At 59.1% G+C, this 54,411-nt stretch carries 62 protein-coding genes and 1 pseudogene (2 of these 63 running past the window's edge); 26 read left to right on the forward strand and 37 right to left on the reverse strand.

Annotation, left to right across the window (positions count from 1 at the left end; genetic code table 11):
- The 3 genes from DVR07_RS13175 to DVR07_RS13185 all read left to right on the forward strand — a co-directional run.
- A protein-coding gene (locus DVR07_RS13175; protein WP_115797738.1) for an STT3 domain-containing protein crosses the window boundary here: on the forward strand, positions 1 to 728 show its final stretch. The gene continues 1,687 nt to the left of window position 1, outside the view; 728 of the gene's 2,415 nt are visible here — the last part of the coding sequence; its start codon lies beyond the left edge, outside the window; its stop codon occupies positions 726 to 728.
- Between the two features lie 124 nt (positions 729 to 852).
- On the forward strand, positions 853 to 1,839 hold the full coding sequence (locus DVR07_RS13180) for a GDP-mannose 4,6-dehydratase (RefSeq protein ID WP_115797739.1): 987 nt from the start codon (positions 853 to 855) through the stop codon (positions 1,837 to 1,839).
- An 88-nt stretch (positions 1,840 to 1,927) separates the two neighbouring features.
- Complete coding sequence (locus DVR07_RS13185) at positions 1,928 to 3,040, forward strand: glycosyltransferase family 4 protein (RefSeq protein WP_115797740.1); 1,113 nt, start codon at positions 1,928 to 1,930, stop codon at positions 3,038 to 3,040.
- A gap of 203 nt (positions 3,041 to 3,243) precedes the next feature.
- Here DVR07_RS13185 and DVR07_RS13190 read toward each other — a convergent pair whose 3' ends face one another.
- Genes DVR07_RS13190 through DVR07_RS13200 form a run of 3 tightly spaced genes read right to left on the reverse strand, consistent with a single transcriptional unit; the run spans position 3,244 to position 7,425 of the window.
- Positions 3,244 to 4,476, reverse strand: coding sequence for a hypothetical protein (locus tag DVR07_RS13190; RefSeq protein ID WP_115797741.1), 1,233 nt, complete (start codon positions 4,474 to 4,476; stop codon positions 3,244 to 3,246).
- Positions 4,477 to 4,489: 13 nt separating this feature from the next.
- Positions 4,490 to 6,382, reverse strand: a complete 1,893-nt coding sequence (gene asnB, locus DVR07_RS13195) for an asparagine synthase (glutamine-hydrolyzing) (protein WP_115797742.1) — start codon at positions 6,380 to 6,382, stop codon at positions 4,490 to 4,492.
- A gap of 5 nt (positions 6,383 to 6,387) precedes the next feature.
- The gene (locus tag DVR07_RS13200) at positions 6,388 to 7,425 is read right to left on the reverse strand and encodes a glycosyltransferase (RefSeq protein WP_162829561.1); all 1,038 of its coding nucleotides are present in this window, start codon (positions 7,423 to 7,425) and stop codon (positions 6,388 to 6,390) included.
- Positions 7,426 to 7,738: 313 nt separating this feature from the next.
- On the opposite strand from DVR07_RS13200, the gene DVR07_RS13205 reads away from it, so the two are divergent.
- Positions 7,739 to 8,863 carry a glycosyltransferase family 4 protein gene (locus DVR07_RS13205; RefSeq protein ID WP_115797744.1) on the forward strand — a complete coding sequence of 375 codons (1,125 nt, stop codon included), beginning with the start codon at positions 7,739 to 7,741 and terminating at the stop codon, positions 8,861 to 8,863.
- 159 nt (positions 8,864 to 9,022) lie between these two features.
- Here DVR07_RS13205 and asnB (DVR07_RS13210) read toward each other — a convergent pair whose 3' ends face one another.
- The 4 genes from asnB (DVR07_RS13210) to DVR07_RS13230 form a co-directional block, all read right to left on the reverse strand.
- Positions 9,023 to 10,870, reverse strand: a complete 1,848-nt coding sequence (gene asnB / locus DVR07_RS13210) for an asparagine synthase (glutamine-hydrolyzing) (protein WP_115797745.1) — start codon at positions 10,868 to 10,870, stop codon at positions 9,023 to 9,025.
- Positions 10,871 to 10,916: 46 nt separating this feature from the next.
- Positions 10,917 to 11,861: a glycosyltransferase family 2 protein gene (locus DVR07_RS13215; RefSeq protein ID WP_115797746.1), complete on the reverse strand. Its 945-nt coding sequence runs from the start codon at positions 11,859 to 11,861 to the stop codon at positions 10,917 to 10,919.
- Positions 11,858 to 12,997: a glycosyltransferase family 4 protein gene (locus DVR07_RS13220; protein WP_162829562.1), complete on the reverse strand. Its 1,140-nt coding sequence runs from the start codon at positions 12,995 to 12,997 to the stop codon at positions 11,858 to 11,860. The genes DVR07_RS13215 and DVR07_RS13220 overlap by 4 nt, the downstream gene beginning before the upstream one ends.
- A gap of 324 nt (positions 12,998 to 13,321) precedes the next feature.
- A complete protein-coding gene (locus DVR07_RS13230; protein ID WP_115797749.1) occupies positions 13,322 to 14,395 on the reverse strand; it encodes a glucose-1-phosphate thymidylyltransferase in 1,074 nt (357 codons plus the stop codon).
- Positions 14,396 to 14,742: 347 nt separating this feature from the next.
- Between DVR07_RS13230 and DVR07_RS13235 the strand changes: the two genes are divergently transcribed.
- From DVR07_RS13235 to DVR07_RS13250, 4 genes are all read left to right on the forward strand, one after another.
- Complete coding sequence (locus DVR07_RS13235) at positions 14,743 to 15,738, forward strand: ATP-grasp domain-containing protein (RefSeq protein WP_115797750.1); 996 nt, start codon at positions 14,743 to 14,745, stop codon at positions 15,736 to 15,738.
- Positions 15,735 to 16,394: an HAD family hydrolase gene (locus DVR07_RS13240; protein WP_115797751.1), complete on the forward strand. Its 660-nt coding sequence runs from the start codon at positions 15,735 to 15,737 to the stop codon at positions 16,392 to 16,394. The genes DVR07_RS13235 and DVR07_RS13240 overlap by 4 nt, the downstream gene beginning before the upstream one ends.
- An 83-nt stretch (positions 16,395 to 16,477) precedes the next feature.
- Positions 16,478 to 17,482 (forward strand): NAD-dependent epimerase/dehydratase family protein, encoded by a 1,005-nt coding sequence (locus DVR07_RS13245; RefSeq protein ID WP_115797752.1) that lies wholly within the window; start codon positions 16,478 to 16,480, stop codon positions 17,480 to 17,482.
- Between the two features lie 2 nt (positions 17,483 to 17,484).
- A complete protein-coding gene (locus DVR07_RS13250) occupies positions 17,485 to 18,222 on the forward strand; it encodes a class I SAM-dependent methyltransferase (RefSeq protein WP_115797753.1) in 738 nt (245 codons plus the stop codon).
- Between the two features lie 41 nt (positions 18,223 to 18,263).
- Here the strand turns inward: DVR07_RS13250 and DVR07_RS13255 are convergent, their stop codons facing one another.
- Positions 18,264 to 18,683, reverse strand: a complete 420-nt coding sequence (locus tag DVR07_RS13255; protein WP_115797754.1) for a sugar 3,4-ketoisomerase — start codon at positions 18,681 to 18,683, stop codon at positions 18,264 to 18,266.
- Positions 18,680 to 19,774 (reverse strand): DegT/DnrJ/EryC1/StrS family aminotransferase, encoded by a 1,095-nt coding sequence (locus DVR07_RS13260; protein WP_115797755.1) that lies wholly within the window; start codon positions 19,772 to 19,774, stop codon positions 18,680 to 18,682. The genes DVR07_RS13255 and DVR07_RS13260 overlap by 4 nt, the downstream gene beginning before the upstream one ends.
- A gap of 160 nt (positions 19,775 to 19,934) precedes the next feature.
- Here DVR07_RS13260 and DVR07_RS13265 point away from each other — a divergent pair, with 160 nt between their 5' ends.
- The 4 genes from DVR07_RS13265 to rfbB all read left to right on the forward strand — a co-directional run bounded on the left by DVR07_RS13265 (position 19,935) and on the right by rfbB (position 24,116).
- The gene (locus DVR07_RS13265; RefSeq protein ID WP_115797756.1) at positions 19,935 to 20,903 is read left to right on the forward strand and encodes a glycosyltransferase family 2 protein; all 969 of its coding nucleotides are present in this window, start codon (positions 19,935 to 19,937) and stop codon (positions 20,901 to 20,903) included.
- 74 nt (positions 20,904 to 20,977) lie between these two features.
- Positions 20,978 to 21,991 (forward strand): hypothetical protein, encoded by a 1,014-nt coding sequence (locus tag DVR07_RS21675; protein ID WP_162829563.1) that lies wholly within the window; start codon positions 20,978 to 20,980, stop codon positions 21,989 to 21,991.
- Between the two features lie 82 nt (positions 21,992 to 22,073).
- Entirely contained in the window at positions 22,074 to 22,982 is a 909-nt protein-coding gene (locus DVR07_RS13275) for a hypothetical protein (RefSeq protein WP_115797758.1), read from the forward strand.
- Positions 22,983 to 23,189: 207 nt separating this feature from the next.
- Positions 23,190 to 24,116: a dTDP-glucose 4,6-dehydratase gene (gene rfbB, locus DVR07_RS13280; protein ID WP_115797759.1), complete on the forward strand. Its 927-nt coding sequence runs from the start codon at positions 23,190 to 23,192 to the stop codon at positions 24,114 to 24,116.
- 56 nt (positions 24,117 to 24,172) lie between these two features.
- On the opposite strand, the gene DVR07_RS13285 is transcribed toward rfbB, so the two are convergent.
- Together DVR07_RS13285 and DVR07_RS13290 are read right to left on the reverse strand one after the other, a co-directional pair.
- Positions 24,173 to 25,993 carry an ABC transporter ATP-binding protein gene (locus DVR07_RS13285; protein WP_115797760.1) on the reverse strand — a complete coding sequence of 607 codons (1,821 nt, stop codon included), beginning with the start codon at positions 25,991 to 25,993 and terminating at the stop codon, positions 24,173 to 24,175.
- Between the two features lie 188 nt (positions 25,994 to 26,181).
- The gene (locus tag DVR07_RS13290) at positions 26,182 to 26,424 is read right to left on the reverse strand and encodes a hypothetical protein (protein ID WP_115797761.1); all 243 of its coding nucleotides are present in this window, start codon (positions 26,422 to 26,424) and stop codon (positions 26,182 to 26,184) included.
- A gap of 589 nt (positions 26,425 to 27,013) precedes the next feature.
- On the opposite strand from DVR07_RS13290, the gene DVR07_RS13300 reads away from it, so the two are divergent.
- From DVR07_RS13300 to DVR07_RS13310, 3 genes are read left to right on the forward strand one after another with little or no spacing between them, the layout of a single operon-like run.
- Positions 27,014 to 27,913, forward strand: coding sequence for a hypothetical protein (locus tag DVR07_RS13300; RefSeq protein WP_115797762.1), 900 nt, complete (start codon positions 27,014 to 27,016; stop codon positions 27,911 to 27,913).
- On the forward strand, positions 27,910 to 28,692 hold the full coding sequence (locus DVR07_RS13305) for a hypothetical protein (protein ID WP_115797763.1): 783 nt from the start codon (positions 27,910 to 27,912) through the stop codon (positions 28,690 to 28,692). Before DVR07_RS13300 ends, DVR07_RS13305 begins: the two co-directional genes overlap by 4 nt.
- Entirely contained in the window at positions 28,689 to 29,612 is a 924-nt protein-coding gene (locus DVR07_RS13310) for a hypothetical protein (protein ID WP_115797764.1), read from the forward strand. Before DVR07_RS13305 ends, DVR07_RS13310 begins: the two co-directional genes overlap by 4 nt.
- 99 nt (positions 29,613 to 29,711) lie before the next feature.
- On the opposite strand, the pseudogene DVR07_RS13315 reads toward DVR07_RS13310, so the two are convergent.
- The 3 genes and pseudogenes from DVR07_RS13315 to DVR07_RS13325 all read right to left on the reverse strand — a co-directional run.
- Positions 29,712 to 30,161: pseudogene (locus DVR07_RS13315) on the reverse strand (AAA family ATPase); the annotation flags it as partial.
- 159 nt (positions 30,162 to 30,320) lie between these two features.
- Entirely contained in the window at positions 30,321 to 30,593 is a 273-nt protein-coding gene (locus DVR07_RS13320; RefSeq protein WP_193570143.1) for a hypothetical protein, read from the reverse strand.
- 19 nt (positions 30,594 to 30,612) lie between these two features.
- Complete coding sequence (locus tag DVR07_RS13325) at positions 30,613 to 30,888, reverse strand: hypothetical protein (RefSeq protein ID WP_115798339.1); 276 nt, start codon at positions 30,886 to 30,888, stop codon at positions 30,613 to 30,615.
- A gap of 184 nt (positions 30,889 to 31,072) precedes the next feature.
- On the opposite strand from DVR07_RS13325, the gene DVR07_RS13330 reads away from it, so the two are divergent.
- The 4 genes from DVR07_RS13330 (at position 31,073) to DVR07_RS13345 (ending at position 32,708) form a co-directional block, all read left to right on the forward strand.
- On the forward strand, positions 31,073 to 31,552 hold the full coding sequence (locus DVR07_RS13330) for a DUF4330 domain-containing protein (RefSeq protein WP_115797767.1): 480 nt from the start codon (positions 31,073 to 31,075) through the stop codon (positions 31,550 to 31,552).
- Entirely contained in the window at positions 31,552 to 32,019 is a 468-nt protein-coding gene (locus DVR07_RS13335) for a hypothetical protein (RefSeq protein ID WP_115797768.1), read from the forward strand. The genes DVR07_RS13330 and DVR07_RS13335 overlap by 1 nt, the downstream gene beginning before the upstream one ends.
- Positions 32,020 to 32,082: 63 nt before the next feature.
- A complete protein-coding gene (locus tag DVR07_RS13340; RefSeq protein WP_115797769.1) occupies positions 32,083 to 32,316 on the forward strand; it encodes an antitoxin VapB family protein in 234 nt (77 codons plus the stop codon).
- The gene (locus DVR07_RS13345) at positions 32,313 to 32,708 is read left to right on the forward strand and encodes a type II toxin-antitoxin system VapC family toxin (protein ID WP_162829564.1); all 396 of its coding nucleotides are present in this window, start codon (positions 32,313 to 32,315) and stop codon (positions 32,706 to 32,708) included. The genes DVR07_RS13340 and DVR07_RS13345 overlap by 4 nt, the downstream gene beginning before the upstream one ends.
- 80 nt (positions 32,709 to 32,788) lie before the next feature.
- On the opposite strand, the gene DVR07_RS13350 is transcribed toward DVR07_RS13345, so the two are convergent.
- The gene (locus tag DVR07_RS13350; RefSeq protein WP_115797771.1) at positions 32,789 to 33,370 is read right to left on the reverse strand and encodes a carboxymuconolactone decarboxylase family protein; all 582 of its coding nucleotides are present in this window, start codon (positions 33,368 to 33,370) and stop codon (positions 32,789 to 32,791) included.
- Positions 33,371 to 33,631: 261 nt separating this feature from the next.
- On the opposite strand from DVR07_RS13350, the gene DVR07_RS13355 reads away from it, so the two are divergent.
- Positions 33,632 to 33,937, forward strand: coding sequence for a hypothetical protein (locus DVR07_RS13355; protein WP_115797772.1), 306 nt, complete (start codon positions 33,632 to 33,634; stop codon positions 33,935 to 33,937).
- 109 nt (positions 33,938 to 34,046) lie between these two features.
- On the opposite strand, the gene glmS is transcribed toward DVR07_RS13355, so the two are convergent.
- The 15 genes from glmS to DVR07_RS13425 form a co-directional block, all read right to left on the reverse strand.
- The gene (gene glmS, locus DVR07_RS13360; protein ID WP_115797773.1) at positions 34,047 to 35,837 is read right to left on the reverse strand and encodes a glutamine--fructose-6-phosphate transaminase (isomerizing); all 1,791 of its coding nucleotides are present in this window, start codon (positions 35,835 to 35,837) and stop codon (positions 34,047 to 34,049) included.
- Positions 35,837 to 36,004 (reverse strand): hypothetical protein, encoded by a 168-nt coding sequence (locus DVR07_RS21680; RefSeq protein ID WP_162829565.1) that lies wholly within the window; start codon positions 36,002 to 36,004, stop codon positions 35,837 to 35,839. The genes glmS and DVR07_RS21680 overlap by 1 nt, the downstream gene beginning before the upstream one ends.
- Complete coding sequence (locus DVR07_RS13365) at positions 36,005 to 37,207, reverse strand: sugar phosphate nucleotidyltransferase (RefSeq protein ID WP_115797774.1); 1,203 nt, start codon at positions 37,205 to 37,207, stop codon at positions 36,005 to 36,007.
- Between the two features lie 99 nt (positions 37,208 to 37,306).
- The gene (locus DVR07_RS13370; RefSeq protein WP_115797775.1) at positions 37,307 to 37,753 is read right to left on the reverse strand and encodes a hypothetical protein; all 447 of its coding nucleotides are present in this window, start codon (positions 37,751 to 37,753) and stop codon (positions 37,307 to 37,309) included.
- Positions 37,754 to 37,771: 18 nt separating this feature from the next.
- Positions 37,772 to 38,332: a DUF7342 family protein gene (locus DVR07_RS13375; RefSeq protein ID WP_115797776.1), complete on the reverse strand. Its 561-nt coding sequence runs from the start codon at positions 38,330 to 38,332 to the stop codon at positions 37,772 to 37,774.
- A gap of 70 nt (positions 38,333 to 38,402) precedes the next feature.
- Positions 38,403 to 39,287, reverse strand: a complete 885-nt coding sequence (locus DVR07_RS13380; protein ID WP_115797777.1) for an undecaprenyl-diphosphate phosphatase — start codon at positions 39,285 to 39,287, stop codon at positions 38,403 to 38,405.
- 352 nt (positions 39,288 to 39,639) lie between these two features.
- Positions 39,640 to 39,915, reverse strand: coding sequence for a DUF5808 domain-containing protein (locus DVR07_RS13385; protein ID WP_162829566.1), 276 nt, complete (start codon positions 39,913 to 39,915; stop codon positions 39,640 to 39,642).
- A 302-nt stretch (positions 39,916 to 40,217) separates the two neighbouring features.
- Positions 40,218 to 41,891 carry a bifunctional N(6)-L-threonylcarbamoyladenine synthase/serine/threonine protein kinase gene (locus tag DVR07_RS13390; protein ID WP_115797778.1) on the reverse strand — a complete coding sequence of 558 codons (1,674 nt, stop codon included), beginning with the start codon at positions 41,889 to 41,891 and terminating at the stop codon, positions 40,218 to 40,220.
- Between the two features lie 3 nt (positions 41,892 to 41,894).
- A complete protein-coding gene (locus tag DVR07_RS13395) occupies positions 41,895 to 42,029 on the reverse strand; it encodes a 30S ribosomal protein S27ae (protein ID WP_115797779.1) in 135 nt (44 codons plus the stop codon).
- Positions 42,029 to 42,352 (reverse strand): 30S ribosomal protein S24e, encoded by a 324-nt coding sequence (locus DVR07_RS13400; RefSeq protein ID WP_115797780.1) that lies wholly within the window; start codon positions 42,350 to 42,352, stop codon positions 42,029 to 42,031. Before DVR07_RS13400 ends, DVR07_RS13395 begins: the two co-directional genes overlap by 1 nt.
- Before the next feature lie 101 nt (positions 42,353 to 42,453).
- A complete protein-coding gene (locus DVR07_RS13405) occupies positions 42,454 to 42,975 on the reverse strand; it encodes a GTP-dependent dephospho-CoA kinase family protein (protein ID WP_115798341.1) in 522 nt (173 codons plus the stop codon).
- 48 nt (positions 42,976 to 43,023) lie between these two features.
- Positions 43,024 to 43,221 (reverse strand): transcription elongation factor subunit Spt4, encoded by a 198-nt coding sequence (gene spt4, locus DVR07_RS13410; RefSeq protein ID WP_115797781.1) that lies wholly within the window; start codon positions 43,219 to 43,221, stop codon positions 43,024 to 43,026.
- 2 nt (positions 43,222 to 43,223) lie between these two features.
- Complete coding sequence (locus DVR07_RS13415) at positions 43,224 to 43,796, reverse strand: DNA-directed RNA polymerase (RefSeq protein WP_115797782.1); 573 nt, start codon at positions 43,794 to 43,796, stop codon at positions 43,224 to 43,226.
- A gap of 1 nt (position 43,797) precedes the next feature.
- Positions 43,798 to 44,178, reverse strand: coding sequence for a PIN domain-containing protein (locus DVR07_RS13420; protein ID WP_115797783.1), 381 nt, complete (start codon positions 44,176 to 44,178; stop codon positions 43,798 to 43,800).
- Entirely contained in the window at positions 44,179 to 45,411 is a 1,233-nt protein-coding gene (locus DVR07_RS13425) for a translation initiation factor IF-2 subunit gamma (RefSeq protein ID WP_115797784.1), read from the reverse strand. It lies immediately after the preceding gene.
- Positions 45,412 to 45,775: 364 nt separating this feature from the next.
- Between DVR07_RS13425 and DVR07_RS13430 the strand changes: the two genes are divergently transcribed.
- Entirely contained in the window at positions 45,776 to 46,717 is a 942-nt protein-coding gene (locus DVR07_RS13430; protein ID WP_115797785.1) for an ArsR/SmtB family transcription factor, read from the forward strand.
- Positions 46,718 to 47,088: 371 nt separating this feature from the next.
- On the opposite strand, the gene DVR07_RS13435 is transcribed toward DVR07_RS13430, so the two are convergent.
- Positions 47,089 to 47,271 (reverse strand): hypothetical protein, encoded by a 183-nt coding sequence (locus DVR07_RS13435; protein WP_115797786.1) that lies wholly within the window; start codon positions 47,269 to 47,271, stop codon positions 47,089 to 47,091.
- Positions 47,272 to 47,329: 58 nt separating this feature from the next.
- Positions 47,330 to 47,869: an RdgB/HAM1 family non-canonical purine NTP pyrophosphatase gene (gene rdgB / locus DVR07_RS13440; protein ID WP_115797787.1), complete on the reverse strand. Its 540-nt coding sequence runs from the start codon at positions 47,867 to 47,869 to the stop codon at positions 47,330 to 47,332.
- A gap of 119 nt (positions 47,870 to 47,988) precedes the next feature.
- On the opposite strand from rdgB, the gene DVR07_RS13445 reads away from it, so the two are divergent.
- From DVR07_RS13445 to DVR07_RS13455, 3 genes are all read left to right on the forward strand, one after another.
- Positions 47,989 to 48,684, forward strand: coding sequence for a cupin domain-containing protein (locus DVR07_RS13445; protein WP_115797788.1), 696 nt, complete (start codon positions 47,989 to 47,991; stop codon positions 48,682 to 48,684).
- Between the two features lie 78 nt (positions 48,685 to 48,762).
- Positions 48,763 to 49,236 (forward strand): pyruvoyl-dependent arginine decarboxylase, encoded by a 474-nt coding sequence (locus DVR07_RS13450; protein ID WP_115797789.1) that lies wholly within the window; start codon positions 48,763 to 48,765, stop codon positions 49,234 to 49,236.
- Between the two features lie 101 nt (positions 49,237 to 49,337).
- Positions 49,338 to 49,730, forward strand: coding sequence for a DUF5811 family protein (locus tag DVR07_RS13455; RefSeq protein ID WP_115797790.1), 393 nt, complete (start codon positions 49,338 to 49,340; stop codon positions 49,728 to 49,730).
- A gap of 54 nt (positions 49,731 to 49,784) precedes the next feature.
- On the opposite strand, the gene DVR07_RS13460 is transcribed toward DVR07_RS13455, so the two are convergent.
- From DVR07_RS13460 to infB, 3 genes are all read right to left on the reverse strand, one after another.
- Positions 49,785 to 50,036, reverse strand: coding sequence for a hypothetical protein (locus tag DVR07_RS13460; protein WP_115797791.1), 252 nt, complete (start codon positions 50,034 to 50,036; stop codon positions 49,785 to 49,787).
- A 184-nt stretch (positions 50,037 to 50,220) separates the two neighbouring features.
- Positions 50,221 to 50,832, reverse strand: coding sequence for an HD domain-containing protein (locus tag DVR07_RS13465; RefSeq protein WP_205410989.1), 612 nt, complete (start codon positions 50,830 to 50,832; stop codon positions 50,221 to 50,223).
- A 79-nt stretch (positions 50,833 to 50,911) separates the two neighbouring features.
- Positions 50,912 to 52,714 carry a translation initiation factor IF-2 gene (gene infB, locus DVR07_RS13470; protein WP_115797793.1) on the reverse strand — a complete coding sequence of 601 codons (1,803 nt, stop codon included), beginning with the start codon at positions 52,712 to 52,714 and terminating at the stop codon, positions 50,912 to 50,914.
- Between the two features lie 213 nt (positions 52,715 to 52,927).
- Here infB and DVR07_RS13475 point away from each other — a divergent pair, with 213 nt between their 5' ends.
- Together DVR07_RS13475 and DVR07_RS13480 are read left to right on the forward strand one after the other, a co-directional pair.
- Positions 52,928 to 53,173 (forward strand): PRC-barrel domain-containing protein, encoded by a 246-nt coding sequence (locus DVR07_RS13475; protein WP_115797794.1) that lies wholly within the window; start codon positions 52,928 to 52,930, stop codon positions 53,171 to 53,173.
- Complete coding sequence (locus DVR07_RS13480) at positions 53,174 to 53,638, forward strand: NOB1 family endonuclease (RefSeq protein WP_115797795.1); 465 nt, start codon at positions 53,174 to 53,176, stop codon at positions 53,636 to 53,638.
- A gap of 44 nt (positions 53,639 to 53,682) precedes the next feature.
- On the opposite strand, the gene DVR07_RS13485 is transcribed toward DVR07_RS13480, so the two are convergent.
- Complete coding sequence (locus tag DVR07_RS13485) at positions 53,683 to 53,826, reverse strand: CopG family transcriptional regulator (protein ID WP_115797796.1); 144 nt, start codon at positions 53,824 to 53,826, stop codon at positions 53,683 to 53,685.
- A gap of 162 nt (positions 53,827 to 53,988) precedes the next feature.
- A protein-coding gene (locus DVR07_RS13490) for a CPBP family intramembrane glutamic endopeptidase (RefSeq protein ID WP_115797797.1) crosses the window boundary here: on the reverse strand, positions 53,989 to 54,411 show its final stretch. 684 nt of this gene lie beyond the right edge of the window; the window shows 423 of its 1,107 coding nt (coding positions 685–1,107); its start codon lies beyond the right edge, outside the window — the gene reads right to left on this strand; the stop codon is at positions 53,989 to 53,991.

The raw sequence follows: 54,411 nt of genomic DNA on the forward strand, positions 1-54,411 counted from the left end.
CGGCCACAACAGTTGCTGTCCTTCTGCTATTCGTCACCAGTGCAGGCGCGGCCCAGACCGCAGTCCGACACGAGCAGGTGAAGATTGCCGACGAGAAATTCGATGCGGCAGTGTGGATGGACGAGTACGCCGAGGACCGCGCCTGGGAATACCCTGAGAACTACGTGTTGAGCAAGTGGGGTCGCAACCGGATGTACAACTACTTCGTGAACGGTGAGTCAGAGTTTTACAACTTTGCATACGATAACTATGAACAGTTCCTCTCGTCGACAGATCCTATAGCCCAGTACAAGCGACTTCGTGGCGATGTTGGATTCATCGTCACGAAAAACGTGAAGGTAAGCGGGAAGGTTTCGCCGAAGACAAACTACGCCCGCCTTCACAAGCGGTTCGGCAGTACTGGTCCCGATGGCGCGTCCGGTGCGGGCCACTACCGGGCACTCTACGCGAGCAAGGATGGTTCGGTGAAAGTGTTCTCGTTGGTTCCCGGTGCTAACATCAGCGGGACACTCTCACCAAACAAAACCGTAGTTCTCTCAAAGCAGGTCAAGATCCAGGGCACGTCATTCGAGTATCGACGCACCATCACCGCTGGTGCTGACGGGAACTTCTCGGTGATCGTTCCGTACGCTGGTGACTATACCCTTGGGAATCGGAAAGTACAGGTCCCGAAGGACGCGGTCGAAGACGGTGGGAACGTCAGCGTCGATAAGTTCCAAGACTCTTGAGAAAACAAAACACGATACGGGAGAACGTAGATTAGCACCTCGTTGAGCGAGATCAAGGCATCTACGGATTGGTCGTGAATGACTCGGTAGATTTTTGTGGGGAGGATTCGCGGTCCCCGACATAATGCAAATCCTCGTAACTGGCGGCGCGGGTTTCATTGGAGGTCATCTTGCCGAGCAGTTTACCCGCCTGGGCCATCATGTGGTCGCACTCGATAACTTCGAACCGTACTACGATATCGGCATCAAGGAACACAACGTCGAATGCAGTCGAACCGTCGCCAGCGAGGGCAGCGGGAGTTACGAACTTGTTCAAGGTGATATTTGCGATGCAGACTTTGTCAGTAAATACGTCAATAATGCCGACATCATCTTCCACCAAGCGGCACAGGCTGGCGTCCGGACAAGCGTTGAACAGCCCCAGAAGGTCAATGACATCAACGTCGGTGGCACGTTAAACATCCTGGAGGCGGCCCGCGATTCGGAGACTAAGCGTGTGGTTGTCGCGAGCTCATCGTCGGTGTACGGCAAGCCCGAGTACCTCCCCTACGACGAGGAGCACCCGACCACGCCCGTGAGTCCCTACGGTGCGTCGAAGCTAGCCGAGGAGCAGTACACGCGGGTGTACCACGAGGTGTACGGCTTGCCGACAGTGTCCTTGCGTTACTTCACGGTGTACGGGCCACGGATGCGCCCGAACATGGCAATATCGAACTTCGTCTCACGGTGCATAAACGGAAAGTCGCCAGTCATCTATGGCGACGGTATGCAAACGCGGGATTTTACTTACATCGATGACGTGGTACGCGCGAACGAGACGTTGCTGGAGACTGACACCGCCGACGGCGAGATACTGAACATCGGAAGTACGGACAATATCGAAATTCGGACCTTGGCCGAGGAAATCCGCGACCAGCTCGCGCCCGAAATCGACTTGGAATACGACGAGCGCCACGACGCCGACGCTGAACACACTCACGCGGACATCTCTAAGGCGAGGGAGCTGATTGGGTACAAGCCAACAACGACAATCCGAGAGGGCGTCAAGCGGTTCACCGAGTGGTATCGAGAGAACCGCGGATGGTACGAGCCGCTGGTACAGAGTTCTTGATTCACGTATTCGCTCGGCAACCGTCTATAAGGCTTAGAGACAAAGAAGTCGACAGGATATTAATGGAGAGTCAAAAACCCAGGTCTACATGCGGATACTCCGTGTCGCACAGAAAGTGTACCCCGACGTGGTAGGCGGCGGTCCCTACCATGTTCACGCGCTCAGTCGTGACCAAGCTGCCGCGGGCCACGACGTAACAGTGTTAACGGTCGGGGACGGCCCACGTCAGGAGGAACACGAGGGTTACACGATTGTGCGCAGGAAGCCTACTGCGACAGTCCTTGGGAACGATATCTCAGTCGGGATTGGACGCTTCCTTCGAATGGCGAACGAATACGATGTCGTCCACGCTCATTCGCATCTCTACTTCTCGACCAACCTCACAGCACTAAATCGACAGCTCGGCGATACACCACTGGCAATTACGAACCACGGACTGTATTCTCAAAACGCTCCCGAATGGCTTTTTGACATGTATTTACGGACTCTCGGCCGATGGACGTTCAACAGCGCCGACGTAGTATTCTGTTATACTGCAGAAGATAAACACCGAGTCCGCAACTTCGGCGTTAGAACAGATATCGAAGTCATTGCGAACGGCATCGACCAGACAAGATTCACACCGGACGGGCCAGAGAGCGACCTTGTGGACGCCGATGGTCCGATTGTGTTGTTCGTCGGCCGCTTGGTCGAGGGGAAGCGACCGGTAGATCTCCTCGAAGCGGTTGCTCAACTACGGAGTGCTCACCCGGACGTCGAGCTCTACATATGTGGCGACGGACCATTACATACGGAACTGGCTCAGCGAGCGGGAAAGCTCGATATCCGTGACGCGGTGACATTTCTCGGCCACGTTTCGTACGACGAGATGCCGAAAGTATACCGTGCAAGCGACGTACTCGCATTACCGAGTCGGGCGGAGGGGCTTCCACGGACCGTCCTAGAGTCGTTGGCGTCAGGGACGCCAGCGGTGACAAGCGACCTTGAACAGGTTGCACCAATCGTCGATGGGGTGGGCCTCACCGTGCCTGTCGGCGACTGTGAAGCGCTCGCGAACGCGTTGGGGCGACTACTCGCTGACGACCAACTCCGGGCCCAGTACAGTCAGGAGGGCCGTCAGCGCGTACAGACGGGATTTACTTGGAGCGAGACGGTCGACCGAACGACGGAGACGTTACGAAACCTCATTAGACAACAATGACTGGAGATTCGACCATTTACTCGACGTTCACAACTGCTGTCTACAACTCACGAATCTACTCCACCATCGGGGCTGTAAGGCAGTGGAGTAGCCATAGCACCGTCGTCCGCATCCTTGACACTCCAAGGATACTCGTCGGACTGCTGCTAATCGTCGTTCTTGCAAGCTTCTTGCGGGTATTGTCTTCGGATCTTCACGCGGCGTTAAAGTTCATGAGTTTCGTTGTCCTGTTTGTCGTACTCGCCACGTTGCTGTGGCCATTGTTGGAGCTCGTCGAGTAGTAAACGCTCCCATCGCTCGACGACCGGGGCGGCGAAGACGACCATCAGTAGGACGAACGGGATGCGGTGGCGGATGGTCGTCCCGAAATTCGAGTCGATGAGACCGTATCCTACTACGCCACCGCCGTACACGATTACTAACGTGATTAAGATAGCGTCGTCGAATCGGCACTGAGAGAACGACCGAAACGCGACCACCGTGAGTGCGATAAGGAGCGGGAGCGAGAGCATTCCCACGAAATCGAATACAGAAGTGACGTGAAGAGGAAACGGTGCATACTGGAAGTAGATTGCCCGGATCGGTGCAACAAGTAACACGTCGAGCCATGACTGATACTGCAGTTCCGTGAGGTAGGCAGCTCCGCCCGTACGGCGGAAAGCGACCCGTGACGTCAGCGTCGCAAGCGGATACTGATAGGTGAACAGAGAGAAACCTATCGCCCCACTGAAGACAGCGATCCCAGAGAGCATCGTGAGCGAAATCGGGCGTCGAGCGACGCAGTTTATTGCATTGAGAGTCGTGCCTGCGGCGCAGCCCAAAACGACCAGAATTGCTAACTCCGGGCGAAGGAGGTAGAGCATGCCGAGACAGGGGATGCCCAACGCTGCGGCGATACCGTCCCAGCGTCGAAAGGCCCGCACGCCACACGCAAGCGTCGCAAATGTGAGCGCGACCGTCATCGAATCCCGCATCGGGAGTGATAGGAAGACGAACGAAACTGGGAGGTACAGCACTACGACGGTGAGGCCCTGCGTCGATTCGACATCGGGATAGAGCCTCGTCGCGAGATATGCGACGGGAAGCGGGAGGAGAACCGCGAAGAGCGCGTTGAGAACGGAGACGATGGTCGGATCGGGTGTAAATATCGCGTACGCCGTTGCTTGGAATCCGCTGAACGCGCCGACCGTACTGGAGGCCTCCGGCAGCCGTCCCCCCGCGAGCACGGTCGCGACCTCGTGAAACTGGTGGATGTCCCACCCGTACGGAAGTTTGGGCAAGATAAATAGCGAGAAGAGGACGTGAAGCGCCAATGCGATAATACCGGATACCCAGTAGACGCCGCTGCCGTACCGTCGTGCGATGAGTCGAAATACGAGCGTGACCGTCGCGATCGCGAACAGCAGCGAACTCGCCTGAACGAGGAGGTCGTACATGAACACGAATTCGTTATGGGTTGAGTACGCCCTGCCGTCGCATTTGCTCGTGCCACTGCGCGAAGACGTAGACGCTCCAGAGGAACTTCCCATGTTCGCCGCGACCGGTACAGTGCTGTTTGAAGATATTAAGGACCGCCGCGGTATCCAAGAGATCTGTCTCCAGCGACCGAACCGCCCCCTCGAATTCGCCCGCTAGTTCGGTCTTGAACCACTCGCCGACGGGCATGTCGAATCCCTGTTTTCCTCGATCGAGAATCGGCTGTGGAAGGAGGTCGGCGAATGCTTTTCGGAGGACGCGCTTCCGTGAACGACGGGTGTGTTTGTACGACGTCGGGAGGGAGAACGCGTACTCAGCGACGTCGACGTCCAGCATCGGAACGCGGACTTCGAGGGAGCTGTACATACTCGCGAGGTCTACCTTCTGTAGCATCTGGTTCGGTAGGGTATATCGGGTATCGACGGCCTGGATACGGCTAAGCGCTTCCCGTCGCTCCGGTGGAAGGCACGCTCGAACATCGTCGTGCTCGGCCGCAAGCGCTCGCCGTGCGGTCCGAACCGGGTCGTTCTCGACGGCGCTTACTGCGTCGTCGTCCGGAATGCGCATCCATTCGAAGTGGCGATTCGGCGTCGACTGTTCGCCGCCACGGGTGAATTTCTTCGCCTTGCGTACTAGCTCGCCCGTGGTGCTCTCCCGCGATGCCGGGAGTCGGCCGATCGCTGGCTCGATCACGTGGTTTCGAATCCGTCTCGGAACTGCTCGATAGTATTTCGAGAGATATTCGCCGCGGTAGCGGTCGTAGCCGGCGAACAGTTCGTCGGCACCATCGCCGGAAAGCGCGACCGTAACGTCCTGGCTCGTTTTCTGAGCGACGACGTAGGTGGGTAGCAGCGATTGGTCCGCGAACGGTTCGCCGAGTCGACCAAGGACGTCCGGAACGAGGTCACGCACCGTGGAGGGTGTCACGGTGAAGGTCGTGTGGTCGGTCCCGTGGTACTCCGCCACTTCGTTAGCCGCCCACGTCTCGTCGAACAGTCCCTCTTCGAAGCCGACGGTGAACGTCTTCACCGGTTCGTCGAGCAACTCCGCCATGACGCCGACGATTATGCTCGAATCGACGCCGCCGCTCAGAAACGTACCAAGTGGGACGTCGCTCATCAGTCGCTTCTCGACGGACCGTTCGACCCGCGATCGAAGTTCCGACGCGGCGGTTTCGATTCCCGGCTCTTTCGTGTCGATGGAAGGGTCGTAGAACGTCGTTCGCTCGCTTCCCGACGCGTCGACGACCATGCATTCGCCGGGACGGAGCTTCCGAACGTTCTTGAACGCGGTCATCGGTGCCGGAATGAAGCCGAACGCGAAGTACTGCGAGAGCGCCGTTGCGTCGAGACCTCCGTGGTCAATATCCGTTCGGAGCAACGCCGGAAGCTCCGACGCAAACGCAAGGCAGTCGTCGGATTCCAGCACTAGCAGCGGTTTAATTCCCATCGGGTCTCTCGTCAGAACGAGGCGTTCGCGTTCACCATCCCAGAGCGCGAATGCGAACATCCCTTCGAGTTGCTCGACGAACGACCGGCCGTGTTCCTCGTAGAGATGGACGAGTACTTCCGTGTCGGTGTCCGTCTGAAACCGGTGGCCCGCTGCTGTTAACGACCGGCGAAGCGAACGGTAGTTGTAGATTTCGCCGTTGAACACGACCGCGACGGTTCCGTCTTCGTTGAACAACGGCTGCTGGCCGTCGTCCAGATCGATGATGCTGAGTCGTCTGTGTGCCAATCCGACATCCCCGTCGAGGTACACACCCGAGTCGTCCGGACCGCGGTGAGCGAGCTCGTCGTTCATCGCTTCTAGCTCGCGACGGCCTGGCGGCGATTCCGGCGCAAAGATTCCTGCAATACCACACATGCGTTCTACGCTCCTCCAGTTATTTGTCGGTATAGTTCGAGGTGCGCCTCCACGGTCGTCTCAATCGAGAAGTGTTCCCGGACCCGTTCGAGAGCGTCGGAACCCATCTGTTGACGCTTGGCCGGTTCAGAGATGTCAAGCATCGCGTCAGCTAGCGCGGTCGGTGACTTGGTCGGGACGAGAACGCCGGTCTCAACGTCAGCCACGACCTCGCGGACTCCGGGGATGTCGCTTGCGACGGTAGGCAGCCCGGCCGCCATCGCTTCGAGGAGGGTGACCGGCATCCCCTCTATGACCGAGGGAAGGACGAACACGTCCGCCCCGGCGTAGTACGGTGCCACGGGCGAAACGTGTCCAGGCATCGAGACGTGAGACCCTAGACCGAGGTCCTCGACCAGTTCACGGTGTGCGGAGAATTGGGGTCCATCGCCGAGAATGTGGAGATGGGCATTTGGACGCCTCTCACGCACGTGTGCCATCGCACGGATGAGTGTGTCTTGAGACTTCGCCGAGACGCACCGTCCGACGGTGAGGAAGCAAGGGTCGGCGTCCGGTGAACCAACTGGGTCAGTTGAATTAATCTTTTTGTGGAACGCGTCGACGTCGATTCCATTCTGAATTGTTATCCAGTCATCTTGTTCGCGGTCGCCTAGGAACGCTCGCTTCACCCCGTCCGAGACTGCCACTGTAACTGTGTCAATCGCTCGAGTGGCCCGTTCGAGCGTTCGAGTTACGAGGTGGTACTTCTCGGGAATCGTGTGTTGCGTACTGACAATGCATTGGTGTCCGCTTAGTCGCCCAGTGAGCCGCGCCAACGTCTGTGCGTAGGGCAAGTGAGCATGGATTACATCAACGTCCGTCCTGCAAAAGAACTCGTACATCTTCCTAATCGCTCTAGGGTCGAATTTGAACGCGGCGTCGAATCCGACGACACGGACCCCTTCAGCATCGAACTCCGGTGCGAGCGTCGAATCAGATTCGATGTGACAGATCGTGTAATCGACGCACTCGTCGTCGGTGGCTTCGACGATGCGGAGAATCATGTTCTCGGCTCCCGCCTGCGTGAGAGAATTGATGACGAAACAGACGTGCATGGTGTGACGGAGGTACTATCTGGCGGTTGTTCTACCAGTGCCTTAAGTGTGCTCTTCTCCTGATTCCTCGGGCTATCTCACTGCACTCCGTCAAACATATCTATTGAGGTTCGAAACTACCACCGAATGTCCAAAGGAACCGTACTCACGTCGTCGGTTTCGATGCGTCCCCGTTGGAGAAAAGTCCCGACTGAGGCAGAGTACTGGTTGGAAGGTTGAGACCATGGATTACAATCGAACCCCACAGAGGATGTGACTACCTATGAAGTCATATTCCAAGCCAAGCGTCTGTTTCATCTCCTTAACGGCGTACAGCTACTTTCGCCCTGATCGGACGACCGTCACCGGGGGCGGTGCAGAACGGCAAATCTATCTCCACAGTCGGAAACTCTCCGCGAAGTTCGACGTTCACGTCGTCGTCGGGGACTACGGACAACCCGTTACAGAAACTATCGAGGGTGTTACTCTCCACCGGGCGTACACGCCTGGCACTCTCTCCTCTGCAAAACACAAGATCACCGGTATTACCGCGCTTTCGTCGGCGATGCGTCGGGCGAATGCGGACGTGTACGTGTATCGCGACCACCCGCGAAAAGCGGTGTTCACTTACCTCATTACGCGTTTCCTCGGCAAAAAATGGGTATATAACGTAGCGAATGACGCAAATATCACTTCACAGGCTGATAATCTGGGAACGCCGATTCGATATCTGTTTAACTTCGCGATGCAGGATGCAGACGGAATTATCGCTCAAAGCGAGAAGCAGCGTCGACTCATCGCCGAGCGATTCAGCGTCGCCGCGACTACCGTCCCGAACGGCTACCCACGTGCAGAATCGACCCTACCTCATAATGAACGCGAGTACTTCCTCTGGGTCGGGAGACTCCACAAAAAGCAAAAGCGGCCCCACAGGTACCTCGACCTTGCCGAAAGACTGCCGGACGAGCAATTTCTCCTCGTCGGGCCGGCAAGTTCTGACGAGGCATACCAGACGCGACTCGAACGACGAATCGCAGAACTTCCGAACGTGGAGTATCTTGGTCCGGTAGATCCGGACGCGATTCACGACTACTATCGGCGGGCAAAAGCGCTCATTAACACCTCAGCGTACGAGGGCTTCCCGAACACGTTCCTCGAAGCATGGCGGTATGCGACGCCCGTTTTGAGTCTATCAGTTGACTCCGGTCGATTTCTCAACGAAGCGTCTACAGACAGTTTCGACGGTGATTTCGAACAGTTCGTCACCTCCGTCCGAACGTTAGCTGCCGACGATGATATTCGTGAGGACGCGGGGGAGAAAGCCCTCAAAATTTTTACGGAACAATATGCCCTGACGACCGTCGCAGACCGTTATGCCGACGCACTTCCGATAGAGACGACAGAGTGATTGGTATCGATCTCTGCCATTTACTTCAACTGTGTGTTACAAAGCGGCCTCACACCATCTCGACAAGATAGCAAAAGAGGGACTTGTCTTCGGTTAGAAAGCCCATTTACTTATCGTCGATACTCCCGGAACCGCAAGCTTTTCTCCTACCAATCAACGTCAATCAATGAACCGCTCAAACCAACCCTCCAGCTGGACCATGTCCCATATTCTGTATCCATGGTCTTCCACTTCGCAGATGTGTTCTTCAAGAACACTTTCAAGACCGTTTGCGTCAAAGGGGTCTCTCTCCCCTAAGCGCGAGACTCGTTCATGGGCAAATTCTCGAAGATCGTCACGGAACCACTCGTTGACCGGAACACCGAATCCCTGCTTTTTTCGCTCAATGACGGGCTTTGGAAGGACATCAGCAAACGCACGTTTGAGGAGCCATTTTTTCTTTCCTCGTCGCCACTTGTACTTCGCCGGTATGCGAGCGGCAAACTGGACGAACTCGTGATCGAGAAATGGTGAGCGAACTTCGAGAGAGTGTGCCATACTGGCGCGATCAACCTTCACAAGTAAGTCGTCAGGGAGGTAAGTATGAACGTCAACGTCCATTATCTGGTCAAGACGTGTGGGTCCGTCCGCTTGTTGGAACGTGGTCTTCAGGTTTGCCAATTCGTCAGTTTCAGGACCATCCCAAATCTGATCAAGTTGATTTTCGGTGGCGTGGCAGATGAAGCGAGCATACTGCTCAACTGGGTCACCGTTGGCGAGTTCAAGCGTTCGTCTCGCCAGATGTACGTGGTGTTGGTCACGGAGCCTTTCTGGTAGCATCCGGAGCGCCCCTGCGCCTAGCTTTCGAATGGGCCGTGGTGCTCGCCGTGCGAGCGAGACGACTTGGTCTTGAGTATACCGGTCGTATCCGGCGAAGTTCTCATCTCCTGCATCACCCGTGAGGACGACGGTGATATCGTCAGCGGCAACTTGCGAGACGTAATAAGTGGGGAGCGCTGAGGGATCACCGAACGGCATCTCATAGTGGTCGATCAGTTTCGGGAGAACGTCCATCGAGTCTGGTGTGACCGTGTATTCGTGATGGTCTGTATCGTACTGTTCGGCGACTTTCCGGGCAAATGTAAGCTCGTCATACGCCTCCTTGTCAAAACCAATAGAGTACGTTCCGACGGGGTCATCGCTTACTTCGTCCATCAGTGCCGTGACGACCGACGAGTCGATACCACCGGAGAGAAACACACCTACTGGAACGTCACTTCGCATCCGCAGGCGAGTCGCCTCTCGCAGTTCGGTCCGAAGGCGGTCGGCGAGCGTCGACGGAGATGCGTGAAATTGATTCGAGTAAGAGAGGGACCAATACGTATCTCGATGGGCCCCTTCTTCGTCGACGATCATGTACTCTGCTGGTGCTAACTGGCGGATGCTTTCGAATCCTGTTCGCGGATGTGGGACGTACTGATAGGTCAAATACTCACGGAGTGCGGAAATATCCGGTTCTGCGGATACCGCATCGTCTGCAAGTATCGTCTTAATCGTTGAGCCGAACCATATCGTCTCGTCTTCTAATTTGTAGAACAACGGTTTCTGTCCGAGTCGATCACGGGCAAGAAACAAACACCCCCGCCGTTCGTCCCAGATGGCGAAAGCGAACATGCCTCGGAGATACTGTAAACAGTCAACACCGTGTTCTTCGTAGAGGTGAAGGAGAACTTCTGTATCGGTATCTGAGGTGAAGCGATACTGGTCTACCCGCTCGCGGAGTTCTTTATAGTTATAGATCTCGCCGTTGAAAACGATATGGACCGTTTCATCTCCGTTTGACATCGGCTGTCGACCTGCTTCGGAGAGGTCTAGGATGCTGAGTCGACGGTGAGCGAGAAGTGCAGGACCGTCGGCATAGACTCCCTCTGCATCGGGACCCCGATGGGAAAGACAGTCGTTCATTCGATCTCCGAGGACGGGGTCAGGCCTCACATCAAACGATACCTTGCCACCTATTCCACACATTACTAACCGGGTTGGTTCGGGACAATTAACATTTATCGATATATCCTTATTTGGCTTTCCAGCGGTCGCGCAGATAGATTCCCACACCCAAAGGTAACATTAGTAACCAAATAGGTAGAGCGTCACGGGAAAGGCTACGCCGTTGTTCGCAAATTTTCGTACCTTGGTGGAAAGAAAATCGGGAGTAATGGACTGCAGACCTAAAGAACTCGATCGGGGCGGCTTGGAACCAATTTAGTTGATTATTAAGTCGTCGTTTGTGAAGGAGAGAGTGCCCTAAAGCGACATCGCTCGGTTTCGACTTGGTGAGTTGTGAATCGCTATCTTCCTGCCAGTATACCCGGACGACTTCGTTTACATATCTTGTACAGTAACGAGTAGCAATCTCATCCCAGACGACTGCCTCAGGAACATACCGCTCACCATCAAGATCAGGAAACGGATGTTCGCGGAGAACGTCTGTGCGCATAAATCCGGACTTCTCTCCACGAATTCGATGCCGATATCTGTTAGCCAGAATGGTCGAATCGAACACCTCATCCGGGAATTTATCTCCAACAATGTCTCCGTCTTGATCAATGCAGAGCCCTGTGATACCTACAAACTTACTTCGGCGACTACTTGGAATTGAGCGCCAATGCTCATGTAGAATTTCAAGGGAGTTTTGGAGTAGTTTGTCATCTGCGTCAAGTGGATAGAACAACTGGCCTTGAGCGTGTTCAACTCCTATATTGAATGCTTGATGCTTCCCTTGTTTATCGCTAGGTTGAGTAACAAAATTTATTGGGAATTCTGCCTCTTGTTGCCAAGTGCGAATGAGAGATTCCGTTTCATCAATAGAATTATCATCGACAATCAGCCACTCAAAGTCGCGGAAAGTCTGTTCGCAGAGACTTTCATAGGGTCGATGGAGAGTATGCGCTCGCTCATATGTGGGGGTGAAAACGGTGTAGGTGATTCTGTCTGATTTGGAGTTCTCGCCACTAGTCACTCTGCCTCACCTCGGAAGACTGCTTCGTACTGATTAGCGACCTGCTGGATGCTGTGATTCTCGACGAAGTGTTTGTAAGCATTGATTTTGAGTTGGTGGCGGTACTCTTCATCTTGAACAAGTTCTTGAAGTCGTTTTCTCATCGTCTCAGTCGAACCATCTGCGCAAAAGCCAATATCATGTGTCTGCAGGAGGTCATTCGGATTCACATTCAGGCTCACGACCGGCGTCCGATTCGCCCACGCCTGAAGGAACGTATTCGGGAACCCTTCATCAATTGATGTGTTTACAAATATATCAGAGGTTTCAAAGTATTTGCCAACATTATCGTAGGAAACAAACCCCTCAAAGCAGACGTTGTCCAATTTGCTCGCCTTCTGCTCCACCCTCTCATATATCTCCGGGGATTCGGCTGCTTGTCCACCGACAATAATGAAGTCTGCCTCTGGAATTTCTGACGCTAATCTCAACACAAGCTCAGGTTGTTTCCACTCCCGTAACATAGCCACCCAAAGTATCTGTGGGCGAGTAGCGCTCAATTGCTTTGAGGTTGGGTTTTGATCTGGGTCTGGATAACCGTTCCAGATAAGCGTAATATCAGTCTTGGAATATTTATTGGATGCTCGAGTATACTGGAAATCGTTCTGCGCCACAAGCGCGTCCGCTGTTCCCAATGCTTTCTGCATTGCTCCCCAATAGAGAGTGTTGTTAGTGAGTGCCGTATTTAAGACGACGGGGTCGTCAGTAACTTCGCTGTCGTGGGCGAAGTTGTAGACAAAACGCGTATCCGTTATAGAACAGTATACCGAGAGTGGGAATATGTCTAAGTTTGGAACCCGAACATAGACCACATCGGGATCAAGAGCGTGCAGTGTTCTAAGTGTAGCTATGGTCCTAGCGGGAAGGCGAACGGGGAGGCTACCATTAGGATATTCATCTTTTAAGATAACATCAATCCCGTCTACAGTCGTCTCTTCTTTGTACTCCTGGTCATTTTCTATGAAGTAGACTTCGTGACCTCGGTCCGTGAGTTCTCGGCCAATAAGTACTTGCTGGAGTTGAGATCCACCGACGTTACCACCGTGACCACCGGTGAGCATGTCATACGCGTTGAGGCTTAGGAAGACAATTCTCATCTTCTGACGAAATACGGAATGAGAGGCACTTAGATTTGGCGAGGTCATCCTGTCTCAGATGTATCTGATTATCCCATATCTCCGGAAGCGAAAGATTTAGACAGCGAAATTCTTGGCTCAAAAATTACCACGCACTTTTCTACTCTATCTTGTAGTCGGCCCGATTTTCTACATAGTGATTTCGGACTTCTTCGGGGAAGTCATCGAATCGGAGGACAGAGTCACAGCGATTGTTAGGACATTTCATAACCCGGTTCGATTCAAGTACATTTGCCGCGACGACGATGCGACAGGTTGGACATTTGAGGGTTTCGATACGCATAGTTAGAGTTTTAGATTGGAATTTTCGCCGACCACAAGCCGTCGACCCTTGGGTAGGAGATCCTTTGAACTCTCGACACTGGCCGCACGGCCAATGAGACTATCGACGATTCTACCATCGGCAGATAGTGTACTTTCGCCGACGACAATACTGTTCTCAAGGTGAACGCCGTCGATAATCGATTCAGCACCGATGGACGTGTAAGGGCCGACGTAGCTTCCATTCTTGATAACAGTCTCTCTGGCGATACTTACTGGCCCACGGACGACCGCTCCTGGTTCGATAGTGGCGGTCTCATGTAGGTCGATGTGACCCATGACGTCTGCCTCAACATTGATAGTTCCCTTCATCGTACCCGGTTTCTCCTCGAGAACTAGTCGGTTAGCTTCGAGGATGTCCGCAGGTTTCCCGGTGTCCTTCCACCAGCCGTCAACGATATGGGAGTCGATCGTTCCACCACGTTCGATGAGCGCCTGGATAGCGTCGGTGATCTCGAGTTCACCTCTCCACGACGGTTCGAGGTCCGAAATCACATCGAATACCGCCGGAGAGAAGATATAGATTCCGATGAGAGCTAAGTCCGACGGGGGATCAGTAGGTTTCTCGATGAGCCGCACGACAGTTCCATCAGGTTCTACATCGGCAACACCGAACTGCTGGGGGTTGTCGACATGCTGAAGTGCGATACCTGCGGCACAGTCCTTCGTACGAAAACGATCGACCATCTCTCCGATGCCCTGTTTGAGGATGTTGTCTCCTAGATACACGACAAAATCATCACCGTCCACGAAGTCCTGGGCACACCCGACCGCATGCGCGAGCCCCAGAGGTTCGCCTTGGACGATGTACGTGATGTCTACACCGAAGTCGGAGCCGTCACCGAGGAAGTTCTGAATCTCCTCTCGTCCCTTCTTTCCGAGCACTACCCCGATTTCATCGACTCCGACCGCTGCTAGGTCTTCGATGCTGTACTGGATGACCGGCTTGTTCGCTACGGGGACGAGCTGTTTCGGTCCGGTGTGAGTGATTGGACGAAGTCGGGATCCCGTCCCGCCTGCGAGTACGAGCCCTTTCATTCTTCCATACCCCTCTCGGTGTTCAGTGAGATGTCGGCTGTATCGTACATTTCGCCCATCTTCTCGTGGGTTCCCCAGTTAGAGGGGTTCGCGGGGGGGTCCATAACCAACGGTTCTTGGTTATCGCCAGACCTTAAATCCACCAGTCCTCTCCCGGACGAAGTACCTGCTAATCGGATTTGATGAATACGAAGACGTTCCACTTGTAGGTCGAGATATCTCGTACTTTCTGGTTTCTCGACCATGATTTGACTACTTTAGTAGACAGATTGGCAATCGGACCCGGACACGGTTTCTGTACGACGGTCTTGCAGAAGACTGATTAACGGTGCTGAGTGTCTTCACCTATGGACAGATCTCTGACCGTAGTCGTCACCGGAGTTGGTAGTACGACTGCTCAATCCGTTCTCAAAGGCCTCCGGAAACAGCAGACGTACGATGTCGAGATCATCGGCGTCGACATCAATCCGTCCACCAACATCGCCGGAGCTTACTTCTGTGATCACTTCGAACGTGTAGCCCCGGCTACCCACACCAAACAGTATCTTTCGGACCTACGGACCATCGTTGATAGATACGGCGTCGACTTAGTGATTCCAATTGTCGACATCGAATTGGGAGTAATTGCTGAACATCGGAACGTGTTCGATGAAGAGGTGAAGATACTCCTCCCGTCCGAGGAAACAATCCGAATCTGTAACGACAAGTACGACACGTACGAATGGTTCTCCGCTACTGGTATACCGACTCCGACGACACTCTCGAATCCTACTCTGGCAGAAGTTCTCGATCACTTCAACTCGTTTCCCCTCGTCGCAAAGCCCACTAAAGGCGTCAGTAGTCGAGACGTATACGAGATTCGTAACGAAGATGAGCTCTGTCTGCTGGAAAGAATCGACACGCCAGTCGTCCAGCCAAAGTTGGCCGGGGATGAGTACACTCTCGATGCGTTTCGACGAGACGGGCAGACGGTGGTCGTCCCGCGCCAGCGTGTGGACACGCGGTCGGGAATCAGTTATAAGGGACGGACGGTCGACGAGCCGAGATTGATAGAGTACGGAAAGAGAATCATGGACGAACTTAACCTATTCGGACCGGCGAACATACAGTGCTTCGTGGACAGCGACGGGGGAATTAATTTCTTCGAGATCAACCCTCGATTCAGCGGTTCGCTCTCGCTTACCATCGAAGCCGGTGTGAACAGTCCGCGGTTCGCTCTCGACTGGGCCGCCGACGAATCGAGTAGCATCGAGCAGGACTTCGAAGAGGTCACGATGCATCGATATTGGAACGAGGTGTTCTACGCCGACGAACGCGGGTCAGCACCGCTCCACCTCCAATGACGTCGCAAACCGACCGGCGGATAGTCTTCGACCTCGACGGAACGTTGTTGGACACCTCTCACCGGCACCATTACCTGTACTGCACCCTCCTCGATTCGCTCGGTAGCGGCATCGAACCGCTCCCCAAATCGAGGTTCTGGTGTCGGAAGCGGTCCGGAAAGTCCACGATGGACCTGATCCGAGACGACCTTTCGGAATCGGAGAGAGAGAAGTTCTCCAACAACTGGATAGACAAGATCGAATCACAGGAATACCTCTCGTACGATTCTCTCATTCCGGGAACTCGTCCTGCACTTGAGCACCTCGAAGACGAGTTCGACCTTTACCTACTCACGAGACGGACGAACTCCGCCAACGCACGGAGACAAGTCGCCGACTTCGACCTCAAGCAGTACTTTCGTCGAATCCTTGTCGTGTCGCACGACGGACCGGAAAAGAGTCAGGTGCTGACCGAGGAATTCTCCCATTTCACGACGGCAGATATCGTAATAGGGGACACGGGCGAAGACATCCGGTCCGGCAACGCCGTCGGTGCGACGACGGTCGGGGTGCTGTCCGGGATTCGAAACAGGTCCCGTCTCGAACAGGCGGAGCCGAACCAACTAATCGCCGCCGTACACCAGTTCCCCTATCACTTATCGGAGGTCACACACTAAATGTCCTCCCTACGACTTTCACGAAGTTCGAGACCTTAGAGGAAAGAGGCAGATTGACGTAAGGGGATTCATAACGCCTCCTTATGGCATCAAATCTTGAGTGTACCGGTGATGTTTTTGTTACAGGCGGTGCCGGATTCATAGGAAGCCATATCGTTGAGCTATTAGTTGAAAACGGATACGACATTACTATCTATGACAATCTGAGCACGGGGAATTTAAGTAACATAGAACACATTCACAATTCAATTAACTTCATCGAAGGTGACTTGCTAGATGCTGACCGGCTAACTACCGCAATGGACGGCCACGAGATCGTATCCCATCAAGCTGCACAGCTTGAAATTACTACGGCCATGGAGGAACCACAGACGGACTTAGAGGTAAATACGAGCGGGAGTTTAAATGTTTTTGACGCAGTAGTAGAAAATGACATCTCGAAGGTTCTATATGCCTCTTCTGCCTGTGTGTACGGCCAAGCTAAAACTACACCACAATCCGAGGAACACCCGACCGACCCAAACTGGCCATACGGAGTGAGCAAACTTGCGGTTGACAAGTATGCAAATATATATTCAAAAACGTACGATATTCCATTCGTCGGTCTTCGATACGGCATCACGTACGGCCAACGGGAGTGGTATGGTCGTGTGATGACTGTCTTCCTAAAGCGGGCCCTGAACGGGAAGCCACCCGTCGTTTGGGGAGGTGAACAGGTACGAGACTTCGTTCACGTCCGGGATGCATCCCGACTGCACAATCTTGCGGTAGAAAGCGACACTACAGGCCACGAAATATACAACGTAGGTACCGGTGTGGCGACTTCAATCAAAGAATTAGCAAAGTTGGTAGTCGAGTCTACTAATCTCGATAGGGATATTGTCTTTGAGGATATCGAACCTGGTGAAGAATCGAAACAGGTCGAGCGAGATCGTCTTCCTCAAGAACTAGAGAAGATGGTACTTGACCCCTCGAAAGCGAAGCAGAAGCTAGATTGGGAACCCCAAGTCAATTTACGAGAGGGTTTGTCGTTACAGTACGAGTGGCTAAAGGAAAACCGTGAACGCTGGCAAAACCCAAGTTACTAATTATGTCTGACAACGAGACTGAACGACTCGATACAGTAGCAGATTGGTATGAGACCAAAGGGTTTTATCAAAAAATCCTCAAACAGGGTTATAAAAGTATTCGTCCGTACTTCACGGGTAAGCGGTGTCTGGAATTAGGGTGTGCTGATGGTGCGATGACTGAACACCTTTTAGATGATTTCGAAACAGTCGTCGCTGTAGACGGTGCTAGTGAATACTGCGAACTTGTTCGGAATCGCCTATCCTTTGACCGACTTGACGTAATCTGCTCACTGTTTGAGGACTTTCGCCCTGAGCAACAGGCAGACACAATAATAATGGCTCATGTCCTTGAACACGTGAAGAACCCTGTGAATATTCTTCAACGAGCGAGATCTTGGCTGCGAGACGATGGAAGAATCATCATAATCGTTCCTAATGGAAACTCACTTCACCGCCAGGTAGCCGTCGAAATGGGTTTACTACAACGACCCGATGAAATTGACGACCACGATAAGGAACTCGGGCATCGTCGTGTGTATCTGCCGGATGAGTTAAGAGACCATATAACGCAAAGTGGACTCAAACTCCGGGATATGGGCGGTGTGGGACTAAAACCATTGACCAACTCACAGATGGATGAATTGTTAGACGAGGAAATTCAAGACGCATATCTTCAAATGGGGGATCGTCATCCAAAGATAGCTGCTGAATGTTATGCAATCTGCGCTCACCGCGATAAAACTGACTCCCACTACTGAAATGAGTAGCTTTCTGGTGAACAGTCTCTAACTCTCCGACTTCAGGCTTTTCTCCACTCCACGAACGCTTCGTAGTCCCGGATGTAATCGTCTTCGTCGTAGTGTTCGGACGCGAGGACAAGACACACCGACCCTGACGAGAAGTTCTCTAATTCACGCCAAACTCCGGCAGGCATGTAGATTCCGTAGTACGAGCGGTTGAGGTGGATGCGCTCTCGGTCAGTTCCATCATCAAGAACGAGGTCGAAACTCCCATTGGCAGCGATAATAAACTGTTCGAGTTCACGGTGTGCGTGACCGCCACGGGACTCACCGCCGGGGATGTCGTATAGGTAGTAAACGCGCTTGATTCCAAAGGGGATGTGATCGTTTTGCTCGATGAATGTAAGATTCCCCCGCTCGTCGGCGACCTTTGGGAGATCGATTTGGCGGCCAATGGAGAGATCGTCACTAGTACTCATAGTTCGAACTCATCGATTTGTTCGACGACATATTCAATCTCGTCGCTCCTGCACCACGGATGTATCGGGAGTGAGAGAATTCTATCCACCGTGGCCTCGGTCACCGACAGGTCTCCTGTTCGCCCGATGTCCTCGTACGCGGGTTGCTGGTGAACTGGTGTTGGGTAGTGGATAAGGGTCTGAACACCGTTTTCAGAAAGGTGCGCTTGGAGAGCGTCTCGGTGGGGTGTCTGGACCACGTATAGATGATAGACGTGCGACGAATCAGCTGCTACCTTCGGAGTGTCGATTCTTTCCAAGAGTGAATCGTACTGTGCTGCACAGTTGCGCCGTCGTTGATTGAACCCATCTAAGTACTCAAGTTTCTTATTGAGGAACGCCGCCTGTAACTCGTCAAGTCGACTGTTCGCGCCGACGAACTCGTAGCGGTACTTCCGCGGCGACCCATACTCGCGTGCCAACCGGAGGTGTTCAGCCAGTTTGTCGTCCGAAGTCACGGCGATTCCCGCGTCACCGTACGCGCCGAGGTTCTTCGTCGGATATAGGCTGAAGCACCCTATGTCCCCGATGCCGCCAACTGGCCGGCCCTCGTACGTGGCACCGTGAGCCTGAGAGGCGTCTTCTATGAGGGCGAGGTTGTACTCGTCGGCGAGGTCAACGAGAGGGCTCATTTCCGCTGGCTGGCCGTAGAGGTGGACTGCTATGATCGCTGCAGTGTCTTCCGTGATGTTCCGTTCAACGCTACTTGGATCGATGGTGTACATCTCCGGGTCGATGTCTACGAACACGGGCACCCCACCGTTGTGGACGACTGCGTCGGCGGTAGATACGAACGTGTGTGAGGGTAGTATCACCTCGTCACCCTTGTCGATATCTACTGCGTCAAGTGCAAGGGTAAGGGCGTCGGATCCAGAGTTGACCCCAATACCGTTGGCCGCACCGACGTACTCCGCGAAGCGACACTCAAACGCCTCCACGTGATCTCCGAGGATGTAGTCGCCAGAACGCAGGACGTTCTCTGCTGCTGCGAGTACCTCCGATCCGATTTCTTCGTACTCCCGCGAGAAATCCAAGAATGGAACTGTAGGCATTATCAAAGCGTTACCCCACCAACCTATAAAGTTGACTTCTGCCTGATAGCGATACCTTCCTAAGGGTCAAAACTATAATCTGTTAGCCATTTGGTCGTCCGTAGTCGTTCGACGTTTAGGAGGAAATAAATGGGAGTCTAGTCATATTTCTGTTACCACAATGTCGGACTCAGAACCTCTCGTCTCGGTTTTTGTTCCTACATACAATCACGAGGAGTACATTGAGGAGGCGATTGAGTCAGCATTACAGCAGGAGTACGAGAACCTAGAGATCGTCATTGGGGACGACTGCTCAACGGATTCAACGTGGGACATAATTTCGCGTTACGAAGCGGAGTACCCGGAGGTAATCACGGCCTTTAGGAACAAGGAGAACCTTGGTGTTACAGGGAACTGCAACAGGGTGCTAAAGCACTGTAGTGGGAAATTTATCGCTATGCATTCTGGCGATGATGTTATGTTACCAAACAAAATATCCAAACAAGTAGAAGTACTTGAGTCGACGCCAAATTGCGGATTTTGTTACCACAACACCGAAGATTTTGCCTCAGAAACGGGTAAGACCATTCAACGATGGAATAGCCGCAATGATCAACCGCCTCGCCGAGAGGACAGCGTTGAGGCAGCTCGGTCTATTCTAGAAAAACAGAATTCTCATGTACCTCCTACAAGCGTCATGGTATACCGGGAAGGTATACCAGAGCCGAGGTTTGATGACCGTGTTTCCGTTGTATCAGATTGGTTGTTCTTCTTGACATATATAATGGAGTATGGCGGAGAAGTTGCGTATATAGATGACGTGCTCTCCCGTCGCCGTATCCATGACACTAATGTCTCAAGTGACATCTCATCGTACGATTCAGATCAATATCTGGCGCTTGCCATTGTTGAGGTAAATTATCCCGAATTACGGTCTGCAGTTCTTTCCTATCGAGGATACTTGTATTATAGGCGTGGCGTTGAGTCAATTATGGCCGGAGAGTATGAAACCGGCCGTAAAATGATGATTGAGCAGGTAAGGTACTCTGTACATTCGTGGAAATGGCTTGGATGGTGGCTGTACAGTTGGATTCTCCAGTACAGGATTCTAAAACCCGATGGCGAGAAACAAAAATCTTTACTTGGTTGATCAAGTAAGCGGTTTCAAAACGATCGCTGAATAACAAAGTGTTTTTGTGAGTTTGGTTATAATGCGTCCTCAACATGGAAATTGGGAGATTTGTTAAGCGAGGACTTCTAAATCCTTTGAAAATCCGGAAAGTTCTCACTCACAAGAGTGTTCGACGGAATGTTGGTCGTGAGGTGAACAAAATCTATCACAGTAGAGCTAATCAGCGGCCATGGAATCCCGTTGGTATTGACATTTTTGCCGAGGATTGGGATAATCTCATTATCCTTGATGCTTGTCGGCATGATGCCATGCAGAACGCAATAAAACGTCATAATCTCGATTGGAATCTTGACAGTCGCATTTCTCGTGGCTCTCAGACGCCAGAGTGGTTGTACGCAAATTTTAGCAACCGCCAACTACATGATGTCGTTTACGTCACCGCCTCGTCAATGCCTCACTATCTCGGCGTTCAAAACCCAACAACACCACGACAACACGAGTATGGCTTCAACCTAGATGTGCATGATTTGATTAATGTCTGGGCAAGTCCGCCTGAGGAGGCTATCGATACGTATGTTGATCGCGCCGAAATTGACGTTGTTCTCCCCGCCAAGAGCATGATTGAACCTGCAGTCAACGCTGTAGAGGAATATCCGGATAAAAGAATCATTGTACATATTGTTCAGCCCCATGACCCTTATTGGGGTGAGACGGGCCAACAATTACACAAACAGTCAGCTTCACCTTGGCATGACAAACTGGATGGCACGCTTGATGAACCAGTCGAAAAACTCCGAGAGGCGTATAGGGAGAATGTTGATTTGGCCGTTAACGCCGCCAAGACGATCTCCAAGCAGATATCAGGAAAGACCGTCATAAGTGCCGACCATGGAGAATACCTTTATGAACGGTCTTCCCCGATACCAGTACGGGAAGTCTTGCATCCCAATAAAACATATACCGATGTACTTGTGAAGGTGCCGTGGGTAGAACTTGAAGATGAACGTCGAGAAGTCCTAGAAGAACAGCCAGTTAAAGATTATCGACGGGAACAAAAAAACGGTAAAACACAGGAACAACTAGCAGCTTTGGGATATATAGATTAAATTTAATATTTTTACAAGCTGATTATGGCAGGCTTGAGTCCTTCGGAGAATATTTATTGGTCGATTTTAAATACTCACGGAGATGTATACCCCAAGGCAAATCCTTCGTGGTATAACTATGCCTAGGATTGCTGCGCGAGAAATAAATAGATTCATCCATACTCGTGGAGGTCGGCGCTACCATCATCCTAAATCTAAAAACGTTCTTGATCGGGAGTGGGATTGTCTAATCATACTTGATGCCTGCAGATATGATGTATTCAAGGATGTTGCCAACCTCCCGGGGAATCTTAGCTCTGTCTATTCAAGAGGCAGTGCCACTTACGATTTTATTTGCGCTAACTTTTCTAATCGGAAAGAATATGACACGGTATATGTTAGTGCAAACGCTTGGTTCCTCAAGCTTCAAGATGACATCTCTGCCGAAGTCCACGAATTCATTAATCTACAGGATAAAGATCTAGATATAGAATGGGCTAACAAAGAATTAGCGACTCCAAGCCCTCAAGCTGTTACTAAAGCTGCCAAAATGGCCCATGATGAAAATCCAAACAAACGATTAATTGTCCACTATCTACAACCACATCATCCGTTTATAGGTCCGACTGGCAAAAAGCATCTTGATCACGATTCTACTTCATTATTAGAGGTCGTTGAGGCAGCAGATATCAGCGATAAAATACTAAGAAAAGCATACCGTGAAAACTTGGAGATAGTCCTCCCAGAAGTAGAGGAATTACTGACTTCAATTCCAGGTAGAAAAGTTGTTACAGCAGATCATGGGGAAATGCTAGGGGACAGGCATGATTATATCCCAATCCAAGACTATGGACACTTTGAAGGAATTTTGAATGAATCGACTATTAAGGTCCCGTGGTTAGTATATGAATCAGATGAGAGACCGGAAATAATAGCGGAGCGGCCAAAAAGAAAATCGGTGGATGTATCTGAAGTCAATGAGCAACTGGAGAATCTGGGGTATAAAATATAGTGTGACTTTTTTCGCATTCTATTTATTAATGTAATAAATATATAAATATAGGTTGTTACATTTCTGTGGAAGGCGAATGTGTTACGTTAATGACAACATTAATACCGCTAAGGAAAGTGTATGGCGTTATGGCTAAGTAACCGGCAACGACGATGAGGCAAGTCTTCCAACAAGAATGTAAATAGGTGCCGCAAACAAGAACATAACATGCGCATTCTCGTCACAGGCGGCGCTGGGTTTATCGGTTCAAACTTCGTTCACTACGTCCTTGGTAACCACGAAGACGATGAAGTCGTCACATTAGATGCACTGACGTACGCTGGCACCCGAGATAACCTAGATGGTGTCCTCGACAACTCACGCCACAAGTTCGTCAAAGGCGATATCGGTGACCGAGAACTAGTTTCTGACCTCGTTTCAGATGTTGACGCAGTCGTCAACTTTGCGGCAGAGTCTCACGTTGATCGCTCTATCGAGGGTGCAAAACCATTTGTATCGACGAATGTCCAAGGCACGCAGACGCTTCTTGACGCGGCCAAGGAGGCCAACGTCAAACGGTTCCTCCAGATTTCGACTGACGAAGTTTACGGCCAAGTCCTTGACGGGAGATTTGCCGAAGACGACCAATTGAATCCACGGAATCCCTACGCTGCGACGAAGGCGGGTGCCGACCTACTTGCTCAGAGTTATCAGACAACCCATGACCTACCCGTGCTCATCACGCGTACCTGTAACAACTTCGGCCCGAGACAGCACTCTGAGAAACTAATACCGAAATTCATTCAGAATGCTGCTGCCGGTAAACCGTTACCGGTATACGGAGATGGGTCAAATGTTCGTGAGTGGCTATACGTGGAGGACAACTGCCGTGCAATCGACCTTGTTCTCCGAGAAGGGGAGGTCGGCGAAGTCTACAATATCGGCAGTCACACCGAAAAGACAAACCTCGAAGTCACCAAGCTAATTCTTGACGCCGTTGGTGCGTCTAAAGACCTAATCGAGTTTGTCGAGGATCGAGCTGGTCACGACCAGCGATACGCACTTGAAAGCAGAAAGATTAACGCACTTGGCTGGGACCCCTGCTATTCCTTCGAAGAAGCCCTAGATTTGACTGTTGACTACTATCTTGACTGACGGCGATCTAAACCGAGTAACTCTCTCAACACAGGGGAACTGACACGGTCCTCTGTTTATGTCGTTTCCGTACTCTGTGACTGTACTCGGTATAGTTTTGCATATTGTCCATCGTTTGCGACGAGTTTTTCGTGCTGGCCGGTCTCGACAATCTGTCCTGAATCGATGGTATATATTCGGTCAGCATTCTGTACTGTCGATAGTCGATGGGCGATTCCGATTATCGCGTACTCTCGTTCCAGATTCTCGATAGATGTTTGGACCTCCTTCTCCAGTGTCGAATCAAGATTGCTCGTGGCTTCGTCTAGTATCAGCACGTCTGCTTCCTTTAATAGTGCTCGAGCCAATGCAACTCGCTGTCGCTGCCCACCAGAGAGTCGCACCCCCTGATCTCCAAGTTCTGTTTCGTACCCATCAGGCAACTCATCGAAGAATTGATCTACCTTGGCGATTCGCGCAACTTTGTCTAACTCTTTCTTGGAAACATCCCTATTTCCGATGGTTAAATTATATCGGAGTGTATCATTGAAAATGAAGGGATCCTGCTGAACGATTGCGATTTGTTCCCGCCACTTATCGATTGCCATTTCATGAATTGAACGGTCGTTTGCCCGTATTTCCCCGGAATCAGGTTCGTACAGACGAGCCAATAGCGACACGATGGTCGATTTCCCAGCACCGGATTCACCGACGAACCCAATGAATTCACCTTTTTTCAACTCTAGAGATATCCCAGATAGAACCTCCTCATCTTGGCTTTGATAAGAAAAATAGATATCATCAACCGTGATAGTTCGTACTTCTTCTGGGACAGACTCTGTATTGGCTTCCGGTTCCTGATTTTGGTCAAGTTCGTCAATGAATTGTTGCGTTCGAACAAGATGGGGGAGATTGTTCTCGATTTCATACAGTTGTGAATTGAGGCCACTCACTTTTGGTCCGAGCCTGAACATTGCGAAGAGAAAAACACCGAGTGATCCGAGCGACATATCAGCAAATGCAATAGCGAGGTAAATCAACACAAACACCGAAATCGCCGTCAACAGGTTATAGAAATTTTGAATCGCTTGCTGGTTACGTCGCTGTTTGATGCTTGCAGTGGCAAACATATCGACAGCATTTAGGAAATCGTCAAAGAGTTCCTCTTTCAGCCCAAAAAGCTTCGTATCTCTAATACCCTGTGTCCCTGCTTGTGCTGTCTGTTGGACGCACTCATTCGCGTCAGCAACTCGGTCACCTATTCTATAACCCGATTCCAGAATGTAGCGGAAGAGAATTGAAAATCCACCAAGGAATACTATCGCAAAGACTGTAAGGTAGGGTGAAAGTACGAATGCAATGATTAAGTATATAAGACACAAAAGTCCCTGTTCAAGCAAATTAACTACGAACTGGATGACACGACCAGCATATTCAGCCTGCGTGACAATTGCATTGAGAATATCGTCAGACCCCTCCCGGTCGAAGTAGCTAATCCGCGCATCGAGTGCGTTTTCGAACGCCTGTGTCTGTAGCTCTCGCGTGTAGTCGACGACCAGTGCCCCACGCAACCATCGGACGACGAACGTCAACGTCCACCGAACTGTAAGGACGAAACTCACGCCCGTAACTACGGTAGCGAGCGTGAACGGTATTCCCAACGTCTGATACGCTGCCACGAACACCATCAGTAACCCATCAGCATCGGCTGCCGGGTTACCCGGTGTTTTCACGATCTCGATAATAGGTAAAATAAAGCTCAATCCGACCGCCTCGAGAGCGGCCGCGAAGACGCCGGCGGCGATAATCGCTGCCGTAAATCCCGGCCGGTATTTGGCAACTCGCACTAGAGCTTGGAGTTGCTTCCGGTGGTGGATTCGCTCAGAATCGGTATCCATCCTACGCAAAGGACTTCCACCCGGATAGAAAAACAATACGATACAGCCGTGACGGGATAGAAATTCCGACGTGCGTATTGGGAGAGCCCTAAGCCATAGCCCCGGGTACTCAAGTCTCTTAATGTGAAGGGGAAATCCGTTTCGTTCGAGGGATTTTTTAAGCCCACAGTAGTCGCACCCGAGGCAAGTCACGAACTAGCATCTTCTCTAGGATTATCTATTAGTTCGTAGACACCGGAGTCGTAGACGTTCTTAAGGTGACCGTGTTCGGCCAGTCGGATCATACGCTGGCTAACGTACTGGCGTGAGAGTTCGCGTCCGTATTCTTCTTCGAGGAGCGTGCGGACGAGCGCAGGAGTCGCTCGACCGTCTGCAAGGATATCGAGGATGTCGTGATCGGCGTTGTTGAGATCTGCTTCGGTGAGTACCATTACTGTCTTGCTTTTCGCCATTCTTGGTTGGGAGTTACGGTTTACATCACCGCTACGGTTGCTATTGTATGCTTCTATTATCTGTTTACGGATAGCAACCTATAAGTTGGAGGGGAACGTACTATGGGCTAAGAAGCGTGGGATGCCACAGAAAGGCTCGGTGCTGGAACACCGAACCGCGCTTCGGTGGAGCGAAGCATGTCGAAGAACGCACCAGCAGAAGAAGAAGATTCCGATGAATCGCTAGACAAATCCTCGACGCCCATACCGGAAGGTTCGGAGACCCAGAAGAAGCCCTGTCCCGATGGCCAGCAGTGGTGTCCGGGACCGAACGGAACTGACCTCCCGTGTTGGCCGTGTTTCTGCCTTCGGAACTGGGGGAACGGTCGATGATGACGAAACGGGAGCACTTGCGAATGCACCTCGTGCAAGCGCTTACGCGGTGTGAAAACGCTGACGCCCGGGCCCATCTACGAGTCGCACTACAGTACTGCGACGCGCTCGCACCAACGTCGCTGAGGGAATGCCCGGTGTGTGGGAAGGCCGGCCTCCCCAAGCGTATCGAACACCACGAATGTTCTGAAGAACAATGAGTGATTCCGACACCGATTCGGCTTCGACTCCGGACCCAGCCCAGTTCTGCGACGTGTTCGTCCGACTCCGGTCGGACTTACTCGTGATCGGCGACAGCATCATCACGGACCGACATCACGCCTCGAATAACAACTACAACGATACCGACCCACAGAACCAGATCGGCGGTATTATTCCGGCATTCAGCCTCTCTGGCTGGCTCCGACACGGAATGGAGCGGGTTGTCCACGCTCGCGGTGGCAGTGCGTGCCATCCTGGCGAAGCCAATGCGAACTTTCGCAAAGACGGCGTGTACGAACGCGATCTGAAGGTCGGGTATCACGAAAAAGGCGACTGTCTCGAGGATGCTGATACGGATGGAGGCTGCATCGTCTTCGAGCTCTTCGGCGGCTTCGACAATCAACCGGGAACGCTGATGCGCCGGCCAATTAAGTTCAATCCGGTTCGCTCGAAAGTGGAGTATCCCCGGGGCCAGGCCGAAGGGCACTACCGACGGCTTAACCGCAACGTTGTCTCGCGAAATCCAACGGATAACCGAGAACCACTCCGGAACGCCGAAATAGATGCGGTAGCCAACCTTGACGGCTGCTGGCACCTCTCCTTTCGAGATCCGAAACCCGAGTTTCTCGGGCTTCTCGTCGAGGCCATCGAGTTCTTGAACGACCACCAGACCGACTTCATGCACCAGTTAGGTGGCGCGCGAAACTTCGGCGCAGGCATCGTCGACTGTGGCCTCATCACCCCACTCTACGAGAATCGCGAACTCAAACGTGTCTTCGACCGGAAAGCGGACAACACCGAGCGAATGGACGAGAAAACCGAGGAGTGGAACGAGGAGTATCGCCCGGCGTTCGTGAACGCGCTGGACGACCGAATCGCAGAGGGCCGTACATGACTCCGAACGCCACCGACACCGATGGCCACAGTGACGGCAACCATGACCTGATGGTCGCCGCGTATCGCCACGATGCCCATAAACTCACCGGCGATGCACACGAGAACGCCCCAGAGACGTTCGCAGATGTTCCGGTCAACCAACCTGTTCCGTATGGCGCTGACGGCGATGCGTCGGCACTGAGCCGCCCCCACGGCCAGCCGGAGAAAACGGTGTCCCATCATGAATCGAACTACCGCTTGTCGCTCGTCACCGGCGACTCACAGTACGATGCCACGTCGTTCTCGCGTACACACGTCTCCGAGGCGCTCAAAACGCTACTCACGCATACCGATCCCGAGGCGATGCACCGGGCATGGCTGACGTCGGAGATAGCAGGTGGATTCAACGAGTCGGTGTACTACCCCTATACGTCCCTGAAATACCACACATTGCTGGTTGCGGGATTGCTCGACAACTACCGCGACGGCCACGAATTTGCCGACCTCCTATTAGTTGTCGACACCGCCAATAAGATCGTCCCCTACCGCACAATCTATGCGAGCGAACGCTTCACGCTCAGAATCGACGCCGATGCCGATGGACAACCGTGGGCGCGCCTCGGGACCAGCCCGTCGCGATCGTGGGCGTCAACCTGGAACCGACTCACCGCCCACCCCCTCGACACTAACGCCGACAAGGACGAGATGGTCCGTGACGCGAATCTCCGACGAATCTGGAGTTGGTCAACTGCATTGCAGTATCTCGAAGACAGCGACGAACGGAGCGAGCACACATGACTTGCATTCAGCAAGTCCACTGGGAGTTGGAGATGGACTATCTCGGCCATCCATATTACGTCTCTGGGAATGCAATCTACCGCGCACTCGGAAGGCGAGTAGAGAATGAAACTCACCGGCAGCTCAATGCGAGTCATGGGATGTTCGTGCCCGGTGAATTTGGGACATTCCCAGAGTGGCACTCCCAAGCCGGTGTTCGGCCGTATCTGGGAGCATCGCTCCCACCGGTCGAGACCTACGACGATCTATTCCTGTTCCGACGGCCCGATCACCCATGGCTACTCGACTCTCGCCCGCGGGATGCGTTGAACACACACGACATTCGGGTTCAGAGCGGGATGCCCGCGCTGGCACACGAAACGATTATAGGCCGCCCGGACGACGCTCGCGACCAGCAACAAACCGTCCGGTGGTATATCAGTGCTTACCTGCATGCCGAGAAACCGGATATCCTGCCGATCGCGGAAAATCAGCTTGACGGCCTCCAGTTCGGTGGCAAACGAAGCTACGGGTATGGAACGACACGACTGAAAAACACTCAGATTGTGGATTTGGCGAAGTTGGACTACACCGAGTTGGAGACGAGTGAGTCATTCACCCTCGAACTCCTGACACCGTTCGTGCTCTGGTCGGAGTATCCCGGGACGAACGACGTCAACCTACCAGGGTGGTGGCAGATAGACGATGAGGCATCGATACGCCATCGGGTTGAGAAGATCGTCGAAGGAGGGAACAGCTATAAGCTGGAAACCGTCGACCACGGCACGCTAATAAAATATGGAGGTGACCGCCCAGTCCAGACGGCGATCAACGGCATCCGCCGAATCGGAAGTCACTCGAAATATGGTTTTGGAGAATTCCGGATGAAGTCGGGTCATAGCACCCAAGATGGTGTTTTCGGTACTGAATTCCCAGGATAGGTTCGGACAGTATAGCAAAAATATTATATAGTAGAATGATATCTAAACTCACCTGCGACCCAATAAAGCCTCTCGAATTATTAGCGATATTAGCTGCGCGATGTGGTCGATCTCGTCGAGGATCAACACCACGTACTCGGGGTAGTCCGCCAGTGCCGTCCAGATGCCACCGAACACCCCGTCCAGTCCCTCGTAGGCCTGCTTGCGCTCGCCGGTCAACGCGAACAGGATCTCGTTGGCCACGCTGAACAGCGTCCGACACTCCTTGAGGTTGACGTACTCGTAGCCGAAGTCCGGTGTCCGCGCCGCGAACTCAGCGCAAAGCCGCCGCGTGGTGAGCGTCTTGCCCGTCCCCGGCGGGCCGTACACCGTCACGGTGGTCGGCAGGTACCCCTCGTCGACGCCGGTCAGAATCGACGCGAGCGCTCGCTCCTCCTCGTCCCGGGCGACCACCTCGTCGGGATCTGCCAGCGGATCGAGCGCCCCCTTGTCGGCGAATACGCTGTCGGTGGCGGCCACGTCGTCGAAGAGGTCGTCGTAGTCGGTCATGGTGTGTGGGGTTGAGTAGTCGACTGGCGGGTGTCCGTAGAGTTGGCCGCCGAGGTCGCGTTCCAGCGGAACTACGAGTGTGTATGTCTCGTCGTTCTTAAAACGTTCGTCACCGTGTCACCCATAGAATTGCAGAGTGGTGGGTGGCGAAACCCCATCTTAGACCTGAGCCGAATCGCGTCGGTCGACGAGACCGTCGAAATCCGAGTCGAAACTCAATACCGCATCGATGTCGTAGCGCTCGCACAGCGCGATACTGTTCGCATCGGTCACGCTCGGATCGTGGTCGCGATACTGCTCCCAGACGTCGACCGTCGACTCGAAGTCGTCGCGACCGACGTGGAGGACGAACTCGCCGTCGAGGAGGGCGTCCATCGCGACGATGGCGGCGTCGCGGCGCTTGGCATCCCGGTCGTGGTGGGCGTAGAACACCCCGTATCGACGAGCACACTCATCCGGACAGGATATCGTCGATATCTGACTCTGACATTTCGACGCCCGACGTGATCATGCCGTCGTGGAACGCCTCTCGTTCGTCCGCATCGACCGGTTCCATCTCGTCGCAAAACGAGTCGATCAGGTCCGATTTCGAGCGGACGGCCCGGTCGACAATTCGGGCGAGAATCTCCGGTTCGGTGACTTGGTTGCCCGTCTGCAGCCGAATCACCACCTGTAACTCTTCGAGGTACGACTTGGTATCCTCGTCCAGCTTCACTGACGTGGGCAGACTAGGAGAAGATGCTACTCGGTGATAAGTTCTCCCGGCCTCCAAGGAGGGCCGTAGTGTCGCTTGAGCTGCATCCCCGTTGAGATGAAACGTGGTTCGGAGGACGAACAGAGGCAATCCGAAGCACAACAGTTTAGCACCGCGCCCAACCACCGACCGTCACACGACGACGGAGTCACCATCTATGAATCTCATCGACGACAAGGGCCGCCTCTTCGGCACCGTCAACATCATCGACGCGCTCGCCGTTCTGCTCGTCCTCGCGGTTGCCGGCGCAGGCACTGCATTCGTTCTCGGCGCCGACGAGACCGAACCGGCAGCCACCCAGCACCAGACCACGGTCACGCTCCAGATTACCGACGTCCAACCCTACGTCGCCGACGCCATCCCCGAGGGATCGATCGACACGGACCGCGTCGCCGACGTCACGAACAAGTCGGTCCGCCCGACCAAGGTGGTCGTTAGCGACCAGAACGGGACGCTCCACGTGCGCGACCATCCGCGGAAGCGAACCGTGACGCTAGCCGTCGCTCTGAACACTACGGTCGCGAACGGCGAACCGACGTTCGACGGCGAGGCGCTCGAAGTCGGCCGGCAGCTCACGCTCGACTTCGGTCCAGTCACTGCGACCGGAAACGTCACGGAAGTCGCTGACAGCAACTGATGGCAACCGGAAACCAGTCTACAAACTACCTCGACGGTTCCGCGCTCGCCAGACTCGGCCGACAGATACAGGCCTATCTGGCCGCTACGTGGATCGTTCGAATGGGCGTGGCTCTCTCGGACAGATTCGCAACCGCTTTCGACACGTCCGCGTTGGCGAAGGGTGGCCAGATAGTCACAAGCTGGTTTCGGCAGTCGTTCATCTATCGCTGGCTCACGACGGAACCCGACCCCGACGTCATCGTCATCGACCTCCGCGAAACCTATACGGTCGGCCCCGTAATCGCGCTCCTCGACCGACTCGTGCCGACCGTTGACCGTATGTGGCGAGGGTCGCTCGTTGCCCGGGCGACTCGCCGCCTTCAGAGCGCTGGGAACCAAGCATGGCTGACAGAGTCGCGAACGATTCGCCTACTTCGAGCGGCGTTAGAACCGCCAGAACCACCGGATAGCGAACCCCACAACTGACCCATCGTTCTCGGTGGAATATCGGGGGAACATTCATACCCCTCTGTATACAACTGTATACACATGGGGACCGACTACAAGAGCGTCCGACTCACCGAAGAGGCGTACGAGACGCTCGAAAAGCGGAAGCGGGAGGACGAGACGTTCTCGGAGACGGTTGAACGACTGGCGAGAGAGCGGCCAATCAGTGATCTCGCCGGCCTCTTCGCGGACGAGGATATCGAGGCGATTCGGACCGCACGAACGAAGAATTACGAGACCTATACCGAGCGTCGCGAACAGGAGTGGGAGGAGTGATACTCGATACCTCCTTCGTGGAGGACGTGACTCGACAAGATTCGGACGCCATCGCCAAGGCAGACGCCCTGAGTCGAGAGGGCGTCCCTGAACGGCTCTCGGTGATGACGCTGTACGAGCTCTACTGGGGAGTCGGATACGTCGACAGTCCCCAACAGGAGAGAGATACCATCGACGCCGTCTTCGCGTCGAAGGAGATCTACGACATCACCCCGGAGATTGCTCGCAAAGCGGGGCGGATCGCCGGGCAACTTGCCAGCGACGGCCAGCCACTCAACGATCCCGGTGATGAACTCATCGGGGCAACTGGCGTCGTGCACGACGAACCAGTCCTCACGAAAAATGTCGACCACTTCGAGCGAATCCCTGGTCTCGAGGTCGAAACGTACTGACGGACGTGGTTCCGGTCGTTGTTACAAGAAGGAAATACCAAAACGCGACGAACGAGATGCTACCAACCGAACTCAGTACTTCAGAGGTTCTCTAAGTCCCACCCCACGAACTCGACCTCGGTCTCGACGTCGAGGGCGTCGAGCACCCGCGCGAGGCCGAGATACGTCCCGACGAGCATCCCGATACCAAGCACAACGTCGTCCTCGTAGTGGTCGGTGATCCGGTCGTGAGACTCATCATCAACCGAACCCTCGACGAAGTCCCGCACGTACTCGACGATGGCCGCGAGTTCGGGGTCCAACCGGTCCCACTCCTCACCGGAAACCGCTCGAATCTCCTCCGGTGACAGCCCCTCGTCGAGCGCGACGCGGACGTGCTGGTGCCACTCGTAGCGCGAGTCGGTGTGGTACGCGACCGACAGAATCGCGACCTCCCGCTCGTGTGGGGTCAAGCCGCTCTCGTCCCACACGGCCGTCCCGTACGTCTGGAACGCCTCCAAGAGATCGGCGTTGTTCGCCATCGCTCGGTACACATTCAGCGTCCCGCCCCGCAGGGAGTGGGCACTATCATCGTCCGGTTCGGTCTCGTCCGAGAGCGTGTCGAGCAACGACTGCTTGTCCGGGGGCAATTCCTCCTGGTCCACGTACGGAATCCGTGCCATACAGCGACAACCCCTCGCTGGTGAATAAGTGTGCGGGCGCAGAGATCCAATTCAGTCGAGGAAGCGGACTCCGAGAGCGCCCTCGTTGATCTTGGGAGTCACTGACATAGCTCGAATTCCATACGCCTTCCGGAACCACATAATCGAGCATTCTAATGACGAAGGTCGATCCGAAAACCGACGCCGAAAACGACAGACGAAGACGAGCTACTCGCAGAGAACAACACCACTAAAAGCGATTAGGCCCAGTTTTCCCACGCTATGATCAACCGACTGGAAGAAGAAGTCGATATGCTGGAACGGCATCTGCAGGTGCTGCAGATGGTCATCGAGAACGAACCGATCGGCATCGTGAAGACGTCGAACGAGACCGGGTACCCCCACCACAAGGTCCGGTACTCGCTGCGCGTCCTCGAAGAGGAGAGCCTCATCGATCCGACGAGCCAGGGAGCGATCACCACCGAGCAGACCGAGGAGTTCGTCGGCGAACTCGACGACAAGATCGACGAGATCGGCCGGACTCTCGACGAGATGAAGGTCAGCGGAGCACAAACGGCCGAGAGCTGACGACCGACCGGTCTGTCAGGACTCCCCGAGCAGCAGTCGGAACTCCGTATTCTTTCTCGAATTTCACCAGTGACCGACGATAGCAAACTGTAAGAGGCCAACAGCGACGCTACTCCACCGTCACGCTCTTGGCCAGGTTCCGCGGCTTGTCGATACTCCGCCCCAACTCGTCCGCCACGTAGTAGGCCACCAGCTGCAACTGCACGTTCGCCAGCACCGGTGCCACGCGCGGATGCGTCTCGGGCACCTCCAGCACCGCGTCGGCGTACCGCTTCACGTCCGACACGCCGTCGGTCACCGCCACCACCGGCGCGTCCCGCGCCTCGACCTCCTTGACGTTCCCGACGGTCTTCGTCGCCTTCTCGCCGCCGCCAGTCACGATAGCGAACACCGGTGTCTCCTCGGTCACCAAGGCCAGCGGGCCGTGCTTCAACTCGCCCGCGGGGAACCCCTCGGCGTGCTTGTACGTGATCTCCTTCAGCTTCAGCGCGCCCTCCAGCGCGACCGGATGGTGGTAGCCGCGGCCGAGGAAGAAGTAGCCCTCGCTGTCCACGAACTCGTGGGCGACCTGCTTGGCCCGCGAGGCGTCCAGCAGCTCCTGGACCTGCCCCGGCAGGTCGCGCAGCGCCTCGACCACCTCTCGCCCGTCACTGCGCTCCGCGATCGCCGCCGACAGCAGATTACACGCCACGACCTGCGAGGAGAACGTCTTGGTCGCGGCCACGCCGATTTCGGGGCCGGCACGGATGAAGAGCGTCCGGTCGCACTCCCTGGCCGCGGTCGACCCCACGACGTTGGTCATCGCCAGCGTCTCGACGCCGCGGCGATGCGCCTCTCGTAGCGCCGCCAACGTGTCGGCGGTCTCGCCACTTTGCGTGATACCCACGACGAGCGTGTCATCGGTAACAGGCGCAGGCGACGTGGCGTACTCGCTGGCGAGGAACGCCTGGGCGGGGACGCCGGCCTCCCGCAACGCCTGCGCGCCGAACAGCGCGGCGTGATAGCTCGTCCCGCAGGCGACGAACTGGACCGACGCGGGGTTCAGCCCCGCCAGCGACTCGACGTCGACGGACCCCGTCAGCTCGTCCACACGGCCGCGCAGGCACTTCCGGAGCGCCCGGGGCTGCTCGTGGATCTCCTTGAGCATGTAGTGGTCGTAGCCGCTCTTGGCGGTCTCCTCGGCGTCCCACTCGACGCGGGAGACCGACTTCTCCAGCAGGCGACCCTCGGCGTCGGTGACGGTCCACGACCCCGACTCCAGCCGGGCGAACTCGCCGTCCTCCAGGTACACCACGCGGTCGGTGTAGTCGAGGAACGCGGGCACGTCGCTCGCCAGGTACGCCGCGTCGTCGCCGACGCCGACCACCAGCGGCGAGTCCCGCCGGGTCGCGAGGATGGCCTCCGACCCCCTCGTCACCGCGGCCAGCGCGTAACTCCCCTCCAGTCGGGCCACCGCCGCGCGGAAGGCGTCCTCGAAGTCCTTGCCCTCCGTCAGCGCCTCCTCGATGAGGTGCGGGACGACCTCGGTGTCGGTGTCGCTCTCGAACTCGTGGCCCCGGTCGGCCAGCTCCGCCCGGAGGTCGGCGTAGTTCTCGACGATGCCGTTGTGGACGACGGCGACGTCGCCCGCACAGTCGGTGTGCGGGTGGGCGTTGGCGTCGCTCGGCGGGCCGTGGGTGCTCCAGCGCGTGTGGCCGATGCCGACCGGCCCGTCGAGGTCGCTGGTGACCGCCTGCTGGAGCCGCTGGATCTCGCCCTCGCGCTTGCAGACCGAGAGGTCGCCGTTCGCCAAGGCGACCCCCGCCGAGTCGTAGCCGCGGTACTCCAGGCCCTCCAGCCCCGTCAGCAGGACGTCGAGGGTGTCGTCGCCCCGGCCCGCGCAGCCGATGATGCCACACATCAGTCGGTCACCTCCTTTGCGTCGTCAGCCACCCTCTTCGCAGTTTCGGCCAGTTCGGTCACGTCGTCGACCACTCCAGTCGCTCCGGTGGCCGTCCCGGCAGCACTGGCGGCCACCCCGGTTTCGCCGGCAGCCATTCCAATCGCGTCAGCGGTTGTCACGGTCACTCAGCGGAACACCTCGCTGTGCTCGCTTATATTTTCGGAAGCGGTCACGCCCGTCCGGAGGTGGACGCTCGGTCCGACCAGCGTCCCCGGGGCGAAGCTCACGTCGCCGTCGGCCCGGACGCGGTCGGCAAGCACCGCGCCGAGGCGCTGGTCCTCGTAGACGGTGTCGCCGACCCGGACGTCGCCCGGCCCGCCCGAGACCGTGACGTCCGCGCCGAGGTTGACGCCCTGGCCGGTCACGCAGTCGACCAGGGTCGAGTTGGGGCCGACCCGGGCGTCGGTGTCGAGCACCGACCGCGAGACCACGGCGTTCGCGCCGACGGTCGCGTTCCGGCCGAGCGCGGCGTACGGGCCCACGACCGCGCCGGGCCGGACCTCGGTGTCAGGACCGACTACGACCGGGCCCTGGAGGCTGGCGTCCTCGTGGATGGTCGCGCTGTCGGCGACCCAGACCGACTCCTCGCGCTGGGGTTCGGTCACCCGGCCGTGGAGCAGCAGGTCCCGGGAGACGTCGAGCAGGTCCCAGGGGTAGGTGGCGTCCTCCCAGAGCTCCTCGGTGACGACGCCCCGGACCACCATCTCGCGGTCGAGTAGGCCGACCAGCGTGTCGGTCAGCGCGAGCTCGCCCTGGACCCGGGGCGTCTCCTCGATGGCGTCGAAGATGGAGGGGTCGAAGGCGTACACGCCGGCGTTGAGCAGCCGGTAGTCGTCGGTCTCGGGCTTCTCGACCAGTTCCACCACCCGGTCGCCGTCCATCACGACCGCGCCGTAGTGGGAGACGTCGGCCTGCTCGGTGACCGCGAGGGTCGCACTGCCGTCGTTCTCCTCGAAGGCGTCGAGCACGTCGGCGACCATCCGGCGCTCGATGACCTGGTCGCCGTTGACCACCAGGAAGCCGTCCTCCTCGGCGACCGCCTCGCGGGCCTGCAGGAGGGCGTGGCCGCTGCCGAGCTGCTTGTCCTGAGAGACGTAGTTGACGGGGACGTTCCGGTACGTCGGGCCGAAGTGGTCCTGGACACGGTCGCGCTTGTAGCCGACGACGACGTGGAGCCGCTCGATGCCCGCCCCGATGAGCGCGTCGAAGACGTGCTCCAAGATCGGCCGATCGGCGGCGGGAAGCATCGGCTTCGGGCGATTGCGGGTCAGCGGTCGCAGGCGGGTCCCCTCGCCCGCAGCCAGCACGACGGCGGCGCGAACTGTCATGGATGAGGTATCGGTCAGCGGGCGTATCAATTTTCGGCTTCCTTCGACGGCGAACGTCGGCGAACGGACGACTCGCCTTCGAACTCCGTCGCGACGGTTTCATTCGGCGGTCTCGTGCAAAGACTCGACGCGCTCGCTGACCCAGTCGAGAACCGTGAACAGCACGTCGAGATGGTGGGCGCCGAGCTGCGAGTCCTCCGCAGTTCCGGCGTCGGGTGGCGGGTGGAAATGCGTCCGGGGCGCGTCCGTCTTCGGGTGGCGGTCCCACCGGCACTGATAGTGCTCGTCGCCCCGGTCCTCGATGTAGTGGAAGTAATAGTCGTCGGTCGTAAACCAGTGGACGTCGAGCCGAGCGGTCTCGACGTCCGGAGGATACGAATCTACATCGAACTTCACTTCGAGCGCTCTGGGTGAAGCAGTAGACGGCGTGAACTCCCACGACTCGGCGAGCGGATGGCTGGCGGCTCGTCGTCCGAGCGTCCGGAGCGTCGGAAGGTCGAGCCGGCCGGTCGAAACCGAGTCTTCGTCACGTGGTGATCCCGTCATCGCAACGGCCAGCGTCGATTAGACCGACACCTCGTCGTCGGTGCCATCGCTACCGCGTCGTTCCGCACGGTGTGCCGCTCGCTGGACGAGTTCGAGGTCCTCGCGGACGGTCCGCCACCGGGTCAGCGCCTCCCACCGGTCGTGGATCTCGTCGTGGTCGGTCGTCTCGAACGTCGCCGGCGACACTGCGTCCGGTCCGGCCGCGTCGAACTGCTCCTTAAGGGCCTCGTCTTCGGCGACCAGATCGTCGATTCTGGCGCGAAGCTCGGCGGCGGAGTTGTTCGCGGCGAGCTCCTCGACGCGCTTCCAGCGGAAGTACGAGTCGTTGCGCCGGTAGGTCGCGGGACGACCGTCGCGCTTCTCGGCGATGCCCATCTCGACGAGCTGGGCGAGCGCGGCGCGGGCGCCGTCGGCGGAACAGTCGGCCGCGTCGGCGATGCCGCCGGCCGTCGCGTACTCCGTCGTGCCCGTAATCACGTCGTACACGCGCTGGAACGTCGTCCTGTTCTCGCGCCACCGTCGCCGGTTCTCACCGGCGTGCGAGTTCGACGACGTCGGACCGGTCGGTCTCTCGGTCATACGTCCGATTTCGGACCGAAAGAGGATATATCTTTTCCAGGGGCCAAATATATCGGCTTATTCCGACCACTTAAATCGCCAGCGCCGCGCCGCCCACAATCGCCAGCGCGCCCAGACCGATGCAGACGCCCCAGAACGGGACGCGCTCGACCACCCGCATCAGCGCGTCGATGGTCAGGTAGCCCACGACCGCCGCGGTCCCGAGCGCGAGCACGGCTTCGGTCGGTGCGACCTCCGGAACGCCCGTGTCGAGGAGGACGAGGACGCCGGCGCCGAGCGCGGCCGGAATCGACAGCAGGAAGGAGAGCCGGAACGACGACGGGCCGTCGTGACCCCGGAACAGCAGCGCCGAGGCGGTGGTGCCCGACCGCGAGACGCCCGGCAGGATGGCCAGGCCCTGGAGCGCGCCGACCAGCACGGCGTCGACGAGGTCCGGCGACTCCCGGCCGCCGAACTCGAAGCCGTCGGCGACGCGCTGGAGGACGCCGGTCGCCACGAGCAGGAGTCCGACCAGCGCGACGAACGCGCCGCCGGTGAGCGCCGAGATGACCGTCTCCAGCGTGGCGTAAGCCGCGATGCCCACGACCCCGGAGACCAGCGTCGCGACCCCGAGGAACGAGAGCGTGGGAATCTGGTCGTGCGTCCCGGTCGGACCGGCGGTACTCGCACGTCTCACACCGCCTCCCGCCGCACTCGGCTCCGCGGGCTCGAAGGCCCTGCTCGGTCGCCAGTCGGGGAGCGCGCCCAGCACCGTCCGGAGTTCGTCGCGGTAGTAGACCGTGGCCGACAGCGCGGTGCCGGCGTGGAGGAACAGCGAGAACTGGACCGCCGCCTCGGGCGAGGAGCCCAGCGCAGTCAGGAAGACGGTGATGTTGCCCTCGCTGGAGATGGGCAGCCATTCGAAGACGCCCTGCAGCGCCCCGGCGACGACGGCGACGAGCGCGGACCGGTCCATGTCCCTTGGGCGGTCGCCCGGGGTTAAAACTGCTCGGAAGTCGGGCGCCATGGCCGGGCGAGCGCTTGATCGACTAACTATCATAAGGGAGCTCGGTCGACCGGACCTCCGGGTGGACTGAAAGGGGCCGCCCGGTCGCGCCCGAAGGGCTTGGTCGTCTCTGCGGGCGACTATCCGAGGCGAGCGAAGCGAGCCGAGGATATCCCGCAGAGCGACCGCGACCGGGCGGGGGCTTTCAAGAATAACACCGAATCTACGGATTCCATAATCGCGTCTGGAGGACTGCCAGCAAGTGGAAGCTACAAAAGGGAATCAACGACGTCAGAACTGACGAGAATTTATTCTACTTCGCTTAGTCGTCGTCGACGACGACCTCGACCGGCCCTTCCTGTTCGGCCATCCGCTCTTGCTCGCCCTTGCGCTCGTGCCAGAGGAGCGCGCCGGCGACCGCCAGCACGATCCACGACCGCCAGTTCGAGAGGTTGAGCGTGTAGCCGATGCCGAAGGGCTTCTCGACCAGCATCCCCTCGTCGGGTTTCCAGTACGCCGAGAGCATCCGCCCGATGCTCGGGCGCTCGAAGTTGTACGGCATGCCGAACAGTTCGCCGGTGCTGGGTTTGTCTGCCATGTGAGGCGAATACGTCGGAGAGGGATAAAGTGCTTTGGCTACCGGGTGAAGTGAACTACTACAGGAGTGGAATGGAGCGATATCTCCGAGCACTTTCCGTTGAGACGAGCGAGTCACTAGCTACTGCCGTCACAAATGAATTACCGCAACAGCTACCGCGGACCTCACCCCTCCCCAGCCTCCTGCGCGTCTCAGTCGCTCCACTCCCTGCGATGCTCGTCCCTCGCGCAATGATGGCGTGCCACGAGGGCACGCCAGCGCGCGCCGGGTCGTACAGTCAGTGAGTTTCCACCGACCGAAGTTTACTGATACCGCCCGCGCCCCTCGACCTCCTGCAGCCTGTCGAGAACCGCTTCGTTGCCCACCTCCTCGTAGGCATCTTCGAACTCCCGGCGGAGCGCGTCGGCGTCGTCCGACGTTCCGGCGAGGCTCTGGCCGAAGACGTGGAGGTCCATCGCGTAGTCCTCGTCGTCGTCGGTGTAGTAGCCCAGACCGAAGTCGATGAGGTACGTCCGGTCGGAACCGACACGGACGTTCCGGGTCGTGGGGTCGCCGTGGACGAACCCCGCGCCGTGGATGGCCGCGAGGTGGCGCGCCACGTCGCGCACGCGGTCGGCGGCGAGCCGACTCCGGAGGTCGGCTTCTCCCACGCGCTCGAAGACCAAAGTGCCCTCCTGCGGGTCCACGTCGTAGACCACCGGCGTGGGCACGCCGTGTCGGCGGGCCTCGCTGGTCAAGCGCGCTTCGAGGACCGTCCGGTCGCGCCGGAGGCGGGCGTCGAGGTCCGGGTGGCGGTAGCCCTTCGGCAGGCGGCGCTTGGTGACGCGTTCGTCGCCGATCTCGACCGTGGCCTCTGCACCCTGAATCTCCGTTCCGTCGTCGCGCCACGCGTCGACCGACTCGTCGTTGGAGCGCCAGCCGACCGCGACCTGGTCGGGCCGGAAGTTCGGATCGACCGGCGAGTCCTCGACGTCGATGGTGTCGCCCGCGCGGGCCATCTCCGCGCCGAGCACCGCGATCATCCCGGCGTTGTCCCGGAGGAATCGCGGGTCGGGCGCGTAGAACTCGGCGCCGCGCTGGTCGCACATCTCGGCGAGCATCTCCCTGAGGCGGGCGTTCTGGCCGACGCCGCCGCCCAGCACCAACTCGTCGCTGCCGGTCAGCGACAGGGCGCGCTCGGCGACCTCCGTGAGCATCGCGAAGACGTTCTCCTGGAGCGAGTAACAGACGTCCTCGACGGGCGCGCCGTCGGACGAGTCCGACGAGCCTCCGCTCGCTTCGCTCGCAGAGATCCCGTCGTCGTACGCGTCCTTCGCGGCGCTCATGATGCCCGAGAACGAGAAGTCCATCCCCTTGACGACGTACGGGAGGTCGACGTACTCGCCGTCCGCCGCGGCCGCCTCGACCTTCGGGCCGCCGGGGTGGGACCACCCGACGTGGCGGGTGAACTTGTCGATGGCGTTGCCGACGCCGGTGTCCATCGTCTCGCCGAGCACCCGGTACCGGCCGTTGCGGTAGCCCAGCACGTGGGCGTTCGCGCCCGAGGCGTTCAGGCAGACCGGCGAGTCGAACCTCGACTGCTGGCGGCCGATCTCGAGGTGGGCCACCATGTGGTTGACGCCGACCAGCGGCACGTCGAGGGTCTGGGCGAGCGCGCGGGCCGCGGTCCCGACCGTCCGCAGGCAGGGGCCGAGCCCCGGCCCGCGCGAGAACGCGACCGCGTCGATGGGCCCCTCGGCGGCGTCGAGCGCCGTCTCGACGACCGCGGGAATCGCATCGCTCATATGCTCGGCGGCCTCGCGCGGGTGGATGCCGCCGCTCTCGGGCTGGTAGGCGTCGGTCTCGATAAAAACGCCGTCGGACTGCGTCCGACGAGCTTCCGAGTGCGACTCGGAAACCGAGTCGGGGTCGTCTTCAGTGTCGTAGACGGCTGCGCTGGCCGCCCACGCGGTGCCCTCGATACCGAGGACTCGCATTCGCTACTTCCACTCGGTGTAGCCACAGCGACCGCAGTGGAAGCGGTCGCCGTGGTCGGCGAGGAACGAGTCGCCACACCGGGTGCAGGTCTCCTTGTCGGTCGTGCCGTCGTCGTCGTAGTACTCGTTGCGCGCCATTATTCGGCCTCCTCGGCTTCGGCCTCGGTCTCCGCGTCGGTCTCGGCGGCGATCTTGTTGCGCTCGAGCATGTAGTCCTGCTCGACGTCGCGGGCGTGCTCGGGGCTATCGTAGACCTTCGCGTAGCCGACGGTCTTGCGCATCCCGAACTTGGTGTTCATCTCGTGGACCACGACCTCGCTGGAGTCCTTGTCGAGCTTGGCCGCGAGGCTGTCGCGGACCGAGAGCCGCGAGGGCGTCGCGTCGTCGTGGACTATCTGGAACCGCACTTCGGACCGGTGGAGCATGGGATTCTGCTCCTCTGAGAGGATTTCAACTTCCATGTGTATCGCTCAGTTACTGTCTAATTGGCCGTGAGCGTTGTAAAAGGATTTCGAAGTGAACAACCGACGAATCCGGGTCGGACCGGTCGGTCCTCGCGGTCTCACTGGATTGCCAGCAGTTCGAACAGTGCCTCGGAATCGCCGTCCATCCGGCCCAGCAGGTCGCACACTCGGGTCTTCGACTCGTCGGTCACGGTCGCCAGCACCATGCCCTCGTTCGGCTGGCCGTAGACCACAGCGGCGCCGAGCGGCGCGGCGACGATGGCGGGCAGGGTCACGAGGTCCTCCTCGCCGTCGACGACGAGGACCGTCGGCTCGGGGTCGGCGATGGCCTCGCGGAGCGCCGCGGCGAGCCCCCGCGTTATCGCCGCCGCCGGGTTCTCGACGTGGACCTCGCGGACCTCGCCACCGAGGCGGGCCACGCCCTCGGCGACGTCGTCGTCGACTGCCTCGCGCTCGGTTAGGCCGTCGACCACGGCAACGTCGGGGACGACGCCGGCGCGTTCGAGGTGGTAGGTCACCACGTCGCCCACGGCGACGAGGGGGCCGTCGCCGGCCTCCGCCAGCAGGCGCTCGGCGTCCGTGAAGATCGGCCCCATCGGCTCCTTGAGCTCCCCGCGCATCGCGTCGGGCAGCGTGACCAGAACGTCGCTCACGGTCGGGCTCCGGCGTTAGCGCACCTTCAGCGCGTACTTGCCCGGCTTCGTCACTTCCATCTCCTCGGCGATCTGGCTCTCGTCGGGGTGGGAGATGATGACGTAGCCGGCCCAGTCCTCGGTGAGGCTGGTCGACCCGCAGATGGGACAGGTGTCCTCGTCGGGCTCGACCACGGCGTGGCATTCGCGACAGGCGAGGCGGTCACCGGCCATGATTACTCACTCTCGGTGGTCGCCTGCCGCTTCTCGCGCTCCTCCTTCAGCCAGCCGTGCTTGCCGAGGCCGACCTGCTTGGCGGTGAGCCCGATCTTGCTCTCGCGGGGGTTTCGCTCGTCGATGCTCTTGGTGACGATGCGCGCCCGGACCGAGTCGCCGACGCCCAGGGTGCGGTTCGACTCCCGGGACGCGAGCATCTGGCCCTCCTCGTCGTAGGCGAGGTACTCGTCCGAGATCTGCGAGACGTGGAGCAGGCCGTCGACCGGCCCGATGCCGACGAAGGCGCCGAAGTTGACGACCTCCACGATCTCGCCGTCGACGACCTCCTGCATCTGGGGGTCGTACGTGACCGCGTCGAAGTCGGCCTCGTAGTAGACCCCGGGTCGGTTCGGGAGTACCGCGCCGTCGCCGATGTCGTTGACGTTCACGACGCTGACGACGCTTCCGACCTCTTCGTCCATTCGGCCCTCCAGTTTGTCCTGCAGCAGCTTCTTCACGAGATTCGGCGTCACGTCTGCGAGGTGTTCCGGGGGAACCTCGACCGTATCCTTGAGTCTGACCCGTTTGTACATGCTATGGTTTGCTGATTGCGAGTTTGTTCCGACCCCTTATATGAATTACCGGTGCGCCCGCGTCGAGCAGACGCCGCTTGAGGGGCCGGTCGTTCGTGACGACGTAGTCGAACTCGGGGGCGAGTTCGACCAGCGCGTCGTCGGCGTACGATGCGTCGTGGTCGACCGTCCGACACCGCTCGGCCGCCAGGTCCGCGCCGACGCTGGCCGCGACGGCCTCCGCACTGCTTCCGTCGGCGAGTCGCGAGAGTTCGTCGCGGACCGACCGCGGGACCGCGCAGTCGAACTCCCCCAGCAGGCGTTCCAGCTCCTCGAAGAGCCGCACGTCGGCTTCGACGGGCATCATGAGCGCGCTGGTGTCCATGGCGACCGTGGCGACCATCTATCCGCTGAGGGTGCCGACCCCGATGAGCCGCCAGCGGGCGCCGATGCGGCGGTTGATGGCTATCTGGGCGCCCTCGGGCGCGCAGACCGGTCGCTTCAGCGCGACCTCGCACTCGCCCTCGCGGGCGCTGGTCACAGAGCCGACCGTGGTCGCGGTGCCGATGGTGAGCATTAGCGGTTCGCCGGTCGAGATGTCGTCGATGTCCTGGTCGTCGAGGCCGACGAGCCGTTCGAGCAGGTCGACCTCCATCGTGAACTGCTCCCACGTCGGCGGGAGCGTGCCGGGCGTGCCGGCGACCTGGCCCGCCAGGGCGTCGCCCTTGGTCAGGCTCGGGTCGAGGCCGGTGCCGACCCCGAGCAGGCCGCCCGGCGTCACCTCGTCGACCGTCTCGCCGCCCGCCTGGAGCGAGCGCACGTCGGTCTCGATGGACTCCCAGCGGGTCTCGCCGCCCTCCTCGACCTCGCGGCCGGGGCGGAGCTCGATGTCGTCGCCTTCGGTGAGTTCGCCCTCGACCAGGCTGCCGCCGAGCACGCCGCCGACGAGGCCGTCCCACGTCGTGCCGGGCCGGTTGATGTCGAAGCTCCGGGCCACGTGCATCCGCGGGTCGGCGTCGGGGTCGCGCTCGGGCGTCGGAATCTCGTCCTCGATGGCCTGGATGAGCAGGTCGATGTTGACCTCCTGCTGGGCCGAGATGGGGACGACCGGCGCGTCCTCGGCGACGGTTCCCTCCACGAACTCCTGGATCTCGCGGTAGTTCTGCTCGGCCTGGTCGCGGTCGACCAGGTCGATCTTGTTCTGGGCGACGACGATGTTGTCGATGCCGATGATGTCGAGCGCCATCAGGTGCTCCTCGGTCTGGGCCTGCGGAACGGGCTCGCTGGCCGAGACGACCAGCACCGCGCCGTCCATGATGGCCGCGCCCGAGAGCATCGTCGCCATCAGCGTCTCGTGGCCGGGCGCGTCGACGAACGACACCGTGCGGAGCGGGTCGCTCTCGCTGCCGTCGGGGCAGGTCTCGTCGACGGTGTAGCGCTCGGGCTCGTCGAGCCCGGGGCACTCCCGGAACGTGGCGTCTGCGTACCCGAGCCGGATGGAGATGCCACGCTTCATCTCCTCGGAGTGCTGGTCGGTCCATTCGCCGGAAAGCGCCTGCACGAGCGTCGTCTTTCCGTGGTCTACGTGGCCGACCAGTCCGATGTTCACCTCCGGTTGGGCGGAATTTCCTGTCAAAGTTGACCTCCTGAAGTAATTCTACTGGAAGATTCGCCCCGAACGACTGATAAACCTACTGTTCTCGTCCGGGTTTCGGGACCGACCCGCGCCGCGCGGACGGGGTGCTCGCTCGGCGACGAAGCCGTCTCCGGCGCCGGGCGGACCATGGCCGGTCCGGCGTCTTCGCTATCCAGGAATCCAGCATCCGGAGCGCCAAACCAATTGTGGCCGCGTCGGTCTCGGGACGACCGTGACGCGGCCCGTCCGCCGCGGCGGACACCGACTCGCGACGGTCCCGCGGAGCCGCGCCCCGTAATATCAACCGCGAAACAAAAACGTGGTTAAGGCAACACTTTAGCCGGACGGGACCGCAGAGTCCCGTATGAGCGGAACGACAGGGCCGAACGCCGAGGAGTCCGGAATCCAGGACTGCGAGGACTGCGTGGCCCCGGCCGAGGCGTTCTCGGTCATCGCCAACGAGACCCGGCTGTCGATACTCGAAGCGCTCTGGAAGGCCGGCGACAGGCCGGTGAGCTTCTCGGAGCTCCGGCGCGAGGTCGGGATGCGCGACAGCGCGCAGTTCAACTACCACCTCAAGCAGCTCACCGACCATTTCGTTGTCCAGACCGACGACGGCTACGACTTCCGGCAGGCCGGCAAGAAGGTCGTGCGGGCCGTCCTGGCCGGGTCGTTCAACGAGCACCCCGAGATAGGTCCGTTCGAGGTCGAGGGCACCTGCGCCGACTGCGGCGCGAGCCTCCAGGCGTACTACCACGACGAGATGCTGGCCATCGACTGCACCGACTGCGGGAAGAACCACGGGGAGTACCCGTTCCCGCCGGGCGGGCTCAACGACCGGAGCCGCGAGGAGATCATGGACGCGTTCAACCAGCGCGTGCGCCACCTCCACTGCCTCGCCGCCGACGGCGTCTGCCCCGAGTGCAACGGCCGGATGACCACGACCATCACCCGCGACACCGAGGACTACCTCGGACTGGAGGTGCGGGTCGACCACGAGTGCGAGCAGTGCCGCCACCAGCTCTACTCGGCGGTGGGGTTGTCGCTGCTCGACCAGTCGGACGTGGTGACGTTCCACCGCGAGCACGGCATCGACCTCTGCACGACGCCCTACTGGAAACTGGCGTGGTGCGTCAGCGACGAACACACGACCGTGCTCTCGGACGACCCCTGGAAGATCCAGGTGGAGATTCCGCTGGACGACGAGGTGCTCGCGGTCACCCTCGACGGCGACCTGACCCCGCTGGAGATCGAGCACAGTTGCGGATCGGCGTCCTCGGAGGGTGCGCAGGCTGTGTCGGACTGAGTCCGTGCACACTGCAGCCTGATTTTCCGGTCACGACTGGCTCTCTCGACCGTTCCGTCTCTGCTATCGCTCGATGGAACGGACCATCCGTCTGGGTGGACTGAGAGGGGGCGGCCGGTCGCGTTTACGTGGTCGTCTCAGCGACCCCCTATCCGAGGCGAGCGCAGCGAGCCGAGGATATGTCGGTGAGCGACCGTCTCGTGAGCGCAGCGAACGAGACCTCGGAAGACGCAGCCCGCGCAGCGAAGCGAGCAGGACCGTCTTCCGGCGGCGACCGGCCGGGGGCTTTCGAGACCGCAATCGCTCCAGAGGTGCAGTAGCTCTCGTTGCGATGCGACAATAGCGAAGACAGAACCGTTACGATATCTCCGTCAATCGTTCACGACCGCCTCGTCCAGCACGAACTCGAAGAACCCGAACGCGACGAACAGGCCGGCGAGCACGAGGCTCTGGACCCGACCGTACTGGAACGGGTAGACGGACAGCGCCAGCCAGAGGACGGCGCCGACCACGAGAACACCGATTGCGAGGAGACGCTGTGTCCTCGAGTCCATACTGGAACGTATCACCGCGTCACAGAAGAATCTTCACCACCAGTGCACTCTCCGTATCCTACCGCTCGGCCAGCCAGTCCGCGAACTTCGCCAGTGCGCGTCCCCGATGCGAGATCGCGTTCTTGCGCTCAGTAGACATCTCGGCCATGGTCTCGCCCTCGTGCTCGAAGATGGGGTCGTAGCCGAAGCCGCCGTCGCCCCGGGGCGCGACGATGCGGCCCGGCACCGCGCCGTCGAACGTCTCGGCGGTCTCGCCGTCGTAGTAGGCGACGACGCAGCGGAAGCGCGCCCGGCGGTTCTCCTCCATCTCCACCAGGTTCCAGACGCGCTCGACGCCGACGGTGTCCTCGACGTACGAGGAGTACGGGCCGGGGAACCCGCCGAGCGCGTCCACGAACAGACCGGCGTCGTCCACGACGACGAGGTCCTCGCCGCCGGTCTCGGCGAACGCCTCCTCCGCGCCGGCGACCGCGATCTCGGCGAGGTCGTCGCTCTGTATCTCGGTGTAGTCGTAGTCGACCTGCTCGACGTCGTCGGTGAGGTACTCGCGCGCTTCCTCGACCTTGCCCTCGTTGCTCGTCACGAATCTGATGGTCATGGACGAATTGCTCCGGTTGGTTCCCGATGGGGCCGGGCGGCGGTTATAGCCGTTGGTTCGTCCGACCGCGACGAGTCGATTCCCCCGGCAATTATGACGCTCGTCTGAGACGTATCGGCATGGGAACCATCACGACCGGCCGGCCGCTCGACGAGGACGGCGCACCGACCGACGGGCCCGCGCTCGAACTCGACCCGGACGGTGCCGCCGCCGACCTGTTCACGGACTCGACCCACCCGCTCACGTCCAGCCCCGGCACCGGCATGTGGGCCGCCGTCCTGGAGTATCCCGACGAGGTGGACGCCCGCCCCGCGCTCCTGGTGTGGCTGTCGCCCGACGCGACCGAACTCCCGGCGCACGTCCACACGAACGACGAGGAGACCTTCCGCGCGGTCGAGGGCGAACTGACGCTCGTCGAGGAGGGCGAGCCCCGCCGGCTCGACCCCGGCGAGGAGCACACGGTCAGCCCCGGACGGAGCCACTACTTCCGCAACGACACCGACGACTTCGTGGCGTTCTACGCGGAACCCCCGTGGCGGAAGACCGTGGACACCCAGCTCACCTTCTCCGGGCTGGACCACGAGGGCGCGTTCGGCTCGGCCGGCGAGTACGGCGAACCCGGTCCCCTCTACGGCCTCGTGATGAGCGAGTACATCAGCGATGGGACCCGGGTCACCACCCTGCCGGTCGTCGTCCAGCGACTCCTCTGGGCCACGCTCGGTCGCGTCGCGAAGGCGCTCGGCTACCGTCCCGTCGAGGAGCGGTTCCTCCGGGACGAGTTCTGGACCGAGACCGTCGAACAGCCGGAGATCTGAGTCGCCGGAAACCGGCCCGCACTCGACCGGAGACCCGAAACCGCAACCCCTTACCCGCCGGGACGACTGCCATCGGACATGAGCACGATCCGGGTCGCGTGGGGCACCGGGACCGGTCCCACCGAGATGTCCTCGTACGACGCCGCCCTCGCGGACGCCAACCTCCACAACTACAACCTCGTGACCGTCTCGTCGGTCGTCCCGGCCGACGCGGCGGTCGAGGCGGTCGGCACCGCTCCGGACCTCGGCCCGGCCGGCCAGCGCCTGACGGTCGTCCAGGCCCGCGCGACCCGCGCCGGTCCCGGTCGCGTTTCGGCCGCGCTCGGGTGGACCACGGGCCCCGGTCCCGGCCTGTTCTACGAGGCGGCGGGCGAGGCCGACCCCGGGGACGTCGCCGAGCGCGTCGAGACCGGCCTCGCGGCCGGCCGGGAGCTCCGCGAGTGGACGTTCACCGACGAGCGCGTCGAGACCGCCACCACCGACGCCGAAGCCGGGACCTACGCCACCGCGGTCGTGGTGGCCGCCTACGGCGAGAGCGAGCCGATCTGCTGAGGCGGGCGGTCGAGTCAATCGACGGGGATCGGCGCGTGTCAGAGCCTGCCGAAGCCGAGAGCTTTTATAACGTCGGGGCCTAACGCCTTCCCGTTAGACCGATGAACGGAAATACCCCCTACGCGGGCGTCCCCGGCGAGACGCAGGCCGGTCACCGCGCGAACACCGACGTGCCCGACCTCTCCCCCGAGCAGAAGCAGTCGTTGCGCGACAGCATCACCGACATCGCCGCCCGGACCCGCGAGTTCCTGCCCAACGAGTACGTCGTCGGCTCGAAGGTCGCCGACGGCGGCAACGGTCCCCAGGCCCAGGTGTCGGTCCAGCCGCCGGTCGGCCACCCGGTCAGCGCCGGCTTCAGCCCGAGCGTCGAGGACTTCGACGGCGACGACCTCGACACCCACGAGGAGGCCGAGGTCGCCCGCGGCCTCGCGGCCAGCGCCGCCATGCAGGTCAAGCAGATGATGGGCGACGACATCACGCCGACCGCTCGATAGTCGACGGCGACAGCACGTATCGGGACAGTCGATCGGACGGGAAAACGGACGACGTCACGCGGAGGGACCGCCGACTCGCCCGCGCGGGCCGCGCCGGGTCGGCGGGTCCCGGAACAGCAGGTGACCCAGCGCCATCGCGGAGAAGGTCGCTCCCGCCGCGACGCCGAGCGGGGTCGGCACCGCCAGCAGTTTTCCGACGAGCAGTCCGACCAGCAGCGGGACCGGCAGGACCGCGAGCGCGAGGTCGTAGTAAGAGACGTTCGGTACTCCGGCGTTACCACTGAGTAGTTGGCTCTGCCCGAGCATGAAATCACCTTCCAGTACGGTACTACGGTGCGTTTCGACTAAAAATTATTGGTTGGTGGTAGTCCGTCAGTAGGAGATGGACGACCAGCCTCTACCGTCTGAGCGGTAGACGGGGGCCAAGCGATTCACTTTCGACGACCGTACCGTCAGCTCGGCTAGGGCCCGAATCGCGGCTGACGAGCGGTCAGAGCTCACACGGTCGTCCGATTTCCGCCTCGTACGCCGCCTTGATTTGCTCGAACAGGTCCGCACCGAAGGACGTCCGGAACCGCGGCGCGGCGGTCGCGAAGAACTCGTCGAGGTTGTCGAACTCCGCGAAGTGCTCGTTGTCCTCGGTCTCGTCGTACCGGTTCTCCCGCTCGTACTTGAGTGCCTGGAGGCAGCTGTCGACGAGGTCCATGTCCTTGACGAACTCCGCAACGGGCGTGTCGCGGGCCTCGTACTCCTCCCAGCGCGCGAGCAGGTCGCCGTCCGCGAACGGTTCGAGCAGGTCGGTCACCGCGGCCCGCTCGGCCGCCTCCTTCTCGGCTGACGACACCGCCTGGCGGTCAGGGTCGGCCCGCGTGGCCACGTCGCCGGTCTCGGCCTCCCCGAGGTCGTGGAGGAGCGCCATCGTCACGGCCGTCTCGCGGTCGACACCGACGCGGTCGGCGAACAGCAGACAGAGCGTCGCCGCGCCCCACGTGTGGGCCGCGACCGACTCCGGGGACTCGACGTTCCGCAGGACCCAGCCCGTTCGTCGCTCGTCCTTCAAATCGTACATGTCGAGCAGCGCGTCGAGGTCGTCAGCCATCACCTAATAAAGACAACAGGTGGCACTTCAGGATGTCGGCTCGGCGAGCAAACCGAATCGGCCAGCGTGCGAACCGAAGCGCTCACTTCCCCCAGAAGGGGTCGCGCTTGCGCTGCTTGTCGAGGTACATCTGGAGCGCCTCGAGCTCGTCGACTGGGATGTCGTCGGCGAGCTCCTGTTCGAGGATCTTGGCGTGCTTCTCGGGGACCTCGATCCAGAGCTCGTCGCCCTCCTCGATCTGGCGGCCCACGGTCGGGCCGTCGATGGCGACGCTGACCCGGTTGCCGCTTCGGGCCTCGTCGACGTCCTCGCCCTGTTCCTGGATGCCCTTGAGCTGGCCGACCCGGGTGGGCTGGTTGCCCTCGAACTTCGCGACGTTGCTGTTCTTCTTGATGGTGCCCGACAGCACCTCGACGCCGACCACCGCGGGGTCGTTCTGGCGGAACGTGTGGTCCTGGAGGATCTGGAACCGGGCGGGCCGGGTGATGTTGTCGAGGACCGTCTCCTGCTGGGCGCGCTCGCGCTCCTCGACGTACTCCTCGTACTCCTCGATGAGCCGGTAGATGACGCCGCTCTCGAACAGCTTCACGTCGCTCTCCTCGGCCTGTCGCTCGGCGTCGGCCAGCACGTCGACGTTGAACGCGAGGATGGTCTTGTGCTTGTCCTCGTCGGCGGTCGAGGCGATGCTCACGTCCCGGGGCGCGATGTCGCCGACCTCCGCGCGCATGATGGGGATCTCGGCCTCGTCCAGCGCGTTGGCGATGGCCTCCAGGCTGCCGAGTGTGTCGGCCTTCACCACGACGCCCTGCTCGCCGGTCTCGACCTCGATCTCCGAGAGCTCGGCCCGGACCTCCGCGATGACCTCGTCGATGTCGCGGTCCCGGACCACCCGGACGGGCGCGCCCGCCATCGCCTCGTCGAGGTCGGGCGCGGCGATCTTCAGCCCGGACGCGGCCGAGATCTGGTCGACCTTCTCGAACCGGTCTTCGGTGCGTATCTCGGCGAGCGGCCGGGGCTTCAGCAGCGCCCGGACGTCGGTCACGATGGGGTCGTCGAGCCCGCCGACCACGATGGTCTCGTCCTCCCGGACGGTGCCGTCGTACAGCACCACGTCGACGGTCGTCCCGAAGCCCTTCTCCTCCTTGACCTCGAGGACGGTGCCCGCGCCGGGCCCCGTCACGTCGATGGCCATGTCCTCCTTCATGTACCGCTGGGCCAGACCCATCAGCACGGTCAGCAGGTCGGGGATGCCCTCGCCGGTCTCGGCGCTCACGGGGACCACGCCGATGTTCCCGCGGAAGTCCTGGACCCGCCAGTACATGTCCGCCGAGAACCCCTCGTCGCTCAGCTCGCCGATGATCTCGTAGAGCTGCTCGTCGAGCGACGACCGCACCCGGTCGCTCTGGGCGTCCATGGTCTGCTGGACGGGCGCGTCCTCGTTGGGCTTCCAGCCCGGGACGGTGTCGATCTTGTTGGCCGCGACCACGAACGGCGTCTGGGACTGCTTGAGGATGTTGATGGCCTCGAGCGTCTGGGGCTGGAAGCCGTCGTTGACGTCCACGACGAGGATGGCGATGTCGGCCAGCGCCCCGCCCCGGGACCGGAGCGTCGTGAACGAGTGGTGGCCCGGCGTGTCGATGAACAGCAGGCCCGGCAGGTCGAAGTCGCTCGGGTCGATGAGGCTCCCGGCGACCTTCGAGACCACGTCGAGCGGGATGGCGGTGGCCCCGATGTGCTGGGTGATCGCGCCCGCCTCCCCCTCGATGACCGTCGAACCGCGGATCTTGTCCAGAAGGCTAGTCTTCCCGTGGTCTACGTGTCCCAGTACTGCCACGATTGGGGTGCGCAGACCTCGTTCGTTGTCGCGTGCGTCAGTGTCAGGCATAAGGCTACCACCCGGGAAAGAAGGTTTCTTACTGAAGAGGTACTGCGCGCGGCATTTAACTCTTTCACTCCGCCCGACCGCGGGACCGATTTCGCGCCGCTCGGCCGCGGGCGCGGTCCGCTTCCCGCCGCTGGCCCGTTCCGGGACCGTCCATCCGATTCTCCCGCCGGCTCCCCCGCACACTTTATGTAGGAGCACTCAGTAACCCCCCGTATGTCGGAGATCCTCGCCGAAAACCTCTCGGGGAAGGCCGTCATGGGGTCAGACGGGACGGAGCTCGGAATGCTGTACAACATCACCATGGACCTCAAGACGGGCGAGCTGGCCAACCTGCTCGTAGAACCGGACGAACAACTGCGGCGCGACGCGGTGGAGTTCGAATCGGACGAGAGCGGTCGATTCCAGGTCCCCGTGAAGCGAGTGCAGGCGGTGAAAGACTACATCGTCGTCCAGCGGTAAATGTACGTTCTAGACGCCTCAGCTTTCATCAACGAGTACCACACCACCGCGGACACGGCGACGATTCCGCTGGTCCGCGAGGAGCTGGAGGACGAGAGCGCCTACCGGTTCGACGCGATGGAGGGCTCGGGGATGCACATCCACATCCCCCAGGACGGCGCCGTCGAGCGCGTCGGCCGGGCCGCCCAGGAGACCGGCGACTTCGAGGAGCTGTCGACCACCGACGTGCGCCTGGTCGCGGCGGCCTTCGAGCTCGACGCGACGCTGGTGACCGACGACTACGCCATGCAGAACGTCGCCGAGCGCATGAACGTCGACGTCGAGGTCATCGCGCGCGAGGGCATCACCGAACAGCGCAACTGGCAGTTCCAGTGCCAGGGCTGCGGCCGCGAGTTCGACGAGAACAAGGACCGCTGTCCGATCTGCGGGAGCGAGCTGACGCGCAAGAACCCGTCGAACGCCTGACGGCGTCGGCCGGCTCGCGTAGCCACTCGTCGACCGCCGAGCGCTCACTCGTCGGGCTCGATCTCCTCGAGTCCGACTTCGATGAGCTGGTCGAGGACCTCCTGGGTCGTCAGGTCGTACTCGCGCGCCAGCGTCTCGATGCGCTTGGCGCGCTCGCGTTCGCAGGTGATCGAGTAGCGACGCTCCATGCCGCTTTCGTAAGCCGCTGTCGCTGTTAAATCTACGTCAGACGGCAAGCGGACGCAGGACGGACGCGAGGCGCACGCCCTGCCCACCGGATAGCAGTTCTTCGGACGATTCGGTCGGTGGCGGGCCGTCTCGGCCGGAATCACGCGCTACCGGGCCGCGGATTACGGGCCGCCGGTCATCTGGAGGTACATCGCCGCGAAGACGACCGCGTCGAACGTGCCGTGGATCAGCGCCGGAACCGTCGTGTTCTCGGTCAACAGGTACGCGCCGCCGAGGATGAGCGAGAGCATGAAGATGACCGCGAGCGTGCTCAGCAGCGCGGGCAGTGCGGCGCCGGCCGCGTAGGCCGGGATGTGGGCCAGCGAGAACGCGACGCTCCCGACCAGCACCGCGCCCCACTCGCCGAAGGTTCCGTACAGCGACTTCTGGATGATGTTGCGGTAGAGCAGTTCCTCTCCCGGCCCGATGATGAGCCACGACGCCGGAATCAGCAGCAGGAGGATCTGAGCGTTGCCGCCCGACGCGGTCTGCTGGACGCTGTGCTGGGCGGTCTCCAGTCCCAACTGGGTGAGGACGACGCCGAC

This window comes from Halorussus rarus, assembly GCF_003369835.1.
GTDB classification, from domain to species: Archaea; Halobacteriota; Halobacteria; order Halobacteriales; family Haladaptataceae; genus Halorussus; species Halorussus rarus.

What these genes read in the sequence shown, in the direction of transcription:
- DVR07_RS13180 (WP_115797739.1), top strand. Translation starts at nt 853, where the DNA reads ATGCAAATCCTCGTAACTGGCGGCGCGGGTTTCATTGGAGGTCATCTT.
- DVR07_RS13185 (WP_115797740.1), top strand. Translation starts at nt 1,928, where the DNA reads ATGCGGATACTCCGTGTCGCACAGAAAGTGTACCCCGACGTGGTAGGC.
- DVR07_RS13190 (WP_115797741.1), bottom strand. Translation starts at nt 4,476, where the DNA reads ATGTACGACCTCCTCGTTCAGGCGAGTTCGCTGCTGTTCGCGATCGCG.
- asnB (WP_115797742.1), bottom strand. Translation starts at nt 6,382, where the DNA reads ATGTGTGGTATTGCAGGAATCTTTGCGCCGGAATCGCCGCCAGGCCGT.
- DVR07_RS13200 (WP_162829561.1), bottom strand. Translation starts at nt 7,425, where the DNA reads ATGATTCTCCGCATCGTCGAAGCCACCGACGACGAGTGCGTCGATTAC.
- DVR07_RS13205 (WP_115797744.1), top strand. Translation starts at nt 7,739, where the DNA reads ATGAAGTCATATTCCAAGCCAAGCGTCTGTTTCATCTCCTTAACGGCG.
- asnB (WP_115797745.1), bottom strand. Translation starts at nt 10,870, where the DNA reads ATGTGTGGAATAGGTGGCAAGGTATCGTTTGATGTGAGGCCTGACCCC.
- DVR07_RS13220 (WP_162829562.1), bottom strand. Translation starts at nt 12,997, where the DNA reads ATGAGAATTGTCTTCCTAAGCCTCAACGCGTATGACATGCTCACCGGT.
- DVR07_RS13230 (WP_115797749.1), bottom strand. Translation starts at nt 14,395, where the DNA reads ATGAAAGGGCTCGTACTCGCAGGCGGGACGGGATCCCGACTTCGTCCA.
- DVR07_RS13235 (WP_115797750.1), top strand. Translation starts at nt 14,743, where the DNA reads ATGGACAGATCTCTGACCGTAGTCGTCACCGGAGTTGGTAGTACGACT.
- DVR07_RS13240 (WP_115797751.1), top strand. Translation starts at nt 15,735, where the DNA reads ATGACGTCGCAAACCGACCGGCGGATAGTCTTCGACCTCGACGGAACG.
- DVR07_RS13245 (WP_115797752.1), top strand. Translation starts at nt 16,478, where the DNA reads ATGGCATCAAATCTTGAGTGTACCGGTGATGTTTTTGTTACAGGCGGT.
- DVR07_RS13250 (WP_115797753.1), top strand. Translation starts at nt 17,485, where the DNA reads ATGTCTGACAACGAGACTGAACGACTCGATACAGTAGCAGATTGGTAT.
- DVR07_RS13255 (WP_115797754.1), bottom strand. Translation starts at nt 18,683, where the DNA reads ATGAGTACTAGTGACGATCTCTCCATTGGCCGCCAAATCGATCTCCCA.
- DVR07_RS13260 (WP_115797755.1), bottom strand. Translation starts at nt 19,774, where the DNA reads ATGCCTACAGTTCCATTCTTGGATTTCTCGCGGGAGTACGAAGAAATC.
- DVR07_RS13265 (WP_115797756.1), top strand. Translation starts at nt 19,935, where the DNA reads ATGTCGGACTCAGAACCTCTCGTCTCGGTTTTTGTTCCTACATACAAT.
- DVR07_RS21675 (WP_162829563.1), top strand. Translation starts at nt 20,978, where the DNA reads ATGGAAATTGGGAGATTTGTTAAGCGAGGACTTCTAAATCCTTTGAAA.
- DVR07_RS13275 (WP_115797758.1), top strand. Translation starts at nt 22,074, where the DNA reads ATGTATACCCCAAGGCAAATCCTTCGTGGTATAACTATGCCTAGGATT.
- rfbB (WP_115797759.1), top strand. Translation starts at nt 23,190, where the DNA reads ATGCGCATTCTCGTCACAGGCGGCGCTGGGTTTATCGGTTCAAACTTC.
- DVR07_RS13285 (WP_115797760.1), bottom strand. Translation starts at nt 25,993, where the DNA reads ATGGATACCGATTCTGAGCGAATCCACCACCGGAAGCAACTCCAAGCT.
- DVR07_RS13290 (WP_115797761.1), bottom strand. Translation starts at nt 26,424, where the DNA reads ATGGTACTCACCGAAGCAGATCTCAACAACGCCGATCACGACATCCTC.
- DVR07_RS13300 (WP_115797762.1), top strand. Translation starts at nt 27,014, where the DNA reads ATGAGTGATTCCGACACCGATTCGGCTTCGACTCCGGACCCAGCCCAG.
- DVR07_RS13305 (WP_115797763.1), top strand. Translation starts at nt 27,910, where the DNA reads ATGACTCCGAACGCCACCGACACCGATGGCCACAGTGACGGCAACCAT.
- DVR07_RS13310 (WP_115797764.1), top strand. Translation starts at nt 28,689, where the DNA reads ATGACTTGCATTCAGCAAGTCCACTGGGAGTTGGAGATGGACTATCTC.
- DVR07_RS13330 (WP_115797767.1), top strand. Translation starts at nt 31,073, where the DNA reads ATGAATCTCATCGACGACAAGGGCCGCCTCTTCGGCACCGTCAACATC.
- DVR07_RS13335 (WP_115797768.1), top strand. Translation starts at nt 31,552, where the DNA reads ATGGCAACCGGAAACCAGTCTACAAACTACCTCGACGGTTCCGCGCTC.
- DVR07_RS13340 (WP_115797769.1), top strand. Translation starts at nt 32,083, where the DNA reads ATGGGGACCGACTACAAGAGCGTCCGACTCACCGAAGAGGCGTACGAG.
- DVR07_RS13350 (WP_115797771.1), bottom strand. Translation starts at nt 33,370, where the DNA reads ATGGCACGGATTCCGTACGTGGACCAGGAGGAATTGCCCCCGGACAAG.
- DVR07_RS13355 (WP_115797772.1), top strand. Translation starts at nt 33,632, where the DNA reads ATGATCAACCGACTGGAAGAAGAAGTCGATATGCTGGAACGGCATCTG.
- glmS (WP_115797773.1), bottom strand. Translation starts at nt 35,837, where the DNA reads ATGTGTGGCATCATCGGCTGCGCGGGCCGGGGCGACGACACCCTCGAC.
- DVR07_RS13365 (WP_115797774.1), bottom strand. Translation starts at nt 37,207, where the DNA reads ATGACAGTTCGCGCCGCCGTCGTGCTGGCTGCGGGCGAGGGGACCCGC.
- DVR07_RS13370 (WP_115797775.1), bottom strand. Translation starts at nt 37,753, where the DNA reads ATGACGGGATCACCACGTGACGAAGACTCGGTTTCGACCGGCCGGCTC.
- DVR07_RS13375 (WP_115797776.1), bottom strand. Translation starts at nt 38,332, where the DNA reads ATGACCGAGAGACCGACCGGTCCGACGTCGTCGAACTCGCACGCCGGT.
- DVR07_RS13380 (WP_115797777.1), bottom strand. Translation starts at nt 39,287, where the DNA reads ATGGACCGGTCCGCGCTCGTCGCCGTCGTCGCCGGGGCGCTGCAGGGC.
- DVR07_RS13385 (WP_162829566.1), bottom strand. Translation starts at nt 39,915, where the DNA reads ATGGCAGACAAACCCAGCACCGGCGAACTGTTCGGCATGCCGTACAAC.
- DVR07_RS13390 (WP_115797778.1), bottom strand. Translation starts at nt 41,891, where the DNA reads ATGCGAGTCCTCGGTATCGAGGGCACCGCGTGGGCGGCCAGCGCAGCC.
- DVR07_RS13395 (WP_115797779.1), bottom strand. Translation starts at nt 42,029, where the DNA reads ATGGCGCGCAACGAGTACTACGACGACGACGGCACGACCGACAAGGAG.
- DVR07_RS13400 (WP_115797780.1), bottom strand. Translation starts at nt 42,352, where the DNA reads ATGGAAGTTGAAATCCTCTCAGAGGAGCAGAATCCCATGCTCCACCGG.
- DVR07_RS13405 (WP_115798341.1), bottom strand. Translation starts at nt 42,975, where the DNA reads ATGCGCGGGGAGCTCAAGGAGCCGATGGGGCCGATCTTCACGGACGCC.
- spt4 (WP_115797781.1), bottom strand. Translation starts at nt 43,221, where the DNA reads ATGGCCGGTGACCGCCTCGCCTGTCGCGAATGCCACGCCGTGGTCGAG.
- DVR07_RS13415 (WP_115797782.1), bottom strand. Translation starts at nt 43,796, where the DNA reads ATGTACAAACGGGTCAGACTCAAGGATACGGTCGAGGTTCCCCCGGAA.
- DVR07_RS13420 (WP_115797783.1), bottom strand. Translation starts at nt 44,178, where the DNA reads ATGGTCGCCACGGTCGCCATGGACACCAGCGCGCTCATGATGCCCGTC.
- DVR07_RS13430 (WP_115797785.1), top strand. Translation starts at nt 45,776, where the DNA reads ATGAGCGGAACGACAGGGCCGAACGCCGAGGAGTCCGGAATCCAGGAC.
- DVR07_RS13435 (WP_115797786.1), bottom strand. Translation starts at nt 47,271, where the DNA reads ATGGACTCGAGGACACAGCGTCTCCTCGCAATCGGTGTTCTCGTGGTC.
- rdgB (WP_115797787.1), bottom strand. Translation starts at nt 47,869, where the DNA reads ATGACCATCAGATTCGTGACGAGCAACGAGGGCAAGGTCGAGGAAGCG.
- DVR07_RS13445 (WP_115797788.1), top strand. Translation starts at nt 47,989, where the DNA reads ATGGGAACCATCACGACCGGCCGGCCGCTCGACGAGGACGGCGCACCG.
- DVR07_RS13450 (WP_115797789.1), top strand. Translation starts at nt 48,763, where the DNA reads ATGAGCACGATCCGGGTCGCGTGGGGCACCGGGACCGGTCCCACCGAG.
- DVR07_RS13455 (WP_115797790.1), top strand. Translation starts at nt 49,338, where the DNA reads ATGAACGGAAATACCCCCTACGCGGGCGTCCCCGGCGAGACGCAGGCC.
- DVR07_RS13460 (WP_115797791.1), bottom strand. Translation starts at nt 50,036, where the DNA reads ATGCTCGGGCAGAGCCAACTACTCAGTGGTAACGCCGGAGTACCGAAC.
- infB (WP_115797793.1), bottom strand. Translation starts at nt 52,714, where the DNA reads ATGCCTGACACTGACGCACGCGACAACGAACGAGGTCTGCGCACCCCA.
- DVR07_RS13475 (WP_115797794.1), top strand. Translation starts at nt 52,928, where the DNA reads ATGTCGGAGATCCTCGCCGAAAACCTCTCGGGGAAGGCCGTCATGGGG.
- DVR07_RS13480 (WP_115797795.1), top strand. Translation starts at nt 53,174, where the DNA reads ATGTACGTTCTAGACGCCTCAGCTTTCATCAACGAGTACCACACCACC.
- DVR07_RS13485 (WP_115797796.1), bottom strand. Translation starts at nt 53,826, where the DNA reads ATGGAGCGTCGCTACTCGATCACCTGCGAACGCGAGCGCGCCAAGCGC.